The organism is Micromonospora sp. 050-3 (assembly GCF_046549335.1).
In the GTDB taxonomy this organism is placed as follows: Bacteria; Actinomycetota; Actinomycetes; order Mycobacteriales; family Micromonosporaceae; genus Micromonospora; species Micromonospora trifolii.
On sequence record NZ_JAJPVX010000002.1, the window covers coordinates 1 to 56913 of the forward strand.

Genomic DNA, 56913 nt, shown 5'->3' on the forward strand with positions numbered 1-56913 from the left:
TCCGGGGTATAAATCATAATTGGCACTGGCTTTACAAGCACCCTGTTGAGTTCTCAAAGAACAACCACACACCGACCAGAAGCCCCACCACAGTGGAACCCCAACCCGGGGCTTTCCGTACCGTGTCCCCGCCGCTCTCGCGCCGGGCACTTTTACTACGTTACCTCACCGTCTTCGCTGTGTCAAACCGTGTGTCCCGGTCTGTCATGCTTCGTACGGGTCAGCGCCGGCGCACTCACGCAGCAGCGAACCGCTGCGTCAGGTCGTCGGATTCGGCAGACCGGCCGCTGCGGTTTCCCGCAGTCTCGCCCGGTTCCCTGCCGGTCGTGAACCTTACCCGGTCGGCTTCGCCGCACCAAATCCGCCTCGCGGCCGATCCGGCAAGCCCCGCCCGGACCGCGTCTCCCAGGAGCGAACCCCTGCTTGACCCGGTTGCCAACCCGTTTCGGTGCTCTAGGACCTTCGTCCCGTTTGCCCCGTTCCGCGCTGGCAGAGAGAAAGTTACGCGTCTGCGGGTTTGATCGTCAAATCCACGGGTAGCGGCGCGCGTCACATTCGCGCGTCCGACCGGTTTTCCCAGGTCAGAGACGTTCCGGCGGCACGAGGGCTCGGCGACCCTCAGTAGTTGGGGGCGCTGACCCGCCCGATCCGCAGGAGCAGCGGTGATCAGGACGGCTGCCGTCGCCGGGCGGCGAGCCAGGCCCGGACGCCGAGAACGCCGGCGGTGGTGCCGATTGCCAGGGACGCGGCGATCAGCAGCGCGTGCACCCACAGGAAGCTGGTGGCTGCGCCGTCGGCCACCGTGCCGGACGCCCAGGACCGCGGGTCCTGCCAGATGGCCACCGCGAACCTCGGCCAGATCACCCAGGTCCAGACGCCGACTCCGACCAGGAAGAGACTCCACCCTCGCGACAGCACCATGGCAGCCGAGTATGCCAGCGCACCTGTTCAGCGGGCCGGCTGCGGGAAAGCGAACGCACTGCCACGCCTGGACAGGAGCTTGTTTCCGGCGTCAGCGGGATGGGCACTGCGAAGAGGGACAGCTGAGGACCGTCCCCTGGAGGTGCCCCATGCAACCCTCGATCTTCAACCCCTGGGCCTGGCGTGATCCATCCGCCTTGGCCGGCGGGTACACGCAGACGACCCCCTCGGTCACCCCTCCGGAGGGTCAGGAGGATGGGCACGACGGCCCGGATGCCCCCGGGCCGTGGATCTTCGGCCAGAAGGTGTTGCTGCCGGCCGGAACTGTGGACCGGGTGGATCACCAGGAACGCGTCGTGTACGTCGACCGGACCCGCCAGCAGATCAAGGACGCCCCACCGTTCGATCAGGTTTCGGCCGACCAGGAGTACCGGGAACGCGTCGGCACGTACTACGCCGACAGCTACCTCCCCCCTCCCGGCGCCATCCCGCGGGTAATCTGAGGCCGTGGTCCGGACGGGCAACTGCGCAGCCGAGGCGGTCGACCTGGTCGACGGCCAGTCCCTCGGTGCCGTGCCCGAGATCCCGACCAGCTCCGGCGATGGCCGTGAGCAACTTCTGAACGTCCTCCGTGCCGGTGGTCTGCGGTTTCGCGCCGGCGCGCGATGGCAGGCGACTCGCTGAGTCGATCCCGCTGATCAAGCAGGGCTGAGCCAGCCCTGCTTGGCGCGCGCCCACGCGTCACCCACCTTCGGATACGAGAGGCACCACCATGTCCGTCGCACGAATGCTCACCGGCGACCGGCCCACCGGCCGCCTGCACCTCGGCCACTACGTCGGCAGCATCGCCAACCGGGTACGGCTGCACCGGCGCTACGAGAGCTTCTTCATCATCGCCGACCTGCACATGCTCACCACCCGCAACCGCCGGGAGGACATCGACCAGGTCTCCGGCAACGCCCGGGAGATGGTGACCGACATTCTCGCCGCCGGCGTCGACCCCGACCGGGCCACCTTCTACCTCCAGTCGGCCATCCCCGAGATCGGCGACCTCAACACCCTCCTCCAGAACCTGGTGACAGTGCCCCGGCTGGAACGGGTGCCCTCGCTCAAGGACATGGCCCGCGACGCCGGCAAGGAGGAGATGCCGTACGGGCTGCTGGGCTATCCGGTGCTCCAGGCCGCGGACATCCTCTGCGTCAAGGGGGAGGTGGTTCCGGTCGGCCGGGACAACGCCGCACACGTCGAGGTGACCAGGGAGATCGCCCGGCGGTTCAACCACCTGTACGGCCCCGTCTTCCCGGTGCCCGAGTTGATCCCGGCTGACACACCGAGCCTGGTGGGGACCGACGGCGCCGCCAAGATGAGCAAGAGCCGGGGCAACTCGATCGCGCTCTCCGACGACGCGGCGACGGTGCGGCGCAAGGTGCTCGGCATGTACACCGACCCGAACCGGGTGCGGGCCGACGTGCCGGGCACTGTGGAAGGCAACCCGGTCTTCGCGTACCACGAGGTCTTCAATTCGGACCGCGACGAGGTGGCCGACCTGGCCCGGCGGTACCGGAGCGGGCGGGTGGGTGACGTGGAGGTCAAGGAACGGCTGATCGTCGCGCTGGAGGGGTTCCTGGCGCCGATCCGGCAGCGCCGGGCCGAGATCGAAGCCGACCGGGGCCTGGTCGACCGACTGATCGTCGAGGGTACGGAACGGACCCGCCAGGAGGTACGCCAGACGGTGCTCGAGGTACGCCGGGCGATGGGGTTGACCGGCGCGTACCAGCAGGTGCGGCGGCGGGCTGAGCGGAGCCGGCGCCGGACGGACGCCTCGACCTGAGGCCGGGGCGTCCGGTCGGCGACGTGGCGCCGGGTCCGCTGCGACACCATCGGGGTCTCAGCGGATCCGGACGTCAGCCAGGTCCAGGGTGATCGGCGTCCAGGAGAGGTCCGCGGTGCGGTCCTCCTGGCGGATGTGGATCCGGCGTCGCGTCGGCACGACCAGCCCGTCGACCTCGGTGGCTCCGCTGACGTAGTGCGCGACTCGGGAGGAGCCGTTGACCACCGGCTGGTAGTCCATGCGCCGGAGCAGCCCGCCGTCGTCGAAGTAGTACAGCTGGGTGTCGGTGTGGGTGTGCACGCTCTCGGGGAACGTGACGCGCAGGACGCGCCACGACTCGCCGTCCTCCGCCCACGGCTCGACCTCGTGCGCCTCGACGCCCGGCCAGGTGAACAGGAACGGCTCGACGAGGTAGTGCCAGGTGGCGTAGCCACGGAAGTAGGCCGCCTGGGCGAGCGTCCACTGGCTCTCCCCGGTGTACCCGGCAAAGCTGGCCCGGGGGTTCGTCAGCTCGTCGATCAGGCTGCCGTCGGCCGCGGTGACGGTGACCCGGTCGGTGTCGCTGTCGTACTCGGTGACCTGCCCGGTGCCCTCCTGGACGTGGCGGATCCGTTCCCGGTGCAGGTCGGCCTCGACCAGTTCGGTGCTGTCGAAGTCGGGGCGGCCCTTGAAAGCCCAGAACGGGCCGCCGTAGGTGAGCCGGGTGGTGAGGGTCGACGCGGTGTTCCAGCGATCGAGGCCCCCGTGGCGCTCGATCACCTTGGCGAGCAGTGCATCCATTGCTTACTCCTAAGTTAGGACTAGTCGGTTCGACGTTAGCACTACACGGTGGACGCCGACTACGATGGCGATGTGACTCAGCGGACTTACCAGGACGCCTGCGGGGCGGCCCGCACGATGGACATCGTCGGCGAACGCTGGGCGCTGTTGATCGTCCGAGAGTTGGTGTTCGGCCCGAAGCGTTTCGGCGATTTGCGGGCCGGCCTGCCGAAGGCCAGCCAGAACGTGCTCAGCCAGCGACTGCGGGAGTTGGAGCAGTCCGGCATCGTCCGGCGGGTGCAGCTCGGGCCGCCGGCCAGCGTGCACGCGTACGAGCTGACGCAGCGCGGTCAGCAACTGGAGCCGACACTGATCGAGCTGTCGCGGTGGGGCGCCGGCCTTCCCGCGGAGCCGGACGTCGAGATGAGCACCGACGCGTTCATGCTGTTGCTGAAGGCCCTCTATCGGCCACCGACCGATGCGCCGGTGACCGCTCGACTCCGGTTGCAGGTGGGCGCCGACGCCTTCGAGGTGGGGGTGTCCCCGAGTGGGATCAGCGTGGTCCGTGGCCGGTCGGGCCCTGTTGACGTCACGATCACCGGCACGGTCAGAGCGCTGCGGGCCATGATGTTCGGCGGCACGCCGCTGCGGTCGGCGGTCTCCGCGGGCGAGATCGAGATACACGGCGACAGCACGGCGGCCGAGCAGTTCTTCCTGCTCTTCGCAGCGACGCCGGGCGAGTAGACCGGATGAACCGCCGACCGATATAGCGCAGAATGCGAGAATGAGGAAGATTCTCGACATTCGTCCGGTGCCGGCGGGGGTGACGCACCGGACCACGATGTTCGAGATCTTCTTCGATCTGGTCTTCGTCTTCGCGCTCACCCGGGTCATCACATTCATGGCGGGGTCGCCAGGCGCGCTCACCCTGGCCCAGGGGCTACTGCTGCTGCTCCTGCTGCTGTACTCCTGGTCGCCGTACATCTGGGTGGGAAACCTGGTCCGGCCGGACGTCGGTCCGGTCCGCGCGGTCACCCTGGTCGCGATGGCGGCGATCTTCGTGGCCGCGCTGGTGCTGCCGGACGCGTGGCAGCAGAGCCCGGAACTGTTCGACGCGCCGTTGACCCTCGCCCTGGCCTACGTGGTCGGCCGGGCCGTGCAGCTCGTGATTCTGTTCTGGGCGAGCGCGGAGAACCCTCCGCTGCGGTCGACGCTGCGGTTCTTCACAGTGCCGGTCGTGCTGGGCTGGGTCCCGCTGATCATCGGCGCCCTGCTCGGCGGTGCAGCCCAGACGGCGCTCTGGACTGTCGCGTTTCTGCTGAACATCGGTGGCGCCAGGATCGCGTCCACCTTCCGGCCGTGGCAACTGCGCAGCGTGGACCACTTCAGCGAGCGGTTCGGCCTGGTGCTCATCATCGCGCTGGGAGAGTCCCTGATCTCTGCCGGCGCAGGCCCGAGGGTGATGGCACCGGTCGGCTCGGCCCTACTGGCCGCACTGCTCGGCCTCACCAGCACGGTCTGCCTGTGGTGGCTCTACTTCGACCGGCTGGCGTCCGCCGCTCGGGAAGCGGTCAGCAACGTGCCTGGTGACCGACGGGCCAGCGTGGCCGGCGACGCGTACGGCCTCGGGCACTCCACGCTGATCATCGGCGCCATCTACGTCGCGCTCGGCATCGAGGAGGTGATCGCCCAGCTCACCGAGGAGTCGGCGCACCCCGGCCGGCTGGGGTGGGAGGCCGCCACCGCGCTCTACGGCGGCGCCGCGCTCTACCTGCTCAGCAGGTTGGTATTCCGCCGGCTGACCGTTGGCGCGGTGTACCCGGCGCAGGTCGTCGCCTCGCTGCTGCCGCTGGCCCTGCTGCCGGTCGGCCGGTCCCTGCCGCCACTGGCAGCGCTCACAGTGCTGACCGCCTTCCTGGTCGGGGTGACCTGGTTCGAACGACGGGTGGACCGACGCGACGAACGGCCCGAGTCACGAAAATCCTGACGCGCCGTGTCGATATCCCCGGCCCGCGTTCGTCGTCATGCTGTACGGCGACCCGCCGCACCGAGAGGAGCCGAAACGTGAAGTACATGCTGCTGTTCATGAGCCCCATGGTTGACGGGGAGGTCGTCGACAACGGGTGCAGCTTCGAGGACTGGATCCGCTACGACCGGGAGATGAAGGACGCCGGGGTCTGGGTCTCCGGGCACCCCCTGCAGGACCTCACCACCTGCACCACAGTGCAGGTCGGCCCGGACGGCGAGCGCACGATCACCGACGGGCCGTTCGCCGAGACCCGAGAGCTGCTCGGCGGGTACGACGTCATCGACGTGCCGGACCTCGACGCCGCGCTGGAATGGGCGGCCCGTAGTCCCGGAGCCATCGGCACCGGATCGGTCCAGGTCCGTCCGATCTTCGAGATCGACCTGCAGGGGTGACAGTGCCGGCCGAGGGGGCGGCCATCGGGTCGTCGGTGGAGGCGGTGTTCCGGGAGGAACGCGGCCGACTGCTCGCCTCGCTCGTGCGCCGCTTCGGCGACCTCGACCTGGCCGAGGAGGTCACCTCCGAGGCCATCGAGGCGGCGCTGACGCACTGGCCGTCCGACGGCGTGCCGAGCCGGCCGGGCGCCTGGCTGCTCACCACGGCTCGGCGTCGGGCCGTGGACCGGCTGCGTCGCGACCGGGTGCTGGCGACCCGGCTCGCCGTACTGCAGGCGGAGGCCGAGCGGGCCGATCACGCGCCGCCGGCCGACGCGGACCGCGACCTGCCCGACGACCGGTTGGCGCTCTTCTTCACCTGTGCGCACCCGGCCCTGGCCGCGCAGGATCGCGGCGCCCTCACCCTGCGGTTCCTGGCCGGCCTCACCACCACCGAGGTCGCGCGGGCCTTCCTGGTGCCGCCCGCCACCATGGCCCAACGACTCGTCCGCGCCAAACGGAAGATCCGCGACGCGCGCATCCCGTTCCGGGTGCCGGGACCCGACGAGCTGCCCGGGCGCCTGCCCACTGTGCTCCAGGCCGTCTACTCGGTCTTCACCGAGGGGTACGCGGCCAGCTCCGGCCCGGAGCTGCAACGGATCGACCTCGCCGAGGAGGCCATCCGGCTGGGCCGGATCCTGCGTCGGCTGCTGCCGGCCGAGCGGGAGGTCGCCGGGCTGCTCGGCCTGATGCTGCTGGTCCACGCCCGACGGGACGCGCGTACCGGGCCGGACGGCGCCATGATCCTTCTCGACGACCAGGATCGGGAACGCTGGGACCGACCCATGATCGAGGAGGGACGCGGCCTGGTGGTGGTCGCGCTCACCGGCCGAGCGCCCGGCCCGTACGGCGTGCAGGCCGCCATCGCCGCGCTGCACGACGAGGCAGCCGACGTGGCAAGCACCGACTGGCCGCAGGTGGTGGCCCTCTACGACGTGCTGCTCGGCCTGGTGCCCTCACCGATCGTGGCGCTCAACCGGGCCGCAGCGGTCGCCATGCGGGACGGGCCGGCGGCCGGGCTCGCGCTGCTCGACGAGTTGGCCGACGAGCCTCGGCTGCGCGGCCACCACCCCTATCCGGCGGCGCGGGCCGACCTGCTGCGCCGGCTCGGCCGGTACGACGAGGCCGCAGCCGCGTACCGCAGCGCGTTGACGCTGGTCGGCACCGAGCCGGAGCGCGCGTACCTGCTCAGCCAGCTGAAAGCCGTCACGACCGAGTGAGCTGTACCCTTCCCGGGTGAGTCTGCCTCTGCCTCCCGGGCCGTTCGCCGCGTACCTGTTCGACTGCGACGGCACCATCGTCGACTCGATGCCGCTGCACTACCTGGCCTGGCAGCGGGCCCTCGAGGAGTGGGGCTGCGAGTTCCCGGAGGACCTCTTCTACGCCTGGGGTGGACGGCCCACCGCCGACATCATCGTCGCGCTGAACGAGCAGCAGGGTCTGGCCATGCCGGTGGCGGCCGTCGTCGAGCGCCGGGAGAGCTACTACCAGGAGTTGCTGCCGCAGCTCGCCGCCGTGCCCGATGTGCTGGCGCACATCCACGACGCGCACCGGCGGGTCCCGTTCGCCGTCGTCTCCGGCAGCACCCGCGCGTCGGTCACCGCCTCCCTGGACGCGCTCGGCCTGCTGGACCGATTCGACGTGCTGGTCTGCGCCGACGACTACACCCGGGCCAAGCCCGACCCGGAGGCGTTCCTGCTCGCGGCGGCGCAGCTCGGCGTACCCCCGGAGTCCTGCCTGGTCTTCGAGGACACCGACCTGGGCATCCAGGCCGCGACGGCGGCCGGCATGGCTTCGGTACGCGTGCCGCAGCAGCGCACGCCCTGACGTCTCAGGCCACCGTCAGCAGGAGCTTGCCGGAGTAGGACGTCTGTAGGCGCTGGTGTGCGTCCCGCACCTTGCCGAGTGGGAACTTCTGCGCGACGTGCACCACGAACGGCCCGGCCTCGATGAGCTCGTTGAGGCGCTGCAACTGTCGAGGGCTCGATTCGCCGTCGTACGCGCGGACCATGACGCCCGGCCGCTCCTGCGGCTCCGGCTGCACACCGTGGGCGAACGCGACCACCCCGCCGTCGGCCAGCGCCTCGGTGAGCCGGTCCAGCGTCGCGCCGCCGGCCATCGCCAGGATGGCGTTCACCCCGCCCGGCGCCGCGTCCCGGATCCGGGCCAGCACATCGGTCATCTCCCCGTGGCCGTCGAGGGATACGTCGGCGCCGAGCCGGGTCACCAGCGCGACACCGTCCGCCCCGGACGCCACGGCGATCACGTTCAGTCCCTGCCGCTTCGCCAACTGCACGGCCAGGTGACCCTGACCGCCGCTCGCACCGAAGATCAGCAACCAGGCGCCGGCCGACAGGCTGATCGCGTCGAGCCCGGCCAGCGCTGTCAGCGCATCGGTGGGCATGGCCCCGGCGTGCTCGGCGGGCACACCGTCGGGCACCTTCGCCACGTACTCGGCCTTCACCGACGCGTACTCCGCGTAGAAGCCGCCCTTCGGCCGACTGGTGGCGGAGACGTAGACCAGGTCACCCACCGCCAGGCTGGTCACCTTGCTGCCGGCCGCGATGATGGTTCCGGCGCCGTCGGAGCCGGGCACGATCGGGAGCGCCGAGCCGTCCGGCACCAGCACACCCTCGCGCTCGTATGCGTCCCACACCCCGACACCGGCGCTCAAGACCTTGATCAGCACCTCGTCGGCGGCTACCTGCGGGATCGGCAGCTTCCGCAGGGTGATCACCTCCGGCCCGCCGAACTCGTCCAAGGCCGCAGCCTGCATCCGCTCTGGCACATCCCCGTCAACCATGTGGATTCCCTCTCCGTGCCGGCGTCACCGTCGCAGCATGCCGGCTCGGGAACAGGCGTGGCCCGGAGCGGAGCCCCGTTCACCCACAAGGACGAACGCAGGCGCTCGGTGCGCCTCGCCGGGCGTAGCCGGCGCGGGCACGGGAATGTCCGCGAACCCGCCGGGCGCGAGCGGGTGCGTTCGACGGTGAGGACCGGGCGCGTCGCGCTGACCGCAGGACCGACGGAAGGGGCATCGTGCACGCACCGTCGACGCGGGCCACGGCCTGGCTCCTGGTGGCGCTCGCGACGGCCTCCGGCTGCGTCGACGTGATCTGTCTGACGAAGCTCAACGGCTACTTCGCCAGCGTGATCACCGGCAACCTCGTGCACTTCGGCCACGCGCTCGCCACTGCCGACACCCGGTCGCTCGCGGGTGCGGTGGTGGCGGTGGGCGGGTACGCGGTGGGCGTGGCCGCTGCCACGGTGCCGTTGCGCCACACCCCGCCGGGTTGGAACCTCCGTACCGCGGTGGTGACATCGGCCGAGGCGGTGCTGCTGCTCGGCTTCACTGTGGGCTGGCTGGCCTGCTCGGCACGTCCCGGGTACGGCTTCGGGCTGGTACTGCTGGCGATGGCGGCCGTGTCGAGCGGCATCCAGAGCGTGATCACCGTGGCCGCCGGCGTACGGGGCGCGTCGACCACCTACCTGACCGGCTCGCTGACCGAGTTGGTCCGGCGCCGCGTCGTCGACCCGCACCGGTTCGCCGACGTGGGTGGCGTCGGTCGGCTGGCGGGGCTGGTGGCCGGCGCAGTACTCGGCACTGTGGTGCTGCGTACGGCCCCGACCTGGGCATCCGTGCCGGCGGCGGTGCTGGTGGTCGCCGTTGTCGCGTTCGCGATCGGTTTGACCCAGCGGGCGAGAACCGCCGCCGGCCGAAGCCAGCCGAGTTGACCGGAGCCGCGATCAGGAGGTCTGCGGCTCCGGGCCACGAAGCGCCTGCTCGACGGCGTTGCGGACGCGGGCGTCCTCGCGCGCCTTGCGCTGCGCCCGGTTGCGGCGTCGGAACAGGTACGCCCCGACGAGCACGGCGATCAGCACGACGAGCACCAGCACCAGCATCCAGGGCAGGGCCCAGCCGTGCGCGGTGACCTGGACCGGCTTGAGCGAGGTGGTGGAGCCCGAGGCGTCGGTGAGCAGGGGTGTCACTGTCGCGGTCGCGGCCAGCGAGATGGCGGGAGCCACCCCGTGTACGGGGACCGACACGTCCCAGCTCTCACCCGGAAGCAGCTCCGGCGGCGCGGCCACGTCCTCGGCCCGCACCCGCAGCAGGCCGAACGGGCCCGAGACGTTCACCGCCTGCTTACCGGACAGGGCCGCGTTGCCGACGTTGTGGACCTTGTAGGAGATGGTGGCGGCGCCCTTGCTGAACGGGTTGGTCGGTCCGGCGTACGTGACGTGGAGGTTCTCGATCGCGAGGTTCGGCTTCAGCTCGCCGCCCACTCGCAACTTGATCCGGATACCGAGGCGCCGGTCGACGTTGATCCCCTCAGCCTGGTCGGCCTGGGTCAGCGTGGTGAGGATGCCACCGACGTAGTCCCCGGGCGTGGCGTTCCCCGGAACACCGACAGTGAAGGGGACCTGGGCGGTCTTGCCGGGCTGGATCACCACACTGCCGGCGTTCGGCTTCACCCAGGCGCCGATCGCGATGGACTTCTTGTCCTTGGTGAGCAGGTCGAGCTGGCCGGCGTCGGTGGTGAAGCCGTCGGCCGCGTACACGGAGAGGGTCAGCGGCGCCGGGCCGCGGTTGGCCACGACCATGGCGTCCTCGACGGCACCGCCCGGGTTGACGTTGTAGCTGTAGCTGGACCGGGCCTCGCCGTAGCCGTTGGAGGCCGTCCGGACCGTCCAGGCGACGTTGCCGTCCGCGGCCAGGGCGGGACCGGCACCGACACCGACGGCCGCGACGACGGCGAGCAGGGACAATGCAGTCGTACGGAGGCGTGCGGCGGTCGTGGTCTTCCAGCGAGTTACGGACGGTTGCATCTCAAGTCCTTGTGGTGATCTTGGTAGTGGGTGAACCGGTGGCGGGGTAGGCCCCGAAGGTGCCTACCCCGCCGAATGAAACAGTCCGGTCAGCTGCTCAGTGCGGTGATCGTGAGGGTGGTGCGGTAGCTGCCCTTCGCGATGCTGTCCGGGATCTTCAGGTCCAGGTCAGCGCCGAGCTTGGCGCCACCACGCGGGTGACCCTGCGCGGCCGCTGCGAGCGCGCTGGAGACCGAGAGGCCCTTGCCCTGGTCGTCGAGGGACGACAGGACCGGGGCACCGGCCTCGGCGCCCGCGCCGGCGTCGAGCACGTACGGGTTCCAACCGAGGTAGGAGCCGGAGAACTTCTTGTCGGCATCCTGGAAGTCGCCGACGTTGGCCGAGATCGACCACGGGGCGAGCGACCGGCGGCTGTCCGACACGAGGATCGGGTTGATCTTGCCGTTGGCCTGGAAGGAGGTGCCGTTGCGCTCCTGCGCGGTACCCAGGTCGACCAGACCGTTGTAGCCGTCGATCGTCCAGCCGAACTCACCCGGAGCCGGGTTCGGCACGTTGACCTGGATGGCCTGGCCGTCACCGTGGAACGGGTGCACCGTCACGTTGTCGACGATCGAGCCGACCGGCTGACCGTCCGGGGTGTTGACGCAGGAGAGGCCCTTCTCGACGGCCGCGTTCGGCGCCGCGCAGGTGCCGCTGCGGACGTTCGCGAGAACCAGCTTGTCGCCGCGAACCTGCACCTTGACGTAGCTGCGCACGTGCTCCTGGTTCTGCACGGAGTTGTACCAGTACTTGTTCGCGTCCAGCGGGTCCGGGCCGTTGCCACGGATGCCGGTGCCGGTGTCGTCCGGCTTCTTGATGTCGTAGTACTTCGAGCCGGAGGCCGAGTTGGCCGTCACGTAGATGACGCCGCCCGGGCCGGGGAACACGTCGGCAGCGCCCGGCTTCTCAGCCGGGTTCTCCTTCTGGCCGTTCTTGATGGAGTAGCTGCGGGTGTAGCTGTGGTCGTGGCCCTGGAGGACCATGTCGACGCCGAGGTTGGAGAACGCGGTGGTGAAGTCTTCCCGCCGCTGCTTGTTGTCGGTGTCGGTCGCGTGGCTGGCCGGCGAGTAGATGGAGTGGTGGTAGACCAGCACCTTCCACTTGGCCTCGGAGCCGTGCTTGTTGATGACGTCGGTGACGTACGCGACGTGCGCCGCGTCGCCGCCGGCGGAGCCGTCCGCCGGGTTGACGTAGCTGTTGCTGTTCAGGTCGATGAACAGCACATCCTTGTGGATGAACCAGTAGTCACCGCCGGACCGGGTCGCCTGGTCCCCGTTGTAGTACTGGGCCGAGCGGTCGGTGTTCGGGGTGAAGTGGTGCTGCTCGTAGGACTTGCCGCCGACGTCGTGGTTACCGATGGTGGCGACGAGGGGGACCTGGCGCAGCTGGTCGGGGGCCAGGAACGAGGTCCACTGACCCTCGTCGTTGGCGCTCTCGACGTGGTCGCCGGCGGAGACCAGCAGCTCGGCGTTCGGGTTGGCCGCGGTGGCGACCTTCAGGGTGTCCTCCCAGCCGGCCTGGTCCTTCAGCCGGTCACCGGAGGAGCCGATCTGCGGGTCGCCGAAGAACAGGAAGTCGTAGTCGCCCTCGAAGTCCTGCGTCTTGAAGGCGTACGCCGGGGACCAGCTGCCCTCGGCGCCGACCCGGTACGAGTACGCCGTCTTCTCACGCAGGTTGCTGATCGTGGCGTGCCGGTTGAAGCCGGTGGTGGAGGTGTTCGCCGCACCGACGGCGTCGAAGCTGACCGCGCCGGCCGGGAACTCGCCGTTGACGATCTCGGCGGTCGGGGCGAGCTGGATCTTCTGCGCGGTGTCGGCGGAGGAGTACCAGCTCACGATGCGCTGGGTCTCGTTGGCGCCGACGCCGAGGACCACACCGGTGATCGTGGTGGACTCGGCAGCGCTCGCGGTGGCCATCAGGCCACTACCGAGGGCCGCGCCCAAACCGAGGAACCCGGCTGCGACCCCGGCGACCAGGCGCCGCCGCACGAGCGCGGAGGCCCGTGTCGAGGTGCTCAATGTCATCGACATTGTTCCCTTTTCAAATAGAGAAATGGATTGTGTCTTCACCCGACGCTGGGGAAGCAATTCCACGCTTTCGCCGCCCGATGAACCGACCATGAACGTGATCTTGCGAAAGACTGCACTTCACGAACTACTTAGCCTTGCTCATGATCCAGAAATGCGCTGCACAAACCAGATCAACCCCATAATGGACACGCCAGCAGAAACAGCCCCGGTCGCCCAGAGGCCGGCTTTCGGCGCACGACGGCGCAGCACGAACAGCAGCGGGAAGACGACAGCGATAATCGTCAACTGAACGACCTCGATGCCGACGTTGAACACCAGCAGCGACCACAGCAGGGTCCACGACCACGCCTCGTCGATACCCAGGGCGCCCGCGAAGCCCAGGCCGTGCACGAGGCCGAAGCAGAACACCACGCCGAGGCGGATCCAGCCGGCCCGATCCAGGCTGAAGTGGCCGCGCCCGGCCGTCTCCAGGTCGGCCGCATGCTCGCCACGCCGCCAGATTCCCCACAGGTGCCAACCGGCGACGACGGCGATCGACATCGCGATGATCGGCTCCACGATCACCCCCGGCACCTCGACCAGGCCGAGCGCGGCGAGCATGAACGTCACCGAGTGCGCCAGGGTGAAGCTGGTGGCCGCGAGCACGATCTCCCGAAGCCGCCGCGACCCGGCGATGAGCGCCAGCAGGAACAGGATGTGGTCGATCCCGGTCAGCAGATGTTCGGCGCCCAGGAGGAAGAACTCGCCGAACCGCTCGTACCAGGCCTGCGCGGTAGAGAAGGACGGGTTGGCGGAGTCGAGCGCCGCACTGCCCGAACGGCCGTCGATCTCGTAGGTGACGATCGTCTTCGTGTCCTTGACGTAGCCCTCGTCATCCGGAAAGAGGCCGCTGCGCACCACGTGCTCGCCGACAGGCTCGGGGCAGGTCCAGTCGAGCAGCAGGTCCGCGTACGGCACGCCCTCGCGCTCGCCGATCGTCGCGTCACCCACCTGGGTCGGCCGGCAGGCCGCACCCCGGGAACTCACCGAGAACCGGTCGGAGACGTACCCGAGAACGGCCGACGCGTGACTCTTCAGTGCGGCGGCTTGGGCGGCGCTGTCGCCCGCCTCGAACGCGGCGGTTCCCGCCTGGAAGAGCGGGTCGTCGTCGCCGGCATCGGCGGCGGACACGACGAGGAGGTCGTATTCGAGCTCCACTCCGGTCCGAATGTGACCCTCATCTCCCGCTGCAATTTTCGCGTACACAGTCGACGAGAAGCCGTGCGCGGATGCCGGTTCGGCGCCCAGAAACGGAACCACCGCTGCGGCGAATCCGACAGCGGCGACGATAACGGTACGGCGGATGCGGCCTAACATTCGACTCCCTCGGTTGGCCAGTGCACGTTGCATGCCGTGGGTGAACACCAACCCGCACACCGACGAACCGCCGGAGAACAACTTCCCCGAACGACCGCCCACCGATTACCGGTGACCGGAATTGAGATAGGAATACGAAGAAGTACGCGCACTTTCCGCCACCACCCGGAGGACGATCACCTTGCGCCCCCCGCTTCGGGCCGTTGCCATGCTGGCCGCGACCGCCGCGCTGGTCACCGCCTGCAACTCCAGCGACGACTGGTCCGAGCCGCGTCCGGCGCCCAGCGCCGTCGGCTCTCTCGGTCCGGGTTTCGTCGACCCGTCCACGAAGCCCGCGCCGGAGGCGACAATCACCCCGCAGCCCGGCTCGTGGGCCAACGTCCACCCGCCGAAGAACTACCGGGTTGTCCTGCTGACCAGCGGTACTGACAATCCGACCAAGGTCCTCGTGACCGCGGTGAAGGAGTGGGCCGACGACGAGCACGTCGATCTGAGGACGATCGCCGTCGGCAACGCGCACGACAGCGTTCCCAGCATCGCCAAGGCGATGGAGATGGGCCCGGACCTCATCGTCAGCGCGGGCAACGACCTCATCGACGGGCTCGCGCTGGTCACCCCGAACCACCTGGACGAGAAGTTCCTCGTGGTCGGCGCGGAACTTGCCGAGCCCACCCACAACGTCACAGCTGTCGACTGGGACGGCGCGTCGTTCCGTGGCGAGGGGCTCGGTATGTCCTCGACGTACGACCCGAACTCGTTCACCGCCGATCGCTGCACGGCGGCCATCCGGGCGGGCGTGGCCGCGGTCCTCAACGACCTGACCGGGCTCGTGGTCTGGCTCTGACGCTCGGGCTCCGGCTGGAGCCGCTCGACCCGGCACGGAGGCGAACCTCCGCACCGGGCCTGCGAGTCACCCGGCGGAACAGGTGGGAGTCATCCCCGCACCGGTGCCGCTGCCCTGGTAACCGAACTCGGTCGACTGCCCGGCCGCGATGGCGCCGTTGTAGGCGACATTGGTGAACTGAACGGTCCCGGTGCTGCCGCTCCGGTCGGCGCTCCAGACGCTGGTGATGCTGGCACCCGACGGCAGCGTCATGGCGACCGTCCAACCGTTGACCGGCGCGGCGCCGGCGGTCACCCGCACCGTGGCGACGAAACCGCCCGTCCACTGGTTGACCGACACCGTCGCCGCACAGCCACCACCGGTCGGGGGCGGCGTGGTCGGGGGCGGCGTCGTCGGGGGCGGCGTGGTCGGAGGGGGCGTGGTCGGGCCGTCAGCCAGGACCGGCGTCGGCCAGTCCCGCCAGTCGGCCAACCGGCCGAGCGCCTTGCTGGAAATCCGGATCACGCCCGGCTCGTTGCCCGTCTTCAGCAGGAACTTCCGGATGTTGTTCTGCAACGGGGTACGCCACTCGGAGCGGTTGGCGCAGTGGCTGCCGTCCTGAACGTCGGACCAGTAGGTGATGTTGTCGCCGGCGCCGAGCGCCTTGTAGACCTCCGCGCCGCCCAGGGCCGCGACGCTCGCCGACCGGGGGCCGAGGTTGGCGATGTGCGGGTTGTCCATGATGAACAGTCCGCGCGGTGCCACCATGGCGACCATCTCGTGGGTGTCCACCGGGAGCCGGTTCGGGCTGCCGGTGAAGGAACCGAACGCGTCACCCAGCCAGGGTTGCTCCCCGTACGCGCTGCTCAGGCTCTGCGCGCCCTCACCCGGGATACCCCTGAAGATGGGGACGCCCGCGCTGCCCGATTCGATCGGCATGGTCAGGGCGATGCGTTGGTCGAACACCCCGATCGCGAAGGCGCCCTTGCCGTAACGGGAGCAACCGGTGACGCCCATCGCGTCCGCCTTGAGGATCCTGCCGTCGGACTGCTCGATGACGTCGATGATCCGGCTGACGCCCCAGCCCCAGGCGGCGAGGAGTCCGGTGCTGCTCGATGAGCCGTAGATGCTGTAGAACGCGCCCTGCTTGTTGTTCCGGGGGGTGCCCTCGCGGCCGACCGCCAACGGGTCGTAACTGATCACGGCAGCGCCGGCGGCCTTGATGGTGGCCGTGTCGGCGCCGAACCCGCCGACGACCACGACGGCGGGGAAGGGACCGGTGCCGCTGGGCAGCTCGACCCGCGCCGAGAAGCTGGAACTCCTGCCGTTGTGTGCCACGTTGACGCTGACGGTGCTGTTGGACACCGTCCCCGTGACCGTCGCGGGCTTGGCGGGCTTGTCGCCAAAGACGAACTTCTCGGCAAGTTCCTTGATCTCCGCCCGGCGGCAGCGCCAGTCGGACCTGGTGGTGATGGTCGCCCCGTTCAGCTTCTTGAAGGGGTCGGGGAGCTTGGCGTTTGTGGGCAGCGAGCCCAGGTCAGGCAGACCGGACACCGCGCAGTCGGCGCCCTCGTCCTCCACTGCCGCGGCCAGCGGGCCTACTGCGGCTTGGGCGTTCGTCGTTCGGGTTACTACCGATACCGATCCGGCGACCGTGAGCGCTGCCAGCGCCAGCACGACGACCAGGAACCGGGTTCTGGGACGGCCCGAGGGGATGGTCACCAGAGGTCTCCTTCCAAGGTGGTGATTACAGGAAGGGACGAAGCGAGATCAATGATCGCGATTGCCAGCCACGTCAAGCCTGAGTCGATCCATTGGAGAGTGTCAATGTTTTTCCGAAAGTTTCGGCCCCGAGGATAGCGGGCCCTCCTGCGCTTGCACTGTGAATCGCTGACGGCGGAAGCCACTGCGGTGCCGTCGGCGGCCCAGCCAGGCTGGCCAAACCGCCGATGCTGATGCTCAGTCCCAGCAGATGCCGTGTCGGAAACATCTCGACGTCCACCGATCCGGCGCGACGGCCAGCGGTCCGGCACGCCGAGACCTGCGGCCTGACCAGACCGACCCGACGCCTGTTACCGGGAGCGCCGGACCGCGAGGATCGGGACGGAATTACTGATGATCAACAGTTAGAGTGCGGCCAATACCCCCCTCAACGGAGATGACGTGAACCGCATACCGTCGAAATTCTCGCGCCTCGCCGCGGCGACAGCGCTGCTGGCAACGGCCACCCTCTTCAGCGCCCCACACACGGCGGCTGCCGCCGAGGCGCTGCCCGAACTGTTCGTCTCGTTCCGCAATGAACCCGTTGCTGAGATCGACCACAACGGCAGAACCGTCGGCATGTACGTCTACAACCACGGCGAGGCCCCGGCGACGGCGGTGACCGTCACCCTGGACCTGAGCAAGGTCTCCGACGCGGTCACCGCGTCCGTGCCGGATCGCAGTGACTGCAAGCTCGCCGACACCACTGTCACCTGCAACGTCGGAGCGCTCCACGCCGGCCAGTTCAAGTCCATCGACCCCCTGACGCTGGCCAGCCGCCCAGGTGCTGCCCGCGGCGACGCCGGCTCGGTCACCGTCACCATCGACGGTGCCGAAGACGACATGGCACCGGGCAACGACACCACCTCGTTCCCGGTCACTGTGGTCCCGTCCGGCCCCGATCTGGTCGCCGCCGCACAGGACCTGAACAACGAGAAGACGCCGGTCGGCCCGGGTGACACCGTCCCGCTGTATGCGGGCGTCGGCAACGAGGGCGACGCCGCCGCCGAGAACTTCACCGTAACGGTCGGTGTTCCCACCGGCGCCACGTTCGCCGAGCGGTACAGCGACTGCACCTACACCGACTACCACCCGGACGACATCGGCAAGCCTTATGTGTACGGGCCCAACGAGGTCACCTGCGCGGTCCCGACGAGCCTCGCGCCCGGCGACGGTCTGCTCTTCTTCGACGACGAGACCGGGACATCGCTCTTCAACATCAACTTTGGCCGCAACATGGACGGCCCGAGTAAGAACTACGGCGGGGTGTATGTCGCCCTCGCCGGGCAGGAGCGCTCGGCCAAGGGCAGCACCCGCACCAAGGGCACCGGGCCGTCGTTCGCCGAGGCTGTTCGCAAGCTCGCCGCGAAGGGCGCGAAGGGTGACCTCACGCGGCAGCGCGCGGCGCAGGGCGAGCTCGACGAGTCCGACAACCACGCGTTGTTCGGGTTCTGGACCAAGCCGAACACCCTCGACATCTCGGTGACCGCGCCGGCGGTCAAGGGTGCCGTCGGTCAGACGGTAAACGTCGTTTACGAGGTCGTCAACAACGGTCCCGCCGACGGCCGCGGCCCGTCAGTGATCATCACGGCGCCGACCGGAACGGCCCTGGTGCCCAACGTGTGGTGCTGGTCCGACGTCCCCGGGCTGGAATCGCCCAAGCTCGAGTGCAACTTCGCGGGCGACTTCCCGGCCACGGCATCCGGTTGGGGCCGCATCAGGTCGACCGTCGAGGTGAAGATCAAGTCCACTCCGGGCACCGACGGCACGATCGTGGCCGGCAGCGACACCGCGGCGTCCGAGTCAAAGCCGGAGAACAACACCGCCCGGATCATCATCACCAGCGGCACTGCCGGCGGCGGCACTGGCGGCGGTGACGACGAGGGCGGCTCGGGTGGCGGCCTGCCCATCACCGGCGCACCGGCCGCCATGCTCGCCAGCGCCGGTGCGGCAGTGCTTCTGCTCGGCGCCGCGCTGCTCGTGCTGTTCCGCCGTCGACGCGTGGTGTTGCAGATCCCGCGCGACTGATTCAGCAACAGGTGACAGCGGGGGTGGGCCGACGCTGGCCCACCCCCGCTGTGTTACCGGTGTCGAAGCCGCTCACCTCGGCCCGCGGTCCAGGAACTCGTACGTTGTGGTCAGGCCCTCGGGCAGGTCGGGGACGAGGGCGTTGGTGCCGTCGACCACCTGGACGTAACGCTTGCCCTGGAAGATCGAGTAGCTGCCGTCAGGAACCTGATCGATCCGGAAGAGCTGCGTCGAGGCGGCAGCATCACACGCCCGGCCGCGTACGCTGCCCGGCGCGGCGTCGTGCACGACGGTCATGCAGATCGCGTTGGCGCCGGACGCCAGGAGGATCCGATACCTGTCGCCCTCGGGGCGCAGCACCCACAGCGCCCGGTCGTCGATGCCCTGTTCGGTGGTGGCCCGCACCTGATCGCCGTCGCTGTCGATCGCCAACGTGGCCCCACGCATGCCGGGCAGCACGATCTGGACCTGCCGCCGGCCAGCGAGGATCTCCTGCGGTCCCGCCGAGGCGGTCGCGGACGGGACCACTGGCGGTGCGACAGGGGTGGCCGGACCGACACCGGGCGACTCGACGTCGTCCCGCACCTGCACCAGGGCGGTGCCAGCGGCGAGGGCCACCACGGCCAGCCCCGCTGCGCCGACGACCGTCCGACGCCGCCGACGCCGGTCGCTGCGGTGCCGCAACGTCTGTGCCCCCGGCAGCGTGGTGACTCGCCGGACCTCGTCCACGATCGCCCCGAGATCGTCGCGCGGATCAGCCATGGGAGGTCCCCTCCTGGTGCGCATCGGTCAGCAACCCGGCCATCGCTCTCCGACCACGGGCGAGGTACGTCTTCACGGTTCCGACGGGGGCCTGCATCTCGGCTGCCACCTCCGCGACGCTGAGGTCGTTGAGATGGTGCAGCACAACGGCCCGCCGCTCGTTGGCGCTCAGCCGTTGCAGCGCCTGCAACAGTGCGATGTGGTCCTCGTTCAGTCCGGGCACACCCTGGTCGACAGCGGCCCGGCGGTGTGCGCGTACCCGGTTGAATGCCTTGCGCCAGCTGCTCACCGCGATCCGGGAGGCCACCCGGCGGACCCACGCCTCCGGACTGTCCGTCTCCCGTACCGTCGCCCATCGCTGCCAGGCCCGCATGAACGCCTCGGCGACGGCGTCCTCCGCCTCGGCGCGGTTGCCGGTGAGCGCGTACACGTGACCCACGACCCGACCCGCACAGGCCGCGTAGAGGGCGTCGAACTCTTCGGCGTCACGCATCCGACCGGTGCCCTCCTCTGCCTCGTCCCCTGGTCACCGCCGCATCGAACTCGCCAGGGGGGACCGCTCGCGTCGGCGCGGGGCGAGATTGTGGCCTCTGTCACACCAGGGTGATCAACCTAACGACCTGGCCAGGCGTCATCGTGCCGACCCGGGAGACGCCCGTGGCGGAGAGGATCGATGTGCGACGACGGCAACGACGCGCCCTGACAGCCGGCGTACTCGCGACCGCGCTGGTTGCGGCTGGCCTGACCGCCCAACCGGCGAACGCGCAGGAGAAGCCGACGGCCACGGCCCCCGGCGCCCACGGAACCTTCACCCTGATCACCGGGGACCGGGTTTCACTGGACGCGGCGGGCCGCCCGCAGATCCAGCGCGGGCCGGGTCGTGCCGGCATGCGGTTCGTGAGCAGCCGGGAGGACGGTCACCAGTACGTCATCCCGGTGGACGCGATGCCACTGGTGCGGGACGGGCGGCTCGATCGACGCCTGTTCGACCTCAGCACGCTCGGCGAGTTCGGCTACGACGACCGGGCGGCCGAGTTGCCGCTGCTGGTCGCGTACCCCGAGAACATGGCGGCGCGGGCGCGGACCGCGACCACCGGGGGTGCCGGGCGGGTGCGGGCCGACCTCCCGGCCGCGCACGCGCTCGCGGTCCGGGCGGACCGGGACGACCGGGTGACGCTCTGGGCATCGCTCACGGGTGGTACGTCGTCAGCGCGCACCCTCGCCGCAGGGATCACCCACATCTGGCTGGACGGCAAGCGCAAGGTCTCCCTCGATCGCAGCGTGCCCCAGATCGGTGCCCCGGCGGCGTGGCAGGCCGGTTTCGACGGCACCGGCGTCACCGTCGGCGTGCTGGACACCGGGATCGACGCCAGCCACCCCGACTTCGCCGGCCACCTCGCCGAGGTTCGGGACTTCACCGGCGGCAACGACCCCAGCGACTCGGTCGGCCACGGCACCCACGTGGCGTCGACGATCGTCGGCAGCGGCGCCGCGTCCGGCGGCAGGTATCGCGGGGTTGCGCCGGGGGCGAAGCTGCTCGTCGGCAAGGTCTGCGCCACCACCGAATGCCAGGACTCGGACATCATCACCGGCATGCAGTGGCTCGCGCCGCAGACCCGTGTGGTCAACCTGAGCGTGGGCGGCGACGACGCGCCCGGCCTCGACCCGTTGGAGACGGCGGTCCAGGACCTGAGCCACCAATACGGCACCCTCTTCGTGGTCGCGGCCGGCAACGAGGGGAAGCCGAAGTCGGTCTCCTCGCCGGCCTCCGCCGACGACGCTCTCGCCGTCGCCGCCGTGGACGCCGACGACCAGCGGGCCTACTTCTCCAGTCGGGGTCCGCGCGTCGGCGACAACCACATCAAACCCGAGATCAGCGCGCCGGGCGTCGACATCGTTGCCGCCGCCCCGGGCGGCGACTACGCCACCATGTCGGGTACGTCGATGGCGACCCCGCACGTGGCCGGCACCGCCGCGATTCTCGCCGGGCAGCACCCGGACTGGACCGGCCCGCAGCTCAAGGCCGCCCTGATGGACTCGGCCAAGCCGACCGGCGAGGACACCATCTACGAGCAGGGCGCCGGCCGGGTGGACATCGCCCGCGCGGTCGCCCAGCCGGTTGCCACCGACATCGCCGCCATCGACTTTCCGGTGCAGCGCTGGCCGCACGCCGACGACAGCCCGATCACCCAGGTCGTCGGCTACCGCAACACGGGCACCGCGCCGGTCACCCTGACGCTGGCCATCGCTCCGGCCCCGGCCGGCATGCTCACCGTCAGCCCGGCCACGCTGGTGGTGCCGGCCGGTGGCCGCGCCGAGGCGACGATCACCGTGGACACCCGGGTAAACGCCCCGGACGGCGTCTACCAGGGCGCGCTGACCGCTACCGGCGCCGGCGACCTGCGGGTACGGACGCCCTTCGTGTTGAACCGTGAGATCGAGAGCTACGACGTACGGCTCAACCACACCGGACGCGACGGCAAGCCGGCCACCGAGTACACGACAGTGGCGGCGAACCTGACCACCGGCGAGTTCAGCACCCTCCCCGCGACACCGGGCGGCGGCGTCCTGCGGCTGCCCAAGGGTCGGTACGCGCTGTACAGCACCATCCACGAGGGCGCCGTGTCGACACTGCTCGCGCAGCCGGTCCTGGACGTACGCGGCCCGGTCACCGAGGCGGTCGACGCCCGCAACGCCAAGCCGGTCGCGTTGACACTGCCGCAGCACGACGCCGCGCCGATCTCGATCAACGTGAGCGCCAACTGGGACGACGGCATGCGCTACCCGGGCGTCCAACTCAGCGGAGTGTCCTTCACTGACGTCTTCTTCGGCCGGCTCGGGCCCGCCGTCACGGCGCCCGAGTTCACCGCGACGCTGGGCGTCGGGCTCGCCCGGCCGGGTAAGGACGGCACCTTCCGGAACAGCCCCTACACCTACGACCTGGCGTACGTCGACAAGGGCGACATGTTCACCGGCCTGACCAGGAAGCTGTCGCCGAAGAACCTGGCCACCGTCCGGGCGACCTACCGGAGCCAGTCCACGACGGCGACGGCCACCCGGTTCCACCGCGCGTCGGCACCCGGAGGCGCGGGCCCGATCGGGTCGAACACGCGTGTCGACCTGCCGTTCACGGGCACCGAGTACTACAACACCGACGGCGGCATCGTCTGGACGTCCACGTTCGTCGAGGGGGACACCCTCACGACGCAGGATTCGACGTTCAAGTCGGGGCGCACGTACAGCCAGACCTGGAACGCGGCGCCCTTCGGGCCCACAGTGACCCAGGCACCGGCCCTGTCACCCCTGGGATACGCGGGCCGCGACGGCGACACCATCTCGATCGCGTCGTTGCCACTGTTCGGCGACGCGGCCGGTCGCCCCGCGAGCCGCGACGACCGGCCGGTGCGGTTCCGGCTACTGCGCGACGGTAAGGAGATCGGCACCTCGGACAGCCCGTGGGCCGACTTCGCGGTGCCCGCCGGGAAGGCCACCTACCGGCTGGAGGCGGCTGTCACCCGGGAAGCTCCGGACACGCTGTCGACGTCGGTCTCGGTGGCCTGGACCTTCACCTCGGCGCACACCGCGTCGCCGGAGCGGTTGCCCCTGACGACGGCTCGGCCGACGCCCGTGCTCGATGACACCAACACGGCACGCGCGGGCCGGATCATGACGATTCCGGTGACGCTGGATCGGCAGGCCGGCTCGAAGGCAGCACCCAACCGCACGCTCGGTGTGTCCGCGTCGTTCGACGACGGCCGTACGTGGGTCGCGTTGCCGGTGTTCCGGAACGTCGCGCTGATCAGTCATCCGCGACGGGCCGGATTCGTCTCGCTGCGCCTGACCGCCACCGACACCGCCGGCAACACTGTCACGCAGACGATCCAGCGGGCCTATCGGATCGCCTGACACATCGCCTGGTCCGGGGTGGCGGCTGCTGGAGCCGCCGCCCCGGACCGGATCCGAGTGCCTCAGGCGGTGAGGGCACCGTCGATGGCGATGGACGCGCCACTGATGAAGGTGGCCTCGTCGCTGAGCAGGAACGCGGTGAGCGCGGCGACGTCGTCGGAGGTGCCGGCTCGTCCGGTTGGCTGCGCCGACAGGTAGCGCTCCGCGATCTCCGGGGCCTGGCTGACCACGCCCTGCCAGAGCGGCGTGTCGATCAGCCCGGTGACCAGGGCGTTGACCCGCACACCGGAGCGCGCCACATCGTGGGCAGCCGAGCGGGTCAGCCCGATGACGCCGTGCTTCGCCGCGTTGTAGGCGGCCTGGGTCCCGTCACCCTTAACACCGGAGACGGAGGCGTTGTTGACGATCGCGCCACCGCCGGAGGCGATGATCGCCGGGAGCTCGTACTTCAGGCCGTAGAAGACGCTCGTGAGGTTGAGGGCGAGCGACCGGTGCCAGTTGTCGCTGTCGGTCTCGCGCACGCTGGCCATCGGGCCACCGCCGGCGTTGTTGAACGCGCCGTCCAGCCGCCCGTACTCCGTCACCGCGGCGTCGACGAGCCGCGCCATGTCTTCCTCGACCGTCACGTCGGTGGGCACGAAGAATGCGCTGCCGCCCGCGTTCCTGATCTGCGCGGCGACCTCCTCGCCCCGGTCCTTGTCCCGGGCGCCGATGACGACGCGGGCCCCTTCCGTCGCCGCCCGCTGGGCGAACGCCAGGCCCATGCCCTGCGTGCCGCCGGTCACGACCAGCACCTTTGCTTCCAACCGTCCAGACATCTCGTCTCACATCCACTTCGACTGGTGAGCCGCCACGGGCACGCAGGGCTCTTCGTGAGACGGAACGCTAGCCGTTTCTGGAACGGTCGACAAAGTAACGGCGCTCACAGACTCTGCCTCAGCAGGTGCGAACTCCCCCTGGTTAGCATCGAATCCCAATATTTCGGCCGCCCAATCACCCCCGTCGGGCCTGTAACCACAGGCACATTCTTTGGCGGTCGTTCCACAAAATCGTTAGCGTTGGGCGAGTCGCATGAATCCACGCAAACCACTCTTAAGGAACTGTCATGCCTAGAGGTCGTACCGCCCCGGAGTCCCAGCGGTGGAAGGCCCTGTTGTTCATCTCCATCGCTCAACTGATGGTGGTGCTCGACGGGGCGGTCATGAACATCGCGCTCCCCTCGGCCCAACAGGCGCTGCACTTCACGGACGGGAGCAGGCAGTGGGTGGTGACCGCGTACGGCTTGGCCTTCGGCGGTCTGCTACTGGTCGGTGGCCGGATCGGTGACATGGTCGGGCGCAAGCGCACCTTCCTGATCGCGCTGGCCGGCTTCGCGATCGCCTCGGCGATCGGCGGCCTGGCCGTCAACGCCGCGATGCTGCTGCTCGCCAGGGCACTACAGGGTGTGTTCGCCGCCCTGCTCGCGCCGGCCGCGCTCTCGTTGCTCTCCCTTTCCTTCACGCAGCCGAGGGAACGCGCGAAGGCGTTCGGCGTGTTCAGCGCGGTCTCGATCGCCGGCGGCGCTGTCGGCCTGATCGTGGGAGGGCTGCTCACCCAGTACCTGAACTGGCGCTTCGCGATGTTCGTCCTCGTGCCGATCGCGGTCATCGGGATCCTGGGCGCCAGTCGCACGGTCCACGACGACGGCGAGCGGCACCGCGCCCGGCTCGACCTCCCCGGGGTCCTGCTGGCCAGTTCCGGACTCGTCGGCCTCGTCTACGGGTTCGGTGTCGCCGAGAGCCATGGATGGTCGGCCGGTGTCACCATCGGATCGTTCACCGCCGGGGTGCTGTTGCTGGCGACCTTCGTCGTGGTGCAGGCGCGGGTCGCGTCCCCGCTGCTACCACTGCGCGTCCTGACCGAACGCAACCGTGCCGCCGCGTACCTCTCGGTTGGCCTTGCGATCGTCAGCATGTTCGGGATGTTCCTCCTGCTCAGTTACTACTTTCAGCAGGTCAAGGGATGGTCGCCGGTGATGGCCGGTCTGGCGTTCATGCCGATGGCAGTGCCGCAGGCGATCGGGGCCACGCAGATCGGCGCCCGACTCGCGCACCGGATCGCCCCCCGGCCGATCATGGTCGGTGGGTACCTCGTCACCGCTGTCGGCCTGGTGCTGCTCGCGTCGCTCAACGCGGACAGCAGCTTCCTGGAGATCGCGTTCGCCGAAGCCGTGATCGGGCTCGGCATCGGCACCGCTTTCATGCCCGCGATGAGCATCTCCACCCACGGCGTCGAGCCCGAGGACGCCGGTGTCGCCTCGGCGATGATCAGCTCTTCGCAGCAGGTCGGCGGGTCGATCGGCACCGCCCTGCTGAACACCATCGCGACCAGTTCGGCCGCCACGTACCTGGTCTCGCACGGTGGCCCGGCGGCGCAAGCCCAGGAGCGGAACGAGGCGCTGATGCACGGCTACTCGGTCGCGTACTGGGTCGCCGTCGGATTTGTGGTCGCCGCGGCACTGGTCTCGGTGGCCATGGTGAACGCCGGCGCCCCGAAGCACGTCCCGGCCCCGACGGACGCCCTCACGGACGTCACCCCGGTGCCCGTGCACTGATCACTGTCGCGCCTGTCGATCCGGCGCGGTGACCGAGGACACGGTGCACCGACTTCGCTGACAGGGTGGAATCAGAGGTGTGAGCAGAGAAGGCACCGGCGAGTGACGTCGTGAGGTCCACTCTTACGAACCGCGATCCGGGTTCGTCCGGCGCTGGCACGACGCCCGCGGCGAACGAGACGATTCGGGTGACGCCCGCCCATCGCCAGCGCTGGGCGGTGCAGACCATGGCTGTCGCGCCCGACGACCAGGTGCTGGAGATCGGCTGCGGTCGGGGATCTGCCGTCTCCCTGGTCGCCGGTCAACTCACCACCGGTCGGATCGTCGCCATCGACCGCGCCGCGACGATGGTGCGGTTGGCGACCGAACGGAACCTGAGCCACATCGACGCCGGCAGAGCCGAGATCCGGCGAGCAGGGTTCGAGTCGGCCGACCTTCCGACCGGCCACTTCACCAAGATCTTCGCGGTGAATGTCAGCCTCTTCTGGTTGGGCGACGCGGCGCAGCAGATCGCTCGGATGCGCAGCCTTCTTGCGCCGGGAGGACGGCTCTACGTCTTCGGCGAGCGACCCACCGAAGCGCACGCCACAGCGAACCTCACAGCGACCGAAGCACTGCTCGAAACCCACGGTTTCGCCACGACCACATCGAGCGCCACCCGTGGTCAGTCTCAGGTGCTGACCTGTGTCACCGGCACGCCGATCCGGTGATCCTGCGCCGATCGCAGCGTTGACATGAGCCGGGCGGGCTCGGCGTGACGCCGAGCCCGCCCGTTCCGGGTCAGTCAAGCTTGATCAAATCGGGTCAGCGCTGCAGGGTCAGCAGACCCGGCCGGTACGGCAGCAGGCCGTAGTCGACGCCGTCGGAGCTGGGGGAACGCCCCTGGTAGAGCAGTTGCAGGTTGCAGGCGTCGACGGTCATCGTCTGGTCGGCGTTGGTGCGCAGCAGCTCACCGTGGCTGATGTCGTTGGTCCAGGTCGCGCCGCTGTTGATCTTGCCCGCGAACGGGTTGCTCTGGGACGCGGCCTGCGGGGTCCACGAACCGTTCAGGCTGGTCGCCGTGAACGAACGGAAGTAACGGCCCGTCGAGCCGATCGCCTCGACGATCATGAGGTACTTGTTCAGCCCCTGCAGCTTGTAGACCTGAACGGCCTCGAACAAGTTGTTCTGCGTGTCGCTCATGATGGTCGTGTAGCTGCTGCCGAAGTTGCCCGGGAAGTTCCCGATCGGCATGCTGGCCCGGTAGATCTTGCCGTTGTCGCCGGCGAAGAAGAGGTACATGTTCGTACCGTCACCGATGACCGTCTGATCGATCGGACCGGTACCGGAGCCGGTGATGCTTCCGGTGAACAGCGGCTGCGCCGCGGACCAGCCGTTCGCGTTGGTGGGGTTGGTCGAGGTCCGGTAGGAGAACGCCGTGCCACCCCACTGGTAGGTGAGCACCCAGATGTTCTTCGGCGCGAAGTAGAAGAGCGACGGCGCGACAGTCCCGGAGTTCATCGTGTTCTGGGTGGCCGAGGCCATCTGCGAGTAGTTCGAGAAGAGGCTGAAGTTCATCGAGCCCCAGCTGCTACCGAAGTCGTGCGTGGTGGCGTAGACCAGCTGCTGGCCGTTGTACGGGGCGACTGTGAAGTCCTTCAGCGACACCCAACCCGACTTCGGGTTCGCCAACACGCCGGTGGAGGACCACCGGTACGTCGAGGGAAGGTCGCACGTGCCGCCCGGCGGCGGAGTCGTCGTCGGCGGCGTGGTTCCGTCGACGCGGACGAACTGCCACTGCTGGTTCGTGCCGTTCCAGTCGTCGTACTGCACGATGTTTCCGCCGTCGGCGGTCGAGGCGCCCTGCACCTCCATCACCTTGTTGCTGTTCCGGTTGATCAACCGGACGTAGCCGCTGTCCGAGTCGGCCAGCCGGAACTGCTGGTTGGTGCCATTGAGGTCACTCCACTGCACGATGCTGCCACCGTTGGCGGTCGAGAAGCCCGAGACGTCCAGCACCTTGCCGGACAGCCGCGACTTCACCCGGTAGTAGCCACCACCGGAGTCGACGAACTGCCACTGCTGCTGGTTGCCGTTGTTGCGGGCCCACTGGGTGATCCGGGCACCGTCGTTCGTGGCCAGGTTGTAGACGTCCAGGGCCTTGCCGCTGTTGCGGTTGACCAACACGTACCACGCGTTCGTGTCGACCGACGCCGCGGCGGCGGGTGACGACACCACAGCTACGGCGGCGCCACCGACCATCAGCGCCGCCGCGCTGGCGGCGAGAAGGCGGGGCAACCACCAACGTCGCCGTCGCGACGGTATGGCGATCGATGGAGACCTATCGAGGGCAGACATGATCCTCCTTGAGTGACCAAGAGCCGAACGGCCTGCCCGAGGGTGGGCGTACCGCGACGCGTGGCCGAGCACGCAGGCGTCAGAAAGTTAGCGTTAACAAGACGCCGGCGAGCGGTGGCGCACGCCTGATTCGAGATCGACGAAGCAGGGCTTGCCCGGAAAAGCCAAGGTGTCGTCGTCCTTAGGCATCGACTGTGAGCGATAACATGCCGTTCGTCAAGACGTAATGTGCTGGGAACATCAGCCACTGCCGGGCTGCGGATCTTGGGGCAAACGTCTTGAGCCGCATTCCCGCAGGCATCGCCCCAGATCCCCGGCGAGGACCACCGCTGGGCCCTTGAGGAGGCCCCGCGAGCGCGTTAACATCGACGACTGCCCATTGCCGACGGTGGCTGGCCCCCAAGCGCCGGGGCACGTCCGACTCAGACCGCGCCTCGATCGACCATGCTGAACGCGGTGTCGAGCGGGGCATCGCCGAGAAACTCGACGAAGATTTCCCTCCTGGTCGGGCTCCACTGCACCGGGCCATACTCTTCGCTGATGATGGCGTAGGAGGGGCGCCCCTTGTCGTCCGTGCCCTCACGGGATATCGCGAACACTGTCGCCTTGGTCGGCCGACAGTCGGCTCCCACGAGCGACTTGTTCCCCTCTGAATCGCGCTTGACCCCGAGGCACGGGCGGTGGGCGATCTCCGGGTTGACGGACTTGATCATGTAGTCGACACCGACCGGCTCGAGCACGAAGAGCGCGTCCTTGCCGGTCCCGTCGCCGACCTCGAGCTCGCCGTGAGACGGCAGCGACAGATCACGGTCGATCCTCACCACGTGCAGCAGGAATCGCCGCTGACCGGCCAGCATGGCCCCGGTGGGGTCCACGCTTGTCGACGGTGAGGCGGACGGCTTGCCCGATGCGGGCGTGGACGCGGTGGCCGCCGGCCTGCTGGTTGCCGGGCTACCGCTCGGCGTCGAGCCGGCCAGATTCGGTTTGGACTGCCCCCGCAGCAGTTGCGGGCCGAACAGGAAAGCGGGCACCAGCACCGCGATCACCGCGGCAGTCGCCCCCAGCGCGGTGAGCCAGCCCCGCCTGCGTGAACCCGCGCTGCCGGCCGTGGTCAGACCCGGCGGCACCGACCGTGCGCCCTGATCATCACCGCCGGCAACGGGCGACGTACTCCTCGGCGGCGTCGCGCCCAGGAGCTGGGCCGGCCCGCCGGCACCCACCGGAGGCGCTGCGGTCAACAACCCGTCGAGCAACTCGCGGGCGGTGGGCCGGGCAGCTGGGTCCTTCTCCAACGCCCGGGAGACCAACTCCCGCAACGGCCCACCGAGCCCGGTCAGGTCCGGCGGTTGAGTGAGGATCCGCATCGCGGTCGCGGTAGCGGAGTCGCCCCCGAACGGGCTGCGGCCGGTCGCGGCGTAGGCGACCAGGGCCCCCCAGGCGAAGATGTCCGCGGCCGGGCCCGTCGGACGGCCGGAAGCCGTATCGAACCGCTCCGGAGCCATGTACGAGACGGTCCCGACCATCTGGTTGGTCCGGGTGTGCTGGCTCGTCGCCTCGAACGCTCGGGCGATGCCGAAGTCGATGACCTTGATTCCTCCCGGCGCGACCAGGACGTTCGCCGGTTTCAGGTCGCGGTGGATCACCCCGGCGCCATGGATGGCGGTGAGCGCGGTGGCCACCCCGACCGCGATGCTGTGCAGGCGCGCCGCCCCCAGCGGCCCCTGTTTCCGGACCACCTCGGCCAGACTGGGGCCCTCGACGTACTCCACCACAAGGTACGGCGGGTCATGGTCCGGGTCGGCGTCCAGGACCTCGGCTGTGCAGAACGGTGGAACCTGGCGGGCGCGGTTCACCTCACTACGGAAACGACCCCGGAACTCCTCGTCGTGCGAGAGTTCCGCACGGACGACCTTGACCGCCACCCGCCGACCCTGCGGCGAACGGGCCAGGAAGACACTCCCCATACCCCCGTCGCCAAGCCGGTTGAGGACCTCGTACCCACCGAGGCGTGCCGGATCACCGGGACGCAACCCGTCGCTCACGCCGGATGCCCGCAGACCGCGAACACCGCGCGAACCGTTCCGCCCATCACCCGTTCCCCTTAGGTCACTCCGACGCCGGCCGCAGCCTATCGTCCGCGCACCGAACCCGGTCGATGCCGTCCGGAGAGTGGGCCTCGACGGGAGCTTGTCGCGTCGTCGCGTCCGGCGCCACCGAAGCCCTTACCGCTTCGCTGCCCAGAAGACATAGACAGCGCCGTACGGCACGGCCGCCGTCTCGCCGTCGGTGCAGGCGCCCGCCGGGGCGACGCCACCCGACGTCAGGAGACGGCTGATGTACGCGACCTTGCTGAGAATGCCGGTGCCGGTACGGGTGTCCACCGTCAAAAGCAGCTCGGGGATCGTCCCCGGTCGCGGGCTCTCCGCGGTCTTCTTCGCCGTGATCAGTGAGCCGTCCCGCTCCGACTGCCAGCTCGGGCCCTTGAAGTGATGGACCCGACCGCCGGTGCCGACCAACTGGGCCTCCGGCACCGATGCGCCGGTGAACACGCCGCCAGCACATGTGTAGGTCTGCGTTCCGCGAGTGACGACGTACGCACCAACGGGGCGCGATCCCGCCGGTGGCTTGATTGTCGCGGCGATGCGCGGGATGTCGACCCGGCGTGCGTCGGCGCCCACAGCAGTCGGCGCGGCCACCTCGGCAGCGGACGCGTGCTGGGTCACCGCGCCGATCGCCGCCACGACACCGGCCATGCCGACGACGGCAACCGCTCGGATCCGCGAGTGAAATGTGCTGAGCATGCGATTCCTCCGTTTCAGGCAGGCGCACCTACGCCCACTTTCTCCTGCACGGACAGCATGCGTAGAACGATCAAAATCGCGCTCGATTTGAACGACCATTCACCTGGCGGAGTCCTGGACGGCGACCACCACCCGCACGCTCGAGCCCAGCGATTTCTTCTGGTTCGTGGTCTCCGGGACTCATTCTGGCCCTCGGCGAAGCGACGGCGGCCGGATCACCTACGACCCGACCGCCCGCCGCGACCGTACGAGCTATCGGCGGCTCCACTGCTGGTTGGTCTGGCCGGTGCAGGTCCAGAGGACGAGCTTCGTGCCGTTGCCCGTACCCACGTTGTAGGGATCCAGGCAGAGGCCGGACTGCACCCCGGTGATGGTGCCGTTGGCGTTGACGTTCCACTGCTGGTTCGTTCCGCCGTGGCAGTCGTAGATGGTGACCAGGGTGCCCGGTGAGGTGCCATATCCGGCGGCGTCGAGGCACTTGTTGCCGTACACGGTCAACGTCTTGCTGCTCGTGTAGGTCCACTGCTGATTGGTGCGGCCGTGACAGTCCCACAACTGCACCTGGGTGCCGTTTGTGGTGGAAGAGCCGGGGACGTCGACGCAGCGACCGGACAGGGCGCCCACGATCGCAGTGGTCTGCCCGGTGCCGCTTCCCGGGTTGCCGATGCTGCCGGGCACCGACTGCAACGCGCTGTACCAGCGGGCAGCCATCTTGTCGTAGCCGCCGGACGTGGGGTGGATGCCGTCGATCAGGTCGGCGGTGGTGAGAGCGCTGTGCATGTCGACCAAGCGCACCCGCTTGCCGGCGTTCACCTTGCTCTGCACGATGCCGGGGATCGCCGCGTTGAAGGTGCGTACGGCCGCCTCCTGGTTGCTGTTGGAGAGCGGGATGATCTGCGCGACGAACACCTCTGAGGTGGGAGCCGTGGTGGTGATCCGGTCGATCAGGGTGGAGAGCCGGTTCGGCGCGGTGCTCACGTTGTAGTTCTGAAGGATGTCGTTGGTCCCGATGTGCAGCAGGACGGTCTGCGGCCGTTGGGTGTTCAGCCAGCCGACGATGTTCGCGTCGATCTGGTCGATGCGCCAGCCGGGATGTCCCTGGTGGTCGTGGTCACCCAGGCTGGCCGGCCCGTTGAACTGCGACCCGACGAAGTCCACCGTGTACCGACCGTTGACGAGGCGCTGCCAGAGCCCGATGCGGTACCCGCCCGGCACCTGGGTGCCCTCGGTGATGGAGTCGCCGAGAGGCATGACCCGCACCCCGCCGTTGGATTCCGCGTTGGCCGGGCCGGTCGAGGTCAGCACCCCGGCGAGGACGACACCGAGGGCGGCAGTCGCCGCGAGCCATCTTGCCCTCTTTCGCATAGATTTCTCCCCTGCAGTGATAGTGCTGACCGAGGAGTCAGGCCGTCGCGACCGCCGCGACATCGGCATGACGATGCCGTCGCAGCACTGGGACGGATTGTTAACGCTAACAGCGATTCTTGTAAATTCTTGTCGCTGATCTGGCCCACGTCAAGCGCCAGCAACCCACTCCGCTTTCATGAAGTCGGGGTCTCAGGCCCCAAGGGATACCGCGACTTCACGAAAGGCGAGTGGATCATGTGCGCTGCGCCTTGAGGTTCCGGCAGGGCAGTAGAGCATTGCGATGCTGATGGGGTGCGAGTGACGCGTACACCGAATGTAGGCTTTTTTCGCATAAGGCCGTTTGATGTGAGTATTGCTCGACTACCTTCGCCTTGGTGGCGACAACCGATTTGTCGCCTTCTGCACCGACTGTGACGTGCGGAAACCTGGTGTACGGAGAAGGGCTGGGTAGCTCGATGTCCAACTATCTGCACTCGAACATGAGCGAGGCAGCGGCAGGTCAGGCCAGTCCGCCGAAGCGGCGCCGGGCGCGCTGGCTCGTCGCCGGGGTGGCCGGGTTGACCGGAGTGGTCGGTCTGGCCGCCTTCACCGCGGCGGGAGTGAGCGGAGCAGCCGAAAAGAGCGGCAGCAACCCCTCCAACGCCGGAACCCAGGTCCTCGCCGACGGCAGCCGGGGCAACGGCGACGACCACGGAGGCCAGGACCCGGGCGGCCGCGACGGCAAGGACCACAAGAAGGACGGCGACCACCGAGACGACAGGGGCGACGACTTCCGGTCCGTACCCTGCAACGCCGACGAGCTGATCGCGGCGATCGTCCGCGCGAACGCCAACTCCGGGGCGAAGCTCCGGCTCGCCGAGAAGTGCACCTACACGCTCAACAGGTCCGCACCCCAGCCACCGGTGCCCTTCGGCGCGGTCGGCCTGCCGATCGTCACCCAGCATGTCGTGATCGACGGAAACGGGTCCACCATCGTCCGCGCGGCGAACGCCACCCCGTTCCGGATCCTGGAGGTCGGAGCCGGCGGCGACCTGACGCTCCGCGACGCCACCATCAAGGGCGGCCAAGCACAGAGTGGGGTCGGCGGCGGAGGCGGTGGCATCCGAATCGACATCGGCGGCAAGGCCACCATCGAGAACACCAACGTGGTCTACAACCAGACCAACGGCCTGGGCGGCGGTATCGCCAACTTCGGCGTCGCGAAGATCCTCGGCGGGACCGACCACGGCAAGGACTGGAACGGCAAGGACAAGGACGAGAAGAAGGACGGCGGCAGCATCATCAGCAACAACAGCGCCCTGTACGACGGCGGGGGCATCCACAACAACGGCAACCTCACCGTGCAGAACACCCGACTGAGCTACAACAACACGATCGGGGTCTTCAACATCCTGCCCCTCGGTGGCGCGGGCGGCGGCTTGTCGAACAGCAGCGTCGCCGTGCTCGAGAACGTTCACCTGGACAACAACACCGCAGGCTTCCGTGGCGGCGGCATCCGCGGCGGCATCACCTCCACCACCGAGGCCCGGAACGTCGAGGTCAACGACAACCGAGCAGGAAGCGAGGGCGGCGGAATCTTCTCCGACGGCGTCTTCCACCTCACGCACGGCAAGGTCCACCACAACGAAGCTGGCCAACGCGGCGGCGGCGTCTACAACCAGATCGGCCAGTTCGTCGCCGAAGAGAGCTCGATCAGCGAGAACACAGCCAGCACGAACAGCACCATCGAACACGGCGGCGGCGTCTACAACGGCAGCGGCACCGTCGTCCTGCGCCGCACCCACGTCGACCGGAACCGGGCCATCGGCACGAACTCCCAGGGCGGCGGAATCTACAACAACAGCACGCTCACCCTCACCGAAAGCACTGTCACCGACAACATCTCCACACTGGCGCCCGGCGGGATCTTCAACGACGGCGGCCAGGTCACCGTGGACCAGAAGACGGTGATCAGCGGCAACCGGCCCACGAACTGCACACCCAGCTCACCGCCGGTGCCCAACTGCTTCGGCTGATCATCCGATCGGTCCGACACTCGGGTAGCAAAGAGGCCTCGGAGCACCATTCGGTCCCGCACAGTCTCGGTCACCAAGATCGGACCTGCGCGGGACCGGATGCCGTTGAGCGGACCGGCCACCGGTTCCGTCCGACTGTCCTGCTCGGATCGCCGGCCACGTCGCCGTGGAGCGACGCCTGCTACGTCCGACCGCCACGGCGTACACCTACCAGTGGGCGGCCGACGGCACCGCGATCAGCGGGGCGACCGGCTCGACGTACGTGGTCCCGGCGTCCCGGCTGGGCAAGCGGCTGACCGTGACGGTCACCGCGACCAAGACCAACTACGCGTCGGCACCGGCTACGCCGAAGGCCACGGTACCGGTCGTCAAAGGCGCGCGGCGCCGCAGGCGACGGTGAAGCCCACCATCACCGGTACGGCACGGGTGGGCCAGACCGTGCAGGCGACCACCGGCAGTTGGACGCCAACCGCCGACTCGTACCGCTACGAGTGGCGAGTGGACGGGGTGCCAACCGTCACGACGACGAAGACGCTGAAGCTGACGGCCGCGATGCGCGGCAAGGCGATCACCGTGACCGTGGTCGCGGTGAGGGCCGGCCACACCGATGGCGCCGCGCCACCAGCGCACCAGCGCCCGTCCGCGCATAGAGCGACAGACCGGCCGGCGCGCCAACTCGCCGATCCGTCCTGCGGGACGATGAGAGGGCGCGCCGGCCCGGCCGACGATGCTCCGAGCGCACCAGAGGTGAGCGAGAAGGTTCTATGCCTTCTCAATCACGATCAGGTGGTACTCCAGCCAGCGTCGCGCCAGTCCATTCTGCAACGCTGACCCGCCAATCAAGTTGGCCCAAAATGGCATCTCGATAAGACGGTCGCGAACCCGCGGAACCACGGAAGTGGCGCCCACGGCCAGCTTGATTACGCGGTCGCGCGGACGACCGAGGCGCAGGTACGACGTGAGGTCCAAGTCCTCCACGATGCGCAGGCCAGCGCTCTCGGACATGGCGGCCAGTTCGGCTACGGTGTGCAAGCTGCCGATGCGCCAACCAGCGCGGAACTGATCCAGACAACGATCGCGAGCGGCAAGCCCGCGATCCTTGTCGGTCATCCAGTCGTCGCAGAGGATAAGGCGACCGCCAGGTTTCAGCCTGTCCACGAGAGACGGGATCAACTTCTCCAGAGAGGGCGAGTGCACGACTGCCTCAACGGCGACCATCGCGTCATAGTGCGGCTCCGCGGGTAGCTCAGCGAAGTCGGCACAGATCGCTTGGCACCGTTCACTTAGCCCTTCACGAGCGAACCGTTTTGCAGCGATCTCGGCCTGCACTCGGCTAATCGTCACACCAGAGACGAGTCCGTCTATCTCGTGGGCCAGGCGAACCATAGTCGCACCGACGCCACAGCCAAGGTCGAGCAACCTTGCGTTTTCGGCAGGCACATACCCGCGCAACCGCTCGATTATCAGGCGGTTAACGGCGTCCGCCGCCTCCGCTACGTTCGCGACACCAGGCATCCAGACCCCGCGGTGGATAGCGTCGCTGCCTGGGCTCTCGGCAACCAGCAGGAAGCGGCGGGTGTTGTCGTCGTAGTAGTCGGCGACCCGGTCAACATGCCCAGCCGCAGCGTCCTCGGATGTCGAACTCATCGACGCAAGTTACCACGCTGGCCCAACCACTCGGACGTGCCGCCAAGTCCAGCCGAGACGGCTTAACGCTCGCGACACTCTGAGGCAGACACATGATCGGCGTACGCAGAGTGTCGGTCCAGTGACGCATCTTCACCAAATCTGACAGTCGCGGCAAAGCCCACGGCGGCAAAGCTTGCGCCGATTCGGGCTGGCAACGGAGCGGCGGCGACCGGCGCATCGAGACGTACCCGACGACGATCACCTTGAGGGAGATATCGATACCCACCTGCGGGTGAAGCGGGCTGGGGAGGCGAATCGCTGCCGCTACACCGCCGGTTCGTTCCACCTTGCAACTCACCCAACGTTCCCATGATCATCGCAGGGCATTCATTGCCGCCTATTGCGTAAATGCGAGCCGTCTGACACTGTCGCTGCCAGGAGATTACTCGGATAAGCCGAGTAACACGGGGAGGAGTAACTGTGCGTAACAAAGTAATCAGGACGGCAGTTTCGGCGGCTGTGACCGCAGCACTGGTGGTTGCCGTTAGCCCGGCAGCCGCGCATGCAGAGGCCGGTGACAGGGCGCCGCTACCGATCTCAGCGGTCATGTCCCCGTCGAAAACACTTGCCGCAGCTCCGTATGCGGTGAAGAACAAGAAGTCCTCGAAGTACCTGCAGGCCAGCAGTACCGCCAACAACGCCGCCGTCCGCCAGCAGAACGCCAGCTCCAGCAGCCTCCAAGGCTGGGTCCTCGTTAACGATTCCGGCTACCTCACACTCCAGAATTACGGCGTGGTCCGGAACCTGGGAACCTCGGGCGCCAGTACCGCCTCCAACACGTCCGCGGTCATCGTCAACCCCTCCGGCAGCTACGACCAGGACTGGGTCGTATCGGCAATCGACGGCACGTTCTTCTACCTCAAGAACCGTAAGAACACCTCGATGTGCTTGGGAATCGACGGTGCCAGCACCGCCGCCGGCGCGAGGGCCGCCATCTACACCTGCGGCAACGCGATTAACCAGACGTGGTCCTTCACCAACTTCTAGGCGAGCCCCGCATGTGCGGTCCGGCCGAACAGACTGGCTCTACTCGGCCGGACCGGACATGCCCACCTCGGCATTCCAACGCCGCAAGGTCGCTGTGCCACGCTTCGTACGTGATAAAGGCCGCACGTACGTCTGTGCGTTCCGACCGGCGGTAGGTGACCAGCGGAATGTTGCTCCGCTTGCGAATACGGCGTGATCATGCTGGTCGGCATTCATTATCCTTTTCGTCCACCGGGGCAGACAGGCGCCTGAACGGTCTGGCAACCTCTCGACTAGATCACTTTTTAGCAACCGAGTCGACACGGGGAGAAAACTATGCGCGACGGGGTCAGTAAGGCTATGGCTGCTGCGATCACGACCGCAGCGACCGCTATTGCGACCGTAATTATGCCGGTCGCCGCCCATGCAGGACCTGACGGTGCTGGTTCACAGGTCGGTTCGACACCTTCGAATGCTGAGGACTTCGTCGCCGCTGCCAACCCTTTCAAGCTGCAGAACAGGAACTCTTCCAAACTGCTGCAGCCGCAAAACGGAAGCTTTGCCGCCGGGACCAAGGTCGTTCAGCAGTCAGACGCTGGTACTGGCGTACAGCGGTGGTACATCATCAACGATGGCAGCTGGATCAGCCTGCAGAATTACTCCGCGAACCCCACCAGGAACATGGGAATCAACGGTGGCAGCACCGCCGCCGGAGCGGCGGCGATCATCGCGGCCCCGGGCGCCGGTTACAACCAGGACTGGAAGGTTCTGTGGACCGACAGCACGCAGACGTGGTTCCGACTCCAGAACCGAGGAAGCGGACTGTGCTTGGGAATCTCGGGGGCAAGTACCGCTAACGGCGGGCAGGCCGCCCAGTTCGCGTGCGCCAGCCCGGCCGCCGCGAATCAGACCTGGCGATTCTTGAACTGATTCTCAAGGCGAGACCCGTCACGACGTCGGCCGACTCTGGAGTGTCGCTCCGGAGTCGGCCGACGTCGTCGGGCGCCTCCACAGGAGATGACCGTTTGGCCAGCCGGCTCAGCGACACAATGCACGAGCTCGGCGACGACATGCGAAGCGATCGCATTCGCCATCTGAGGGCAGTCGATGCGGACACAACCTAACGACCTCGACCGGACTTCTCGTGGGCCATCCCCGATTCGGTCAGCCCGCGCGCTCTACCCGGACGGCGTGGATGTCCTGGTCAACCTGCGGGGCGACACCGTCGACGACGTTCCCCTCGACGCGATCCGACCGGGCGGCACGGTGTCGACCATCAAGCCGGTTCCCCGACGTCGAAACCACCGCCTCGCACGGGCTGCGCCTGATGCAGCACCACCAACCCGTATGAAAGGCGTGACGGTGCGACGACCGCTTCGGCGGCGGCTCCGGCTCGCACTCGCCGCCAAGGCCGCAGGGCCGGCCTCGATCCTGGCGCGGGCCATCCTCCTCGCGTTCAGCGTGCCGGTGGCTGTCACTTCGCGGCCCTCGGCCCGCGCTACCCCGACGGCTGCCGCGGCACCGAGCGCGGCGAAGCCGATCGAGGGCGCGACCACCGAAAAGGGCCTCTGACCTGCGCAAACGTGTGTCAGAATCGCGTCCCGCACGTGGTCCAGACGAAAGTAGGGAATAGAGCCGATGGCTCTATTCCCTACTTAAGTGGTGCGCCCGAAGGGACTCGAACCCCTAACCTTCTGATCCGTAGTCAGATGCTCTATCCATTGAGCTACGGGCGCTTGTGCTCAGCCAGTGTACACACCCGGCTTTCGCGCGGAGACTCCGGGATTCGAACCCGGGAGGGGCTTTAAGACCCCAACCGCATTAGCAGTGCGGCGCCATAGACCAGACTAGGCGAAGTCTCCCTGGTGATCCTCAGACCACCGCGCCCGAGGATACAGGTCGCCACCCACCGGGAGCAAAACGACTTCCGAGTACGCCCGCCGCGACCCGCCCGCCCTCCGTGTTTCCACGCTGTGCGCCGGCGTGATCGGGACTACGCTCCATCGATATGCAGGAGCAGCCGCCCAGCGAGTCGACCAGTCGAGAGCCTGCTGAACGAGCGCGTCGGCGCTCCCCACGGGCCACCTTCAGGCCGCCGATCGTGGCCGAGGAGCCCACCGAGACGGTGGAGCTCACCGAGCCGACGGCACCGCCGGCAGCCGCTCCGGCGAGCCAGCGTCCTCGACGGGCCAAGGCTGCCCCGGCGGTGCTCTTCCAGCCTCCGGAGCCGGACCGTCCCCTGCCCCGACAGCCCCGACGCGCACCGACCGACCAGACCACCGAGGCCAGCGTGGAGCAGCCGGACGTCGATCAACGAGGCCCCGCAACGGACGTCGCACCGACACCGCCGAAGGCCCGGACGCCTTCCGTTCGCAAGGCTGCTCCCCGGAAGGCAGCCGAGACGGCCGCCGAGGTGACCCCGACCACGCCGGCACCGCGCAAGCGCGCCGCAAGCACCACCAAAGCAGCAAGCACCACCAAAGCAGTGAGCACCACCACACCAGGGAGCGGCACCACACCAGGGAGCGGCACCACAGCGTCGAGCCCCACCGGAGAGCCGGACACCACCACGCCGGCGGCCCCGGTCAGAGCCGCAAAGACCACCAAGCGCGCGGTCACCCCACGCAAGAGCACCACACCGACAGAACCCGCCCCCGAACCCGTGGCCGCGCAGCAGACGACACCCGCCGCGCAGACACCGTCCGAACAGCAGACGACACCCGCCGAGTTGCAGACGACACCGGCAGCACCCTCCGTGCGGCAGGTTGAGCCGGCTCTGGGGCGTACCCCGGAATCGGAGCTGCGCGCGGTCGCCGCGCGCGTGCTCGACCACCCCGGCTTCGCGCCGGAGTTGCTGGCCTTGGCCGCGGTGCGGGCGCTCGGGCCCGGCGCGGCCGGATGGGCCCTGGGTTTGCGCACCCGGTATCCGGACGCCTCCGCGGACGGCCTGGCCCGGTTGGCGACCCGGCGGTTCGTCCGCTCGGCGGGTGCGGGCGGGGCGACCGCCGCGTTAGCCGGCTTCTTTGCGCCGCTGGCCGAGTTGGTGGCGGTGCTGTGGACGCATTCGGAGCTGGTGCTGCACCTGGCCGCGGCCTACGGCAGGGATCCGACGCACCCCGACCGGGCCGTCGACCTGCTGGTGCTGACTCAGGTGCACCCGGACCGGGCGAGCGCCGAGGCGGCCCTGGCCGCCGCCGAGACGGCGGGTGACCCGGTGGAGGGGGCGTGGCCGCGCGCGGCGGAGGCGGCCTGGCGGTTGGCCGCGCCGCTCACCGCGCAGGCCGGCGGTTGGGTCGCGTTGCGGCTGGTGGCCCGGTTGCTGCCGGGTGCGGCGGTGCTCGCGGCGGCGTTGGGTGACGCGGCGGCGGCGGACCGGCTCGCGGCCCGAACGGTGGCCGTCTACCGACCCGACCGGCGGCCCGCTTGAATCGGCCGCCACCATCACCGGACCCACTTTCCGCGGCACCATCGCCTGCCAGACGTATGCCACTCTGGCCTGCCCGGCAACGTCCTGGCGTCGCCTGCTTGGCCGGCGGGGTGATCCGGGCAATTCCGGATCGGTGCTTTCCCGGTGGCCGTCCGCTATCGACCACCGGGAACGCTGGTCAACCGGCCCGGTAGGAGAGGTAGTAGCCCTCGTACGGCCAGCTGTGGAAGTTGTTGAGCTCGGACGCAGCGCCGGTGCAGTCGGAAGTCCGGTAGCCAGAGACGGAACCGAAGCCATTCCAGCCGATCGCCCAGATCGCCTCGGCCGGGACCGGCCGGCAGATACCGTCGGGCGTGGCCTGCCTGCCTACGATGATCTGCGTGTAGGCCTGGTAGAAGACGAGGCCGGTGTCGGGAACCTTGAGCGTCTCGACAGCGGCTGCTGGCGACGCCGGAATCGTCACGGCCAGTGTGGTGATCAAGGCGGCGAGACCCGCAGCGATTCGGCTGGTAAATCTGCGCATGAGCTTCCCTTCCTAACGGTGTTCAGGGACGGGACCGGAGCTCGTTCAGCCCAGGAATAGATTTACTTGCATCGATTATGTTCCCCGTGTCAAGCAACCCGCCGCCGATCGCTGTCGCTGAGCGGCCCGAACGCAGAGCTGGCTCGAGCTGATCGCCTGCTACCCGAGTCGGGGGGCGTTCGGAAGTGACCGGATCCGCCGGCGGCCGGGTTCCCGGCTGGTGTCCTGCCGTCAGTGACCGTAGGCGGCGCCACGGTCTGCGGTGCGGGAGCGGCTCGTCGCCCTGACCCCTGGCCGCCGACCGGTGGTCCTGCTGTCGTCGCAAGCTGCGGCGATCGTGACGCATTGTCCACATTGTTGCGAGTGGTGCGGCCGTCCACCTGGCCGGTAGGGCAGGTCCTTGACGGTGCAAATTTCCCGCGGTAGCGTAAGTTAATTCATACCTATCAATGAAAGTAGGTAGCCGTGCTGTTGAAACCCTTCGCCATCGCCGGGGTCATCGCAGGGGTGCTGGCCGTTGCTCCCCCTGCCTCGGCGGCACCCCAGTCGGGGGCCGGCGTCTACCCGCCCGGGAACTGCCAGCCGGGCACATTCTGCGTCTGGCCCCACTGGGATCACCCGAACGGGGTTCCTACGGCGACTCCCTCCCTGGTGACCACCACGGAGTGGAGCGGCAACATCACGGGTTTCAACTACTACAACTACACGAACCGGAACGCCGAGATAAGCTGGTCGTTCACCACCCAAGGAATGACTCTCACCGGCACGGACTGTGCTACTCCTGGTGACGGATTTTTCTACGTTCCCATGACCGTAACGAAGGTGAGTTGGCGGACGCACGTCTGCTGAATCCCGCCGTTCTCTGCCTTCCCGGATTCGGTGCTCCCCGGGGTACGGGTCGCCGAAGAGCGTCTCACCCCTTACTCGGGCGGGCGCTGCGCGAGCTACGCACCGAGGCGCGGATGACGCTGGACGGCGCAGCCGAGGCGACCCGGCGTCGACCGGTCAGAGCCAGTCGAACCACTCCCGGGGCAGCAGCGCGTAGCCGACGAAGGCGAACACGTCGAGCAGGGTGTGCGCGATGATCAGCGGCATCACCCGCCGGGTGCGCAGGTAGAAGAGGCTGAACACGACGCCCATGATCGCGTTGCCGACGAACGCGCCGAAGCCCTGGTAGAGGTGGTACGAGCCGCGCAGCAGCGCACTGGCCGCGATGATCGCTGCCAGCCGCCACTGGAGCTGGCGCAGCCGGGTGACCAGGTAACCGACCACGATCACCTCTTCCAGCACGGCGTTCTGCACGGCGGCGAAGATCAGCACCGGGACGGCCCACCAGACGTCCGGCAGCGCGGCCGGCACCAGCGTGGCGTTGATACCCAGGTGGGCCGCCACCCAGAACAGCGCCAGCCCGGGTAGGCCGATCAGCGCCGCCAGGCCGGCTCCGCGCGCCACGTCCTGACCGGGCCGCCGGGCGTCCAGGCCGAGGGTCCGCGCCGGGTCGCCGGGGTCACGGCTGAGCAGATGTACGGCGAGCAGCACAGGCAGCAACGCGAACACGATGCCGAGCAGTTGGTACGTGAGGTCCAGCCAGGGGCGGGCCGACGCCGAGGTGTTCAGCGAGGCGGTCTGCTTGGAGAGCGGACCGTCGGCGGTCAACTTCGCGATGATCGACACCACCGCGTAGATCGCGGACTGGCCGAGGGAGAGGCCGAGGACCAGCAGCGTCTCGGTGCCCAGCAGTCGGCGGGACACCGGGCGGGTCAGCTCAACTGTCACCGCACCACTCTGCCCGACGGGCGGCACCTGTGACATGGCCGACCGGCCGGCATGAGCCGATCGCACATTCTGTGCGACCAGTCGACACGCTCCGTGGAGATTCTATGAGCGCCCGATCCGTTGCCGTCTGGAGGAGGAGCGTCCATGAACAACCTCGCGCGGTTGCTGAAGGAGAGCTGGACCCTGGTCGAGGACGACCGGGTCCGGCTGACCGAGCACTTCTACGCCCGAGTGTTCCTGCTCGACCCCGCCCTGCGGCAACTCTTCCCGGTGCAGATGACCGGCCAGGGCGACCGCCTACTCGAAGCGATCATCACGGCGATCCACACTGTCGACGACCCGGAGAGCTTCGACGAGTTCCTCCGGGCGCTGGGCCGCGACCACCGCAAGTACCACGTCGACGAGCGGCACTACGCCACGATGGGCGTCGCACTGCTGGACGCGCTGCGCAGCACCGCCGGCGACGGTTGGAACCTGGAGTACGACCAGGCGTGGCGGGAGGCGTACGCGGCGATCGCCGCCCTGATGGTGGCCGGCGCCGCCTCCGACGACGACCCGCCGTTCTGGCACGCCGAGGTGCTGACCCACGAGCGGTACGGCCCGGACACCGCAGTGCTGACCTGCCGGGCGTTGCAGCATCCGCTGCGCTGGCAGGCGGGGCAGTACGTGAGCCTGGAGGCGCCGCGCCACCACCCTCGGGTGTGGCGCAACTACTCGGTGGCGAACGCCCCGAACGACGACAACGTGCTGGAGTTCCACGTGCGGTCTCCGGGGGCCGGCTGGGTGTCCGGCGCGTTGGTGCGGCGGGTGCGGCCGGGTGACCTGCTCCGCCTGGCGGCCCCGATGGGGTCGATGACTTTGGACCGCACCTCGGAACGGGACATCCTCTGTGTGGCCGGCGGTGTCGGGCTGGCGCCGATCAAGGCGCTGGTGGAGGAGTTGGCCACCTACAACCGGACCCGGTGGGTGCACGTCTTCTACGGCGCCCGGCAGGCGGCCGACCTGTACGGCCTGGACGGGTTGCAGGAGTTGGTGGCCGTACACCCGTGGTTGTCGGTCACCCCGGCCTGCAGCGAGGACCCGGACTTCGACGGCGAGCAGGGCGAGATCCCGGAGGTCGTGGCCCGGTACGGCCCGTGGACCACGCACGACTGCTTTGTCTCCGGTGCCGCCCGGATGGTCCGGTCCACCCTGCGGGTGCTCGCCGCAGACGACGTACCGCCGCCGCAGATCCGCTACGACACCTTCGGTGACCTCTAGACGTTCCTCCCCCCACACCGGGGCGCGTGCCCCTGCCCCCTGGGGCACGCGCCCCGGTCCCTTCCTGGTCAGTAGCGCCAGGGGTGCCCGGTCTCGCGGTATTCCTCCACAGGCACCAACGGCACGCCGGGGGCCATCCGGTCGACGTAGAGCCGGCCCTCCAGGTGGTCGACCTCGTGTGCGACCAGCCGGGCCATACCGAACTCGAACGACGTGATGATCCGGCTGCCGTCCCACTGGGCGTGTTCGACGTCCAGTCGCAGCGGCCGGGGCACCAGACCTCGGTGGTCGAAGAAGGAGAGGCAGCCCTCGTACTGTTCGTCGGTCTCCGGGTCGGCGTCGACCACCCGGGGGTTGAGCAGCACGACCGGCTCCGCCGACCGGTCGGGGGGCCGCACCACGGCCGCCGCGCGGCCGATGCCGAACTGCGGGGCGGCGACGCCCACCCCCTTGCTGAACGGATGCAGCTCGTCGAGCCGGGCCAGGGCCATGGTGAGCCGGTCGACCACGTCCCGGGCGACGTGTTCGTCGCCGGGCAGGTCGAACGGTCGGGCGCGCTGACGGAGCAGGTCATCTCCGCGTTGCACGATGCCGAGGCCGCGCATCCGGTCGCTGGGTCGGACCCGGGCGCCACCGGGGCCGATGTCCGGTTCGGTGTCCGGGCGGGCGCGGAACCGCCACTGCATCCGGTAGCGGGCGTTCAACGGTGGGTCGTCGGTCTGCCAGTCGTAGATCGCCCGGTCGCCCTCGTCGTGGCGTTGCGGCGCCGTCCGCAGCGGGCCCTCCTCCGCGCTGAGCGAGGTTTCCACGCCCCAGACCTGCGGGTCGAGGGCCGCAGGCAGGTCCAGGCGTACGGCGAGCTGCCGGGTGGGCAGTCGGACGGCTCGCTGGAACCAGGGGCCCCACTTCTCGTGCCCGACGCTGTAGGCGTACTCGATGGTGGCCCGGTCGCCCGGGTAGAGGGGGAAGCGTCGATCCCCGTTCTCGAAGAGCAGCCAGATCTCCTTGAACGCGTCCCGATCGTGTTTGGCCCGCCAGTGCATCGGCTCCGGGTCCCCGCCGCCGTCGTCCCGACGGGCCTGTATCTGCAGCTCGGCGAAGGTGAGGGGGTGCTCCCGGTGGTGCCGGTTGGAGCGGCCGGGGTCGTTCGGGTAGCGGTCGACGGCGACCCGGACCAGGTAGCGGGTGACCGGCTCGGTGCCGGCGTTGTACAGCTCACGGTGGATGACGCACCGGTAGCCGCCGTCGGCGTGGGTGAGGGTGGCCAGTTCCCGTTCCACTACCAGGCCGGTGCCGGGTGGCAGCCACTGTCCCGGCAGGTACGGCTCGCGGTGCGGCTGACCGACCCGGGCGTGCCGTAGGTCGTCGTACTCCCGGAAGCGCTGCCAGATCGCGCCGCTGGCCTCCAGGACGGCCTCCGCGCGGCGGGCGAAGTCCTCGGTTGGGCGGTGCCGGCGCCCCTCGACGTGGCTCACGTAGGACGGGTCGAACCCCATCAGGACGGCCAGTTGCTTCTTGGACAGCCCACGCCCGGTCCGTTGTCGGGCGAGTTCGGCCGCGAAGGAGTCGGCAGCCCGTTCGAGGGGTGAGGTCGTCATCAGCTTCCTCGTGGCCGGGGCTATAAGTTTCACGTTCCGTGCGTGAGCGCACACGCATGTGGCATGTTTTCGACACACCGCTTGACAATTCACCGATGACCATCGATTGTGCGGCGGCGTTTCCCAGCACCGACTCCGGGTAGTACGCGAAGCGCTACTCCCGTGGGATACGGAGCGACCTGGGCGTCTGGGATGTGACCAAGGTGAGGCTTCCCTTACGGCCAGGGGCTTGGTTAGGCTAGCCTTAGCTCAGGACGGCACTGGTTCGTCCGCCGGGGCGCACTCCTCGGTCACACAGACAGGGGACGACTCAGGTGACAGCGGTGATGCCACGGCGAGAGGCCGCCACCACGCCGCTCGCCCCCGTCACCGCGGCGCTCCGGGCCATGTTCGGCACCGACGACCTCCCCGGCCTCGCCCGGGGCCTGCTTGTCGACGACGAGCTCGGCTGGGCGCCCGCCACCACCCTGATCGACGGCAGCCGGCTGCCGGAGCTGCTGAACGGCGCGGCCGTCCGCTGGGGCGGCACCCCGCACGCCTGCGCGGCGCTGGCGTGGAAGTCGTACAGCTACTGGGCCGCGCTGCCGGTCGTGCTCGGCTGGGCCTCCGCCCGGCGGGTGCCGCTGCTCGACCCGGCCGATTTACTGATCCACTTCGAGGACCATCGGCAGCTGCTCACCATGGGCCTGCGCCGGGGCACCACAGTGGCGGTGCTGCCGAACGATCCGCTGGCGCTGGCCGGCCTGCCGGAGGTGCGGGTCGTCGCCGACGAGGCGGAGCTGCTGGCCGCGATGCGCGCGTCACTGCTCGACGCCCACCTGGCGCCGCTCATCACGGCGATCCAGTCCGAGGTCCGGGTGGGCACCCGGACGCTGCTCGGCTCGGTCGCCTCCGGCATCGCGCACGGCATCCTGCGGGCCGCGGACGCCCTGCCCGGCTCCACGGTGCAGAGCATCGACACAGTGCTCGGCGCACTCGACCTGAACGACCTGATCGAGCTGGTGCCCGGGCCGACCGGTGAGCCGACAGTGCAGCGCCGCACCTGCTGCCTCGCCTTCACCCTGCCCCGGCCGAAGGTCTGCCAGGGCTGCTGCGTCCGCTAGGCCAGGCTGCATCCGCTGAGCCGGGCTGGGCCGTACTGCTCAGTCGGTCAACGACCGGACGTCCCACACCCACACGCCGCCGATGAAGGCCGGCTGGATCCCGGTCAGCTCGGTCATCCCCCGGCGCAGCGCGGCCTCGTGCTCGTGTGGCCCGAGAATGACCACCCCGGCCCGCCAGTAGCGCAGGTCGTCGACCGCCCGGACCCGGCTCTGCGGGATGATCGGCGGCACCGCCCCGGTGCGCCGGATGGTGGCGAAGAAACTGCTGGTGGGGCGGGGAGTCGCACCGAACAACGCGACCTTGGGCGGATCGGCGTTCGGACGGGTGTCCGGGCCGAGGAAGTAACCACGGGCCAACGGCATGTCCAACCGGGTCGCCGCGGACCAGCGCAGCGGCTCCGCGTACGTGCTGTCCGGCAACGGCAGGGTCACCACACTGCGCCCACCGGCCACGTACGGCCGCCACGCCCCACTGGTCACGAAGCTCGGGACCGGGTCCAGGTGAGCCACGGGCAGCGGAGTGGGGACGATCGGCAACAGGGCCATGGTGAGCACTGTGGCGGTGACGAAGCGGACCTGCCCCCGGGCCACCGGATGGGCGCCGGCCAGCTCTCGGGCACGTTCGGCGCCATAGGCGAGCAGCAGCCCGATGATCGGGGTGATCGCCAACGCCCAGCGCGTCGGCACCACCGAGTGCAGGATGGGCAGGTTCTCCAACGCCGCCCAGGGGCCCGGCACACCCGTACCCCGGTTGTCGAAGCGGACCTCCCGACCCAGCGAGAGCACCGCGAATACCAACCCGAGCGCGGCCAGCGCGAGCACCACGATCGAGCGGCGCAGCCACCAGACCAGGGCGATCACCAGCACCACCAGCGCCCACCCGAAGAAACTGTTCTCCTCGGTCGGGTTCTTGGCCAGGCCCGCGGCGGTACGCGCGCTACCGGCGAGTGATTCCCGGGAGTACGCGACGAACGAGGCCACGTCGCTGGAGTAGCCGCGGATCAGGCGGGACAGCCCGGAGTACGCGTCCGGTCCGAAGAACTGGACGTACAGGGGGTACGCCAGCAGGAGCCCGGCGACCCCGGCGGCGACGGCCAGGCCGGCGAGGAAGGATCGGGCCCGCGACCGCAGGTCCGCGCGGCCGAGAGCGAGCACGCCGACGATCACGCCGAGCCCGATCGCTGTCATCAGCAGGATCTCCAGGTTGAGGAACGCCTGCCAGACGATGACCACCGCGAGGAGGACCCCGTTGCGCAGCCAGCGGCCCGGTTCACCGAGTCGTAGCGTGCGCCAAATGATCAACGGGACGACGAACTGCGACACGATGTTCGGGTGCCCATTGGCGTGCGACACCATTGCCGGCGCGAACGCGCAGAAGCCGGCGCCCAGCCACGCCGGCCCCCGGCTGCCGATCAGGACCCGGGAGAGCAGGAAATACCAGGCCGTGGCAGTGGCAATCATGCCGACGGTGAGAAAGATCAGAAATGACGCTCGCGGCCCGAACAGCAGGGTGATCGGCGTCATTGGCAATGAAATGGATAATACGGACGTATTGGCCATCAGATTGACGCCGTCGGGAACGTTCATCTGATTGGAATGGAACGGATACGCAAAGTGCGTGACTACTCGCGCACCGTGGGCCATCATCCATTCGAACTGCGACTGATCGGACTGGTTGTCCCGCACATCGCTGCCCGGGTCCAGCCAGAGTCGACAGGTGACCCAGAAGCCAAGCACCACGAAGCTCAGCACCGCGGCCAGATCGGCCCACATCCCCCTGCGGGAAGGCCGAACGGCACCGGCAGCCCTCTCCGCCGACGGCGCGGCGGCCGGGCCGCCGCTGTCGCTGGGCACGTCCGGATCAGGAGTAGTCATGACAATTCATAGGGTAGTCAGCGTATGACGCCGCCGTGACATGTTTCGGGGTACTGCCGTACTATGTGTCGGGTTCGCCGACCGCCGATCACGAACCCACCCCCCGACCACAATTCGGCCACCCCGATGCCCCGATTCTTTCGCCCTCCCAGCGGATGATTCACTCTGTCGGTCCAGGCACGGGTCGAGTTCATATCGTGAGGAATCGACGCATGGCAGAAATCACTGGGGATCAGCGCGTGCAGTCCGAGGTGCTGGAAGGCCTGGCAACCGCTGTCAACCACCGTCGCTGGTTCATCGAACTGGCCGTGCCGTACCTCGGCGACGACCCGATCGAGATCGGCAGCGGCCTCGGTGACTACGCGCTGGAATGGTCCGAGCGGCTGCCGCGGTTCACCGCCACCGAGGCCGACCCGGACCGGCTGGTGCAGCTCAAGGAGCGCCTGGCCGACCGTCCGAACATCGATGTCCGGCAGATGCTGCTGCCGCACAACGACCGGGGCGACTACAGCGCCGCCGTCTCGTACAACGTCCTGGAGCACATTGAGGACCACGTGGGCGCGCTGGAGAGCATGCGCGACCTGGTCCGACCCGGCGGCGCCGTGATCATCATCGTGCCCGCGTTCCAGTTCGCGATGGGTCCGGCCGACATCGCCACCGGGCACGTCCGCCGCTACACGAAGAAGACGCTCGGGGCGGCGATGACCGGCGCCGGTCTGACCATCGAGAAGATGCACTACGCCAACGCGCTCGGGCTGATCGGCTACTTCATGGCCACCAAGGTCTTCCGGCTGATGCCGAAGGAGGGCCCGATGGTCAAGGTGTACGACACCCTCGTCCTGCCCGCCACCAAGGCCGCCGAGCAGCTCGTACTCCCGCCGTTCGGCCAGTCCGTCTTCGCAGTAGCCCGCGTCCCAGCCTGACCCCGTACACACGCGCCGGTCGTGCAGCAGAATGGCCTGCCTACCCGGGTCGATCATGGAGTTATGGTGCCCAGTTTGGTGTGCGGCAGGCGCTTTGTCACCCACCACAACTCCATGATCGACGAGACTGGCGGCGTTGCCCAACCCTTCCCGGGTTAGTCCTTGATCTGGTACGTGGGGCGGATTACCGCCCTCGCCAGGGTGTGGAACGTCAGGTTGAAGCCGACGTAGGCGGGGCTGGCGTCCGGAGTCAGATCCAGGCGGTCGACGTCCAGGGCGTGCACTGCGAAGACGTACCGGTGCGGACGGTCGCCGGCCGGCGGAGCCGCCCCGCCGTAGCCCTGCTCGCCGTAGTCGTTGCGGACCGAGAACGCCCCGCCGAGGTCGGTGCCCGCCGCGCCACCGGCCCCGGTGGGCAACTGGGTGACGTTGACCGGCACGTTCACCAGCACCCAGTGCCAGAAACCGCTGCCCGTCGGGGCGTCCGGGTCGTAGCAGGTCACCGTGAAGCTCTTCGTCTCGGCGGGAAAGTCCGACCAGGTCAGCTGCGGCGAGACGTTGTCACCCCCGGTGCTGCCATGCGCGTGCCGGGCGTCCATCGGCTCGCCGTTCTGCACGTCGTCGCTCGTCAGCGTGAACGAGGGCAGCGTCGGCAGCAGCTCGTACGGGTCCGGGGCGATCGGTCGTTCCAGGGTCATGGGGACGCGTCCTTCCGATGTGCGGAGATACCAGCCCCTTCTTACCCCGCCCCGGCCCTCTCGACGACCGGAAGCCGGCGCTGACCGACTGTGGTTTCGCAGAGCTACGTTTGAGGTCGGGCAACGTTCCGCAGGGGGACATCGTGGCCGGCATCTGGCGGGACTTCGTGGTAGCCGTTGTCACCGCGTTCCGCCGCCGGGACGAGCGAGCCATCGCCGACGAACGCCGGCGCGCTGTCGAGCGACTGGCCGAGGAGACGATCCGCCGGGAGCGGCGGGCCACCGACCCGCCGGAGTGACCGGGACGCAGGGCACCGGACCGCTTCGGGGCGAGCAGTCAAGATGACCTGATGGGGCGGATCTTCCGGTCGCGGCCAGTCGTCACGGCGGAGACGCACCGACCGACGCTGTTCGAGGTCTTCTTCGACCTCGTGCTCGTCTTCGGGCTCATCCGGGTCACCACCTTCATGAGCGAGCAGCCCTCGGCGGTGACCCTGGTGCGGGGGTTCCTCGTCCTCATGCTGCTGTGGAACTCCTGGTTGGTCTACGCCTGGCTGGGCAACTACGTCCGGATCGACGTCGGGCTGATCCGCGCCGGCGTCACCGTGGCGATGGCTGCCGTCTTTCTCATCGCGCTGGTCATCCCCGAAACCTGGGAGACCGGCCCGGGTTCGACGACACCGCGTCTCATCCTGGTGCTGGCGTACGGCGTGGTGCGGTTGATCCAGTTCGCCCTCTTCTACTGGGTGGCGGCGGACGACCCCCGGTTGCTCCGGACCGTTCGGCTCTACGCCCTCACCACCGCGCTGTCCTGGATTCCCCTCGCTCTCGGAGCCGTGTTCGGCGGCACGGCGCAGCTCCTGCTCTGGGCACTGGCGCTCATCATCGATATGAGCGGTGGAGTTTTCGCCCTGCTGGTGAGCGGATGGCCGGTACGCAGCCCCGGCCACTTCGGGGAGCGGCACGGCCTCGTGGTGATCATTGCGCTCGGCGAGTCCCTGATCTCGGTCGGTGCCGGGATCGGAACTCGGATGATCCACACGCCGACCCTGGTGGCGGCGCTGCTCACCCTCGCCGTCACGGTCTGCCTGTACTGGCTGTACTCCGCGAGCGCCGCGAGCGCGGGACAGGCGCTGACCACGGATTCCGGACTGCACCGGGGCTTCGTGGCCGGCAACGCCTACAGCGTCGCCCACCTCCCGCTACTCGGCGGGACCATCTACGTGGCGCTGGGGGTCGAGGAGGTGCTCGCCGCCATGGCGCACGGGAAGTCGCACGAAACCCTGCACTGGATCCCGGCAATCGCGCTGTTCGGCGGGACCGCCCTGTACCTCGCGGGCCGGGCGACGTTCCTGGTTCTCAGCGTCCGGTGCGTGCGACCCGAGCAGTTTCTCGCGCCCGGGGTGGCGCTGTTGCTACTTCCCGTCGGCCGTTACCTGCCCGGCCTGGCCGCTCTCGGCCTGCTCACCGCGTTTCTCGTCGCGCTGCTCAGCTACGAGGCGTGGACCAGGCGATCGACTCGGGTTCAGTGATGTCGGGGCGTCCCAGGAGTCCTGACACCCCGACTTCCGGAAAGCCGAGTGGATCAAGGTGGGCGGAGGGTGTGGGATTCGAACCCACGAAGACATCGCTGCCTTACCGGTTTTCAAGACCAGCGCCATCGGCCACTAGGCGAACCCTCCTGGACCGCCACCCGTGGGCGTACGGCCACGCATAGTCTGCCACGGCTCGCTCCGGTCGGCCCGGCGTCCCTCCCCGGTGCGCCGGCCAGGCGGTCTGACGTGTCCACTGTGGGCTGGACGGTGCGCCTGCGACATCCGGGAAGATCGGGAAGACTGGGCCCATGCGAGCCATCACGATTCCGGAGCCCGGTGGACCCGACGCGCTGGTCTGGGCCGAGGTGCCCGACCCGGAGCCGGGCCCGGACGAGGTCATCGTGGATGTGCGGGCCAGCGGGGTCAACCGCGCTGACCTGCTGCAACGGCAGGGGCACTACCCGCCGCCGCCGGGCGCGCCCGCGTACCCCGGGTTGGAATGCTCTGGGGTGATCACTGAGGTTGGCGCGGAGGTCGCCGGGTGGGCGGTCGGGCAGCAGGTCTGCGCGTTGCTGGCCGGCGGCGGGTACGCGGAGCGGGTGGCGGTCCCCGCCGGGCAGTTGCTGCCGGTGCCGGCCTGCGACCCGGTCGACGCGGCGGCGCTGCCCGAAGTGGCCTGCACGGTCTGGTCGAACCTGGTCCAGGTGGCGCGGCTCGGCGCGGGCGACACGCTGCTGGTGCACGGCGGCGGCAGCGGGATCGGCACCTTCGCCATCCAGCTCGGGGCGGCCCTCGGCGTGACAGTGCTGACCACAGCGCGGGAGGCCAAGCACGACCGGCTGCGTGAGCTGGGCGCGGCACACATCATCGACTACCGGGAGCAGGACTTCGTCGAGGAGGTCCGCCGGGTCACCGACGGGCGCGGCGTGGACGTCATCCTCGACATCATGGGTGGGTCCTACCTGGGGCGGAACGTCTCCGCGCTGGCCACTGGCGGTCGGCTGGTGGTGATCGGGTTGCAGGGTGGGCGCAAGGCCGAGTTGGATCTCGGCGCGCTGCTGACCAAGCGGGCGAGCATCACCGCGACGTCGCTACGGTCCCGTCCGCTCGCGGAGAAGGCGGAGATCGTCCAGGGCGTACGGGACGAGGTGTGGCCGTTGGTCGAGGCGGGCCGGATCCGGCCGATCGTGGACCGGCGGCTGCCGATGACCGAGGCGGCGCAGGCGCACCGGCTCGTCGAGTCGAGCGACCACTTCGGCAAGGTGCTACTCACCCGCCCGCCGGGCGGAAGGTCGACCAGGAGCTGAGCGGGTCAGCCGTCAGGTGAGCGAGCTCGCCAGCGTCGGGTCGTCCGTCGGTCGGGGCAGCACCAGCCGGGCGCCCGGGCCCTCGCCGGCCAGGGTGTCCTCCGGGTTGTTAAGCGTGCAGCGCTGCAACGACAGGCAGCCGCAGCCGATGCAGCCGTCCAGGTCGTCGCGGAGCTTGGCGAGCAGCCGGATCCGCTCGTCCAAACGGCTGCGCCAGCTCGCCGAGAGCCGCGCCCAGTCCTGCGGGCTGGGCGTGCGGGCCTCGGGGAGCGAGTCGAGTGCCTCCCGGATCTCGTCGAGCGAGACGCCGACCTGCTGGGAGATCCGGATGAAGGCGACCCGCCGCAACTCGGCGCGGGCGTAGCGGCGCTGGTTGCCGCCGGTGCGGTCGGCGCGGATCAGCCCGAGTCGCTCGTAGTAGCGCAGCGCCGACGGTGCCACCCCGGAGCGGGCGGACAGCTCACCGATCGTCAGTAGATCCGGCATCACCAGGTCCTTGAGTTGAAGTGCACTTCAACTCACACAGTAGTGGCATGACCACCACACTGACCACCGACAGCAGCGCCCGACTGCCCGGGCTGATCCGACGGCTGACCGGCGACGAGAAACACGCACCCAGCGCGCACTCCACCATTGACGTGCTTCAGGTGCTGTACGACCGGGTGCTGCGGGTCACCCCCGACACCGCCGACGACCCGGAGCGGGACCGGTTCCTGCTCTCCAAGGGCCACGGACCGGCCGCCTACTACGCGGTGCTCGCCGCACACGGCTTCATCCCGGACGCCTGGCTCGACGACCTGGCCGGGCCGGAAAGCCGGCTCGGCCACCACCCGGACCGCCTCCTGGTGCCCGGGGTCGAGATCGGCTCCGGCTCCCTCGGGCACGGGCTCGGGCTGGCCGTCGGCACCGCGCTCGGCCTGCGCGCCCAGGGGCTGCTCAACCCGAGGGTGTACGTGCTGCTCGGCGACGCCGAACTGGACGAGGGTTCCAACCACGAGGCGATCGCGTACGCGGGAGCGACAGGCTTGGACAGCCTCACCGCGGTCGTGGTCGACAACGCGTCGGCCAGCTACGGATGGGCCGGTGGCATCGCCAGCCGGTTCACCGTCAACGGCTGGACCGCCGACACCGTCGACGGACGGGACCACGAAGCCCTGTACGCGGCGCTGACCGGGCACCGGCCACGACACCCGCACCTGGTGGTCGCCCGCATCGAGAGCAAGGGATGACCGACATGCGTACCGCCTTCATCGACACCACCACAACGCTCCTCGACGAGGATCCGCGTACCGCTCTGGTGCTGGCCGACATCTCGGCGAGCCAGTTCGCCTCAGCCGGCCACCGACACCCGGACCGCGTGCTCAACGTGGGGATCCGGGAGCAACTGATGATCGGTGTGGCCGGCGGGCTCGCCCTGACCGGGCTGCGTCCGATCGCGCACTCGTACGCGACGTTCCTGGTGGACCGGGCGTACGAGCAGATCAAGTTGGATCTGGACCACCAGGGCGTGGGAGCGATCCTGGTCAGCATCGGCGGGTCGTACGACGGGTCGGCGGAGGGCCGCACCCACCAGTCGCCCGGGGACGTGGCGCTCTTCGACTCCCTCGGCGACGGCTGGACGGTCCGGGTGCCCGGCCACCCGCACGAGGTGGCGCCGCTGCTGCGCAACGCCGTGACCACCGACGATCGGACCTACCTGCGGCTCTCCGAGCAGCGCAACGCCGAGGCGTACCCGGATGCCACAGGGCTACTGGTGCTCCGGCGGGGCGGGTCTAACGCGCCACTCGTGGTGGCGGTCGGGCCCATGCTCGACCCCACACTGGCGGCGACCGAGGGGATGGACGTGACGGTGGCGTACACCCACACGCCCCGGCCGCTCGACACGCCCGGGCTGCGGGCGCTCGCCAACACCGACGTGGTGCTGGTCGAGCCGTACCTGGCGGGAACGTCGAGCGCGCTCGTCAACCGGGCGCTGGCGGACGTACCGCACCGGCTGCTCGCCCTCGGGGTGGGTCAGACCGACCTGCGACGGTACGGCGATCCGGCCGACCACGCCCGGTGGCATGGGCTGGACGCCGACGGCCTGCGGCGGTCGATCAGCGCGTTCCTGGGGTCAGTTGGCGGCTGAGACGGCGGGGCGGCGGCGAGCGCGCTCGCGCCCGAGGATCCAGATCGCCTCGACGCCGTCCTTCCAGGTGATCTTCTTGCCCTCTTCCCGGCCGCGCGCCCGGTAGCTGATCGGCACCTCGTACGGCCGGATCCGGCGACGGAGCAGCTTGCCGGTCACCTCGGCCTCCATGCCGAAGCCACGCGAACGCACCTCGAGCGACCGGTAGAGCGCCACCGGCATCAGCTTGAAGCAGGTCTCCAGGTCGCCGATGTACGAGTTGAACAGCACGTTGGCCGCCATCGTGACGCCCTTGTTGCCCATCACGTACCAGAAGCTGTAGGCGCTGTGGCTGCCGAAGGTGCGGTTGCCGTAGACCACAGTGGCCCGCCCGTCGAGCACCGGGTCGAGCAGCTTGGGGATGTCCTGCGGGTCGTACTCCAGGTCGGCGTCGAGGATGACCATGTAGTCACCCTCGGCGCTGTCGACCGCCGTCTTGATGGCGGCACCCTTGCCGGCGTTGCGCTGGTGGGTGATGACCCGCAGGCGCGCGTCGTCGGCGCGACCGAGGACCTCGCCGGTGCCGTCGCGACTGCCGTCGTCGACGACGACCAGTTCGATCTCACAGGGATAGTCCACCGCCAGTGCCTGCTTGAGGGCATCCGCGATGCGTTCTTCCTCGTTGTAGACCGGCATGAGGATCGAGAGCTTCACGGGGATCTCCACGGTGGCGGCAACACGTCGGCCATAGCCTAGCCTGGTTGGTTTGTTAACCGCGTACCGCCACCGCTGGGCAGTCGGCGCGGCGGGTTCAGATCAATGGTGTTTACTTCCGCCATGTCGGCTGCCGGCTCCCTGCTCGCGGTGGTTCCTGCCGCCGCGGTGCTCCTGCTCACCGTCGCGGCGATGCCACGCGAGGCTGGTGCGGTGGCACCGCTGCGGCTCGCCGTGGTGCGCGCCGCCCTGCTCAGCGGGGCGTACGCGGTGCTCGTCGTCGAGGTGCTCGGCGCGTCGCACGCGTTGACCCGACCCGCGTTCGCCATCGCCTGGCTGCTCTTCCTGATCGCTGCCGCGACGGCGGCCGGTCTGCGCTGGCGACGGGCGATCCGCCTTGGGCAGCCACTCGCCGCTGCACCAGCAGTCAGCACTGCATCACGGACGGTGCCGGTCGGCGCTGTGGTGTCCGGTGGCGGCACCGACGTGGCGGCCCCGGTGGCCGAGCGCGATGAGCCTGCCCCCGCGCCGCCTCGAACTGGTCGGGGGCCCGCCGGCCTGCTCGCCGTGGCGGTCGACGCCTGGCGTACGGCCCGACCGGGCGAGCGGCTCCTCGCCGGCACGGTCGGCGGGCTGGTCCTGGTGGAGCTGCTGGTAGCGCTGCTGGCCGAACCGAACAACTTCGACTCACAGACCTATCACCTGCCCAAGGTGGAGCACTGGGTGGCCCAGGGCGACCTGGACTTCTGGCCCACCGCCATCCACCGGCAGGTGACTATCCCGCCCGGCGCCGAG

General features: G+C 69.0%; 52 protein-coding genes and 3 tRNA genes (1 of these 55 only partly in view). 30 read left to right on the forward strand and 25 right to left on the reverse strand.

Annotated features, from left to right (window positions below; all coding sequences use genetic code 11):
• Positions 1 to 666 precede the first annotated feature (666 nt).
• Positions 667 to 921 (reverse strand): SCO4848 family membrane protein, encoded by a 255-nt coding sequence (locus ACLJOK_RS14940; protein ID WP_091397045.1) that lies wholly within the window; start codon positions 919 to 921, stop codon positions 667 to 669.
• 149 nt (positions 922 to 1070) lie between these two features.
• Between ACLJOK_RS14940 and ACLJOK_RS14945 the strand changes: the two genes are divergently transcribed.
• The 3 genes from ACLJOK_RS14945 to trpS all read left to right on the forward strand — a co-directional run bounded on the left by ACLJOK_RS14945 (position 1071) and on the right by trpS (position 2752).
• The gene (locus ACLJOK_RS14945) at positions 1071 to 1424 is read left to right on the forward strand and encodes a PRC-barrel domain containing protein (RefSeq protein ID WP_410819386.1); all 354 of its coding nucleotides are present in this window, start codon (positions 1071 to 1073) and stop codon (positions 1422 to 1424) included.
• Positions 1425 to 1428: 4 nt separating this feature from the next.
• A complete protein-coding gene (locus tag ACLJOK_RS14950) occupies positions 1429 to 1605 on the forward strand; it encodes a hypothetical protein (RefSeq protein WP_410819388.1) in 177 nt (58 codons plus the stop codon).
• 88 nt (positions 1606 to 1693) lie between these two features.
• On the forward strand, positions 1694 to 2752 hold the full coding sequence (gene trpS, locus ACLJOK_RS14955) for a tryptophan--tRNA ligase (RefSeq protein ID WP_410819390.1): 1059 nt from the start codon (positions 1694 to 1696) through the stop codon (positions 2750 to 2752).
• A gap of 57 nt (positions 2753 to 2809) precedes the next feature.
• Here the strand turns inward: trpS and ACLJOK_RS14960 are convergent, their stop codons facing one another.
• Positions 2810 to 3532 (reverse strand): hypothetical protein, encoded by a 723-nt coding sequence (locus ACLJOK_RS14960; protein WP_410819391.1) that lies wholly within the window; start codon positions 3530 to 3532, stop codon positions 2810 to 2812.
• 72 nt (positions 3533 to 3604) lie between these two features.
• Between ACLJOK_RS14960 and ACLJOK_RS14965 the strand changes: the two genes are divergently transcribed.
• The 5 genes from ACLJOK_RS14965 (at position 3605) to ACLJOK_RS14985 (ending at position 7798) form a co-directional block, all read left to right on the forward strand.
• Positions 3605 to 4255, forward strand: coding sequence for a winged helix-turn-helix transcriptional regulator (locus ACLJOK_RS14965; protein ID WP_410819393.1), 651 nt, complete (start codon positions 3605 to 3607; stop codon positions 4253 to 4255).
• Positions 4256 to 4295: 40 nt separating this feature from the next.
• The gene (locus ACLJOK_RS14970; protein WP_410819395.1) at positions 4296 to 5498 is read left to right on the forward strand and encodes a low temperature requirement protein A; all 1203 of its coding nucleotides are present in this window, start codon (positions 4296 to 4298) and stop codon (positions 5496 to 5498) included.
• A gap of 86 nt (positions 5499 to 5584) precedes the next feature.
• Positions 5585 to 5932 (forward strand): YciI family protein, encoded by a 348-nt coding sequence (locus ACLJOK_RS14975; protein WP_410821499.1) that lies wholly within the window; start codon positions 5585 to 5587, stop codon positions 5930 to 5932.
• 2 nt (positions 5933 to 5934) lie between these two features.
• A complete protein-coding gene (locus ACLJOK_RS14980) occupies positions 5935 to 7191 on the forward strand; it encodes an RNA polymerase sigma factor (protein ID WP_410821500.1) in 1257 nt (418 codons plus the stop codon).
• A gap of 16 nt (positions 7192 to 7207) precedes the next feature.
• Positions 7208 to 7798, forward strand: coding sequence for an HAD family hydrolase (locus ACLJOK_RS14985; RefSeq protein WP_410819397.1), 591 nt, complete (start codon positions 7208 to 7210; stop codon positions 7796 to 7798).
• A gap of 4 nt (positions 7799 to 7802) precedes the next feature.
• Here ACLJOK_RS14985 and ACLJOK_RS14990 read toward each other — a convergent pair whose 3' ends face one another.
• The gene (locus tag ACLJOK_RS14990) at positions 7803 to 8774 is read right to left on the reverse strand and encodes a quinone oxidoreductase family protein (RefSeq protein ID WP_410819398.1); all 972 of its coding nucleotides are present in this window, start codon (positions 8772 to 8774) and stop codon (positions 7803 to 7805) included.
• Between the two features lie 236 nt (positions 8775 to 9010).
• On the opposite strand from ACLJOK_RS14990, the gene ACLJOK_RS14995 reads away from it, so the two are divergent.
• Positions 9011 to 9706, forward strand: a complete 696-nt coding sequence (locus ACLJOK_RS14995) for a YoaK family protein (RefSeq protein ID WP_410819400.1) — start codon at positions 9011 to 9013, stop codon at positions 9704 to 9706.
• A gap of 12 nt (positions 9707 to 9718) precedes the next feature.
• Here the strand turns inward: ACLJOK_RS14995 and ACLJOK_RS15000 are convergent, their stop codons facing one another.
• The 3 genes from ACLJOK_RS15000 to ACLJOK_RS15010 form a co-directional block, all read right to left on the reverse strand.
• Complete coding sequence (locus ACLJOK_RS15000) at positions 9719 to 10798, reverse strand: WxL protein peptidoglycan domain-containing protein (RefSeq protein ID WP_410819402.1); 1080 nt, start codon at positions 10796 to 10798, stop codon at positions 9719 to 9721.
• Between the two features lie 89 nt (positions 10799 to 10887).
• Positions 10888 to 12861 (reverse strand): fibronectin type III domain-containing protein, encoded by a 1974-nt coding sequence (locus ACLJOK_RS15005; RefSeq protein WP_410819404.1) that lies wholly within the window; start codon positions 12859 to 12861, stop codon positions 10888 to 10890.
• Between the two features lie 144 nt (positions 12862 to 13005).
• Positions 13006 to 14271, reverse strand: coding sequence for a HupE/UreJ family protein (locus ACLJOK_RS15010; protein ID WP_410821501.1), 1266 nt, complete (start codon positions 14269 to 14271; stop codon positions 13006 to 13008).
• Positions 14272 to 14404: 133 nt separating this feature from the next.
• On the opposite strand from ACLJOK_RS15010, the gene ACLJOK_RS15015 reads away from it, so the two are divergent.
• Entirely contained in the window at positions 14405 to 15067 is a 663-nt protein-coding gene (locus ACLJOK_RS15015; protein WP_410819406.1) for a hypothetical protein, read from the forward strand.
• Positions 15068 to 15133: 66 nt separating this feature from the next.
• Here the strand turns inward: ACLJOK_RS15015 and ACLJOK_RS15020 are convergent, their stop codons facing one another.
• Complete coding sequence (locus ACLJOK_RS15020; protein ID WP_410819407.1) at positions 15134 to 16768, reverse strand: cellulose binding domain-containing protein; 1635 nt, start codon at positions 16766 to 16768, stop codon at positions 15134 to 15136.
• Between the two features lie 441 nt (positions 16769 to 17209).
• Here ACLJOK_RS15020 and ACLJOK_RS15025 point away from each other — a divergent pair, with 441 nt between their 5' ends.
• Positions 17210 to 18835 carry an LPXTG cell wall anchor domain-containing protein gene (locus ACLJOK_RS15025; RefSeq protein WP_410819409.1) on the forward strand — a complete coding sequence of 542 codons (1626 nt, stop codon included), beginning with the start codon at positions 17210 to 17212 and terminating at the stop codon, positions 18833 to 18835.
• Between the two features lie 72 nt (positions 18836 to 18907).
• Here the strand turns inward: ACLJOK_RS15025 and ACLJOK_RS15030 are convergent, their stop codons facing one another.
• Together ACLJOK_RS15030 and ACLJOK_RS15035 are read right to left on the reverse strand one after the other, a co-directional pair.
• A complete protein-coding gene (locus tag ACLJOK_RS15030; RefSeq protein ID WP_410819411.1) occupies positions 18908 to 19597 on the reverse strand; it encodes a hypothetical protein in 690 nt (229 codons plus the stop codon).
• The gene (locus tag ACLJOK_RS15035; RefSeq protein ID WP_410819413.1) at positions 19590 to 20090 is read right to left on the reverse strand and encodes a sigma-70 family RNA polymerase sigma factor; all 501 of its coding nucleotides are present in this window, start codon (positions 20088 to 20090) and stop codon (positions 19590 to 19592) included. Before ACLJOK_RS15035 ends, ACLJOK_RS15030 begins: the two co-directional genes overlap by 8 nt.
• Before the next feature lie 164 nt (positions 20091 to 20254).
• Between ACLJOK_RS15035 and ACLJOK_RS15040 the strand changes: the two genes are divergently transcribed.
• Positions 20255 to 23503, forward strand: coding sequence for a S8 family peptidase (locus ACLJOK_RS15040; protein ID WP_410819414.1), 3249 nt, complete (start codon positions 20255 to 20257; stop codon positions 23501 to 23503).
• Positions 23504 to 23565: 62 nt separating this feature from the next.
• Here ACLJOK_RS15040 and ACLJOK_RS15045 read toward each other — a convergent pair whose 3' ends face one another.
• Positions 23566 to 24321: an SDR family NAD(P)-dependent oxidoreductase gene (locus ACLJOK_RS15045; RefSeq protein ID WP_410819416.1), complete on the reverse strand. Its 756-nt coding sequence runs from the start codon at positions 24319 to 24321 to the stop codon at positions 23566 to 23568.
• 287 nt (positions 24322 to 24608) lie between these two features.
• Here ACLJOK_RS15045 and ACLJOK_RS15050 point away from each other — a divergent pair, with 287 nt between their 5' ends.
• On the forward strand, positions 24609 to 26096 hold the full coding sequence (locus ACLJOK_RS15050; protein ID WP_410819417.1) for an MFS transporter: 1488 nt from the start codon (positions 24609 to 24611) through the stop codon (positions 26094 to 26096).
• A 188-nt stretch (positions 26097 to 26284) separates the two neighbouring features.
• Positions 26285 to 26806 (forward strand): class I SAM-dependent methyltransferase, encoded by a 522-nt coding sequence (locus ACLJOK_RS15055; protein ID WP_410819419.1) that lies wholly within the window; start codon positions 26285 to 26287, stop codon positions 26804 to 26806.
• Between the two features lie 94 nt (positions 26807 to 26900).
• On the opposite strand, the gene ACLJOK_RS15060 is transcribed toward ACLJOK_RS15055, so the two are convergent.
• The 4 genes from ACLJOK_RS15060 to ACLJOK_RS15075 form a co-directional block, all read right to left on the reverse strand.
• Positions 26901 to 28433, reverse strand: a complete 1533-nt coding sequence (locus tag ACLJOK_RS15060; protein ID WP_410819421.1) for a non-reducing end alpha-L-arabinofuranosidase family hydrolase — start codon at positions 28431 to 28433, stop codon at positions 26901 to 26903.
• Positions 28434 to 28855: 422 nt separating this feature from the next.
• Positions 28856 to 30475, reverse strand: coding sequence for a serine/threonine protein kinase (locus ACLJOK_RS15065; RefSeq protein ID WP_410819422.1), 1620 nt, complete (start codon positions 30473 to 30475; stop codon positions 28856 to 28858).
• Positions 30476 to 30655: 180 nt separating this feature from the next.
• Positions 30656 to 31234: a DUF3455 domain-containing protein gene (locus ACLJOK_RS15070; protein ID WP_410819424.1), complete on the reverse strand. Its 579-nt coding sequence runs from the start codon at positions 31232 to 31234 to the stop codon at positions 30656 to 30658.
• 252 nt (positions 31235 to 31486) lie between these two features.
• Positions 31487 to 32599, reverse strand: a complete 1113-nt coding sequence (locus ACLJOK_RS15075; protein WP_410819425.1) for a ricin-type beta-trefoil lectin domain protein — start codon at positions 32597 to 32599, stop codon at positions 31487 to 31489.
• A 458-nt stretch (positions 32600 to 33057) separates the two neighbouring features.
• Here ACLJOK_RS15075 and ACLJOK_RS15080 point away from each other — a divergent pair, with 458 nt between their 5' ends.
• From ACLJOK_RS15080 to ACLJOK_RS15090, 3 genes are all read left to right on the forward strand, one after another.
• Positions 33058 to 34617, forward strand: coding sequence for a hypothetical protein (locus tag ACLJOK_RS15080; RefSeq protein WP_410819427.1), 1560 nt, complete (start codon positions 33058 to 33060; stop codon positions 34615 to 34617).
• A 166-nt stretch (positions 34618 to 34783) separates the two neighbouring features.
• A complete protein-coding gene (locus tag ACLJOK_RS15085) occupies positions 34784 to 35017 on the forward strand; it encodes a hypothetical protein (RefSeq protein WP_410819429.1) in 234 nt (77 codons plus the stop codon).
• Positions 35014 to 35448 (forward strand): hypothetical protein, encoded by a 435-nt coding sequence (locus tag ACLJOK_RS15090; protein ID WP_410819431.1) that lies wholly within the window; start codon positions 35014 to 35016, stop codon positions 35446 to 35448. The genes ACLJOK_RS15085 and ACLJOK_RS15090 overlap by 4 nt, the downstream gene beginning before the upstream one ends.
• Here ACLJOK_RS15090 and ACLJOK_RS15095 read toward each other — a convergent pair.
• Complete coding sequence (locus ACLJOK_RS15095; protein ID WP_410819432.1) at positions 35380 to 36264, reverse strand: SAM-dependent methyltransferase; 885 nt, start codon at positions 36262 to 36264, stop codon at positions 35380 to 35382. The genes ACLJOK_RS15090 and ACLJOK_RS15095 overlap by 69 nt on opposite strands.
• A gap of 462 nt (positions 36265 to 36726) precedes the next feature.
• On the opposite strand from ACLJOK_RS15095, the gene ACLJOK_RS15100 reads away from it, so the two are divergent.
• The 3 genes from ACLJOK_RS15100 to ACLJOK_RS15110 all read left to right on the forward strand — a co-directional run bounded on the left by ACLJOK_RS15100 (position 36727) and on the right by ACLJOK_RS15110 (position 38844).
• Positions 36727 to 37293 (forward strand): RICIN domain-containing protein, encoded by a 567-nt coding sequence (locus ACLJOK_RS15100; RefSeq protein ID WP_410819434.1) that lies wholly within the window; start codon positions 36727 to 36729, stop codon positions 37291 to 37293.
• A gap of 315 nt (positions 37294 to 37608) precedes the next feature.
• Complete coding sequence (locus ACLJOK_RS15105; protein WP_410819436.1) at positions 37609 to 38202, forward strand: RICIN domain-containing protein; 594 nt, start codon at positions 37609 to 37611, stop codon at positions 38200 to 38202.
• Between the two features lie 261 nt (positions 38203 to 38463).
• Positions 38464 to 38844: a hypothetical protein gene (locus tag ACLJOK_RS15110; RefSeq protein ID WP_410819438.1), complete on the forward strand. Its 381-nt coding sequence runs from the start codon at positions 38464 to 38466 to the stop codon at positions 38842 to 38844.
• A gap of 88 nt (positions 38845 to 38932) precedes the next feature.
• On the opposite strand, the gene ACLJOK_RS15115 is transcribed toward ACLJOK_RS15110, so the two are convergent.
• Positions 38933 to 39008 (reverse strand) — tRNA-Arg (locus tag ACLJOK_RS15115).
• A gap of 35 nt (positions 39009 to 39043) precedes the next feature.
• A tRNA-Ser gene (locus ACLJOK_RS15120) sits at positions 39044 to 39134 on the reverse strand.
• Positions 39135 to 39373: 239 nt separating this feature from the next.
• On the opposite strand from ACLJOK_RS15120, the gene ACLJOK_RS15125 reads away from it, so the two are divergent.
• A complete protein-coding gene (locus ACLJOK_RS15125) occupies positions 39374 to 40699 on the forward strand; it encodes a hypothetical protein (protein ID WP_410819439.1) in 1326 nt (441 codons plus the stop codon).
• Between the two features lie 178 nt (positions 40700 to 40877).
• Here ACLJOK_RS15125 and ACLJOK_RS15130 read toward each other — a convergent pair whose 3' ends face one another.
• Positions 40878 to 41180, reverse strand: coding sequence for a hypothetical protein (locus tag ACLJOK_RS15130; protein ID WP_387204631.1), 303 nt, complete (start codon positions 41178 to 41180; stop codon positions 40878 to 40880).
• Between the two features lie 1047 nt (positions 41181 to 42227).
• Positions 42228 to 42998: a CPBP family intramembrane glutamic endopeptidase gene (locus ACLJOK_RS15135; protein ID WP_410819441.1), complete on the reverse strand. Its 771-nt coding sequence runs from the start codon at positions 42996 to 42998 to the stop codon at positions 42228 to 42230.
• Positions 42999 to 43142: 144 nt separating this feature from the next.
• On the opposite strand from ACLJOK_RS15135, the gene ACLJOK_RS15140 reads away from it, so the two are divergent.
• The gene (locus ACLJOK_RS15140; RefSeq protein ID WP_410819443.1) at positions 43143 to 44258 is read left to right on the forward strand and encodes a globin domain-containing protein; all 1116 of its coding nucleotides are present in this window, start codon (positions 43143 to 43145) and stop codon (positions 44256 to 44258) included.
• A 68-nt stretch (positions 44259 to 44326) separates the two neighbouring features.
• Here the strand turns inward: ACLJOK_RS15140 and ACLJOK_RS15145 are convergent, their stop codons facing one another.
• Positions 44327 to 45856, reverse strand: coding sequence for a peptide deformylase (locus tag ACLJOK_RS15145; RefSeq protein ID WP_410819444.1), 1530 nt, complete (start codon positions 45854 to 45856; stop codon positions 44327 to 44329).
• Between the two features lie 326 nt (positions 45857 to 46182).
• Here ACLJOK_RS15145 and ACLJOK_RS15150 point away from each other — a divergent pair, with 326 nt between their 5' ends.
• Positions 46183 to 46959 (forward strand): hypothetical protein, encoded by a 777-nt coding sequence (locus tag ACLJOK_RS15150; protein ID WP_410819446.1) that lies wholly within the window; start codon positions 46183 to 46185, stop codon positions 46957 to 46959.
• A 39-nt stretch (positions 46960 to 46998) separates the two neighbouring features.
• Here the strand turns inward: ACLJOK_RS15150 and ACLJOK_RS15155 are convergent, their stop codons facing one another.
• A complete protein-coding gene (locus tag ACLJOK_RS15155; RefSeq protein WP_410819448.1) occupies positions 46999 to 48834 on the reverse strand; it encodes a hypothetical protein in 1836 nt (611 codons plus the stop codon).
• A 212-nt stretch (positions 48835 to 49046) separates the two neighbouring features.
• On the opposite strand from ACLJOK_RS15155, the gene ACLJOK_RS15160 reads away from it, so the two are divergent.
• Entirely contained in the window at positions 49047 to 49757 is a 711-nt protein-coding gene (locus tag ACLJOK_RS15160) for a class I SAM-dependent methyltransferase (protein ID WP_410819449.1), read from the forward strand.
• Positions 49758 to 49912: 155 nt separating this feature from the next.
• Here the strand turns inward: ACLJOK_RS15160 and ACLJOK_RS15165 are convergent, their stop codons facing one another.
• On the reverse strand, positions 49913 to 50455 hold the full coding sequence (locus ACLJOK_RS15165) for a YbhB/YbcL family Raf kinase inhibitor-like protein (RefSeq protein WP_410819451.1): 543 nt from the start codon (positions 50453 to 50455) through the stop codon (positions 49913 to 49915).
• Between the two features lie 143 nt (positions 50456 to 50598).
• Between ACLJOK_RS15165 and ACLJOK_RS15170 the strand changes: the two genes are divergently transcribed.
• Entirely contained in the window at positions 50599 to 50754 is a 156-nt protein-coding gene (locus ACLJOK_RS15170; RefSeq protein ID WP_410819453.1) for a hypothetical protein, read from the forward strand.
• 51 nt (positions 50755 to 50805) lie between these two features.
• On the forward strand, positions 50806 to 51987 hold the full coding sequence (locus tag ACLJOK_RS15175; RefSeq protein WP_410819455.1) for a low temperature requirement protein A: 1182 nt from the start codon (positions 50806 to 50808) through the stop codon (positions 51985 to 51987).
• Positions 51988 to 52050: 63 nt separating this feature from the next.
• Here the strand turns inward: ACLJOK_RS15175 and ACLJOK_RS15180 are convergent.
• Positions 52051 to 52137 (reverse strand) — tRNA-Ser (locus tag ACLJOK_RS15180).
• Positions 52138 to 52298: 161 nt separating this feature from the next.
• Here ACLJOK_RS15180 and ACLJOK_RS15185 point away from each other — a divergent pair.
• Positions 52299 to 53297: an NAD(P)H-quinone oxidoreductase gene (locus ACLJOK_RS15185; protein ID WP_410819457.1), complete on the forward strand. Its 999-nt coding sequence runs from the start codon at positions 52299 to 52301 to the stop codon at positions 53295 to 53297.
• A 12-nt stretch (positions 53298 to 53309) separates the two neighbouring features.
• Here ACLJOK_RS15185 and soxR read toward each other — a convergent pair whose 3' ends face one another.
• On the reverse strand, positions 53310 to 53783 hold the full coding sequence (gene soxR / locus ACLJOK_RS15190; protein ID WP_410819459.1) for a redox-sensitive transcriptional activator SoxR: 474 nt from the start codon (positions 53781 to 53783) through the stop codon (positions 53310 to 53312).
• A 47-nt stretch (positions 53784 to 53830) separates the two neighbouring features.
• Here soxR and ACLJOK_RS15195 point away from each other — a divergent pair, with 47 nt between their 5' ends.
• Positions 53831 to 54526: a transketolase gene (locus ACLJOK_RS15195; RefSeq protein ID WP_410819461.1), complete on the forward strand. Its 696-nt coding sequence runs from the start codon at positions 53831 to 53833 to the stop codon at positions 54524 to 54526.
• A gap of 5 nt (positions 54527 to 54531) precedes the next feature.
• Complete coding sequence (locus ACLJOK_RS15200; RefSeq protein WP_410819462.1) at positions 54532 to 55425, forward strand: transketolase family protein; 894 nt, start codon at positions 54532 to 54534, stop codon at positions 55423 to 55425.
• On the opposite strand, the gene ACLJOK_RS15205 is transcribed toward ACLJOK_RS15200, so the two are convergent.
• A complete protein-coding gene (locus ACLJOK_RS15205) occupies positions 55411 to 56118 on the reverse strand; it encodes a glycosyltransferase family 2 protein (protein WP_030487790.1) in 708 nt (235 codons plus the stop codon). The two genes, ACLJOK_RS15200 and ACLJOK_RS15205, sit on opposite strands and share 15 nt — an antisense overlap.
• Before the next feature lie 123 nt (positions 56119 to 56241).
• Between ACLJOK_RS15205 and ACLJOK_RS15210 the strand changes: the two genes are divergently transcribed.
• Positions 56242 to 56913, forward strand: partial view of a glycosyltransferase family 39 protein gene (locus ACLJOK_RS15210; RefSeq protein ID WP_410819464.1) — the 5' end (the start) only. 1539 nt of this gene lie beyond the right edge of the window; only the first 672 of its 2211 coding nucleotides appear in the window; it begins with the start codon at positions 56242 to 56244; its stop codon lies off the right edge, out of view.

What these genes read in the sequence shown, in the direction of transcription:
- ACLJOK_RS14940 (WP_091397045.1), bottom strand. Translation starts at nt 921, where the DNA reads ATGGTGCTGTCGCGAGGGTGGAGTCTCTTCCTGGTCGGAGTCGGCGTC.
- ACLJOK_RS14945 (WP_410819386.1), top strand. Translation starts at nt 1,071, where the DNA reads ATGCAACCCTCGATCTTCAACCCCTGGGCCTGGCGTGATCCATCCGCC.
- trpS (WP_410819390.1), top strand. Translation starts at nt 1,694, where the DNA reads ATGTCCGTCGCACGAATGCTCACCGGCGACCGGCCCACCGGCCGCCTG.
- ACLJOK_RS14960 (WP_410819391.1), bottom strand. Translation starts at nt 3,532, where the DNA reads ATGGATGCACTGCTCGCCAAGGTGATCGAGCGCCACGGGGGCCTCGAT.
- ACLJOK_RS14970 (WP_410819395.1), top strand. Translation starts at nt 4,296, where the DNA reads ATGAGGAAGATTCTCGACATTCGTCCGGTGCCGGCGGGGGTGACGCAC.
- ACLJOK_RS14975 (WP_410821499.1), top strand. Translation starts at nt 5,585, where the DNA reads ATGCTGCTGTTCATGAGCCCCATGGTTGACGGGGAGGTCGTCGACAAC.
- ACLJOK_RS14990 (WP_410819398.1), bottom strand. Translation starts at nt 8,774, where the DNA reads ATGGTTGACGGGGATGTGCCAGAGCGGATGCAGGCTGCGGCCTTGGAC.
- ACLJOK_RS15000 (WP_410819402.1), bottom strand. Translation starts at nt 10,798, where the DNA reads ATGCAACCGTCCGTAACTCGCTGGAAGACCACGACCGCCGCACGCCTC.
- ACLJOK_RS15005 (WP_410819404.1), bottom strand. Translation starts at nt 12,861, where the DNA reads ATGACATTGAGCACCTCGACACGGGCCTCCGCGCTCGTGCGGCGGCGC.
- ACLJOK_RS15030 (WP_410819411.1), bottom strand. Translation starts at nt 19,597, where the DNA reads ATGGCTGATCCGCGCGACGATCTCGGGGCGATCGTGGACGAGGTCCGG.
- ACLJOK_RS15035 (WP_410819413.1), bottom strand. Translation starts at nt 20,090, where the DNA reads ATGCGTGACGCCGAAGAGTTCGACGCCCTCTACGCGGCCTGTGCGGGT.
- ACLJOK_RS15045 (WP_410819416.1), bottom strand. Translation starts at nt 24,321, where the DNA reads ATGTCTGGACGGTTGGAAGCAAAGGTGCTGGTCGTGACCGGCGGCACG.
- ACLJOK_RS15050 (WP_410819417.1), top strand. Translation starts at nt 24,609, where the DNA reads ATGCCTAGAGGTCGTACCGCCCCGGAGTCCCAGCGGTGGAAGGCCCTG.
- ACLJOK_RS15060 (WP_410819421.1), bottom strand. Translation starts at nt 28,433, where the DNA reads ATGTCTGCCCTCGATAGGTCTCCATCGATCGCCATACCGTCGCGACGG.
- ACLJOK_RS15070 (WP_410819424.1), bottom strand. Translation starts at nt 31,234, where the DNA reads ATGCTCAGCACATTTCACTCGCGGATCCGAGCGGTTGCCGTCGTCGGC.
- ACLJOK_RS15075 (WP_410819425.1), bottom strand. Translation starts at nt 32,599, where the DNA reads ATGCGAAAGAGGGCAAGATGGCTCGCGGCGACTGCCGCCCTCGGTGTC.
- ACLJOK_RS15080 (WP_410819427.1), top strand. Translation starts at nt 33,058, where the DNA reads ATGTCCAACTATCTGCACTCGAACATGAGCGAGGCAGCGGCAGGTCAG.
- ACLJOK_RS15095 (WP_410819432.1), bottom strand. Translation starts at nt 36,264, where the DNA reads ATGAGTTCGACATCCGAGGACGCTGCGGCTGGGCATGTTGACCGGGTC.
- ACLJOK_RS15105 (WP_410819436.1), top strand. Translation starts at nt 37,609, where the DNA reads ATGCGCGACGGGGTCAGTAAGGCTATGGCTGCTGCGATCACGACCGCA.
- ACLJOK_RS15140 (WP_410819443.1), top strand. Translation starts at nt 43,143, where the DNA reads ATGAACAACCTCGCGCGGTTGCTGAAGGAGAGCTGGACCCTGGTCGAG.
- ACLJOK_RS15145 (WP_410819444.1), bottom strand. Translation starts at nt 45,856, where the DNA reads ATGACGACCTCACCCCTCGAACGGGCTGCCGACTCCTTCGCGGCCGAA.
- ACLJOK_RS15150 (WP_410819446.1), top strand. Translation starts at nt 46,183, where the DNA reads ATGCCACGGCGAGAGGCCGCCACCACGCCGCTCGCCCCCGTCACCGCG.
- ACLJOK_RS15155 (WP_410819448.1), bottom strand. Translation starts at nt 48,834, where the DNA reads ATGACTACTCCTGATCCGGACGTGCCCAGCGACAGCGGCGGCCCGGCC.
- ACLJOK_RS15160 (WP_410819449.1), top strand. Translation starts at nt 49,047, where the DNA reads ATGGCAGAAATCACTGGGGATCAGCGCGTGCAGTCCGAGGTGCTGGAA.
- ACLJOK_RS15165 (WP_410819451.1), bottom strand. Translation starts at nt 50,455, where the DNA reads ATGACCCTGGAACGACCGATCGCCCCGGACCCGTACGAGCTGCTGCCG.
- ACLJOK_RS15175 (WP_410819455.1), top strand. Translation starts at nt 50,806, where the DNA reads ATGGGGCGGATCTTCCGGTCGCGGCCAGTCGTCACGGCGGAGACGCAC.
- ACLJOK_RS15185 (WP_410819457.1), top strand. Translation starts at nt 52,299, where the DNA reads ATGCGAGCCATCACGATTCCGGAGCCCGGTGGACCCGACGCGCTGGTC.
- soxR (WP_410819459.1), bottom strand. Translation starts at nt 53,783, where the DNA reads ATGCCGGATCTACTGACGATCGGTGAGCTGTCCGCCCGCTCCGGGGTG.
- ACLJOK_RS15195 (WP_410819461.1), top strand. Translation starts at nt 53,831, where the DNA reads ATGACCACCACACTGACCACCGACAGCAGCGCCCGACTGCCCGGGCTG.
- ACLJOK_RS15200 (WP_410819462.1), top strand. Translation starts at nt 54,532, where the DNA reads ATGCGTACCGCCTTCATCGACACCACCACAACGCTCCTCGACGAGGAT.